This is a genomic window from Thermus kawarayensis JCM 12314 (assembly GCF_055393575.1).
Window position 1 is genome coordinate 1,661,895 of the sequence record NZ_AP043756.1, and the last position, 53,885, is coordinate 1,715,779.

General features: G+C 69.0%; 54 protein-coding genes, 1 tRNA gene, 1 pseudogene and 1 riboswitch (2 of these 57 cut by a window edge). Of the genes and pseudogenes, 17 read left to right on the forward strand and 39 right to left on the reverse strand.

Annotated features, from left to right (window positions below; translation table 11 throughout):
• The 5 genes in view from ACZ5RK_RS09200 to ACZ5RK_RS09220 are tightly spaced (at most 39 nt apart) and all read right to left on the reverse strand, a layout consistent with a single transcriptional unit that may run on beyond the window.
• Positions 1 to 602, reverse strand: partial view of an SDR family oxidoreductase gene (locus ACZ5RK_RS09200; RefSeq protein WP_054647760.1) — the 5' portion only. 136 nt of this gene lie to the left of the window's left edge; the window shows 602 of its 738 coding nt (coding positions 1–602); its start codon is at positions 600 to 602; its stop codon lies beyond the left edge, outside the window.
• Positions 603 to 641: 39 nt separating this feature from the next.
• On the reverse strand, positions 642 to 974 hold the full coding sequence (locus ACZ5RK_RS09205) for a hypothetical protein (protein ID WP_054647759.1): 333 nt from the start codon (positions 972 to 974) through the stop codon (positions 642 to 644).
• Positions 955 to 1,707, reverse strand: coding sequence for an ABC transporter ATP-binding protein (locus tag ACZ5RK_RS09210; protein ID WP_464908923.1), 753 nt, complete (start codon positions 1,705 to 1,707; stop codon positions 955 to 957). Before ACZ5RK_RS09210 ends, ACZ5RK_RS09205 begins: the two co-directional genes overlap by 20 nt.
• Positions 1,694 to 2,722 (reverse strand): FecCD family ABC transporter permease, encoded by a 1,029-nt coding sequence (locus tag ACZ5RK_RS09215; protein WP_464908924.1) that lies wholly within the window; start codon positions 2,720 to 2,722, stop codon positions 1,694 to 1,696. The genes ACZ5RK_RS09210 and ACZ5RK_RS09215 overlap by 14 nt, the downstream gene beginning before the upstream one ends.
• Positions 2,719 to 3,576, reverse strand: a complete 858-nt coding sequence (locus ACZ5RK_RS09220) for an ABC transporter substrate-binding protein (RefSeq protein ID WP_464908925.1) — start codon at positions 3,574 to 3,576, stop codon at positions 2,719 to 2,721. The genes ACZ5RK_RS09215 and ACZ5RK_RS09220 overlap by 4 nt, the downstream gene beginning before the upstream one ends.
• Before the next feature lie 131 nt (positions 3,577 to 3,707).
• A riboswitch (cobalamin riboswitch) is annotated at positions 3,708 to 3,866 on the reverse strand.
• Between the two features lie 124 nt (positions 3,867 to 3,990).
• Here ACZ5RK_RS09220 and ACZ5RK_RS09225 point away from each other — a divergent pair.
• The 5 genes from ACZ5RK_RS09225 to ACZ5RK_RS09245 are packed head-to-tail and all read left to right on the forward strand — an operon-like array spanning position 3,991 to position 9,263.
• Positions 3,991 to 5,178 carry an ROK family transcriptional regulator gene (locus ACZ5RK_RS09225; RefSeq protein ID WP_464908926.1) on the forward strand — a complete coding sequence of 396 codons (1,188 nt, stop codon included), beginning with the start codon at positions 3,991 to 3,993 and terminating at the stop codon, positions 5,176 to 5,178.
• On the forward strand, positions 5,135 to 6,370 hold the full coding sequence (locus tag ACZ5RK_RS09230; RefSeq protein WP_464908927.1) for an ABC transporter substrate-binding protein: 1,236 nt from the start codon (positions 5,135 to 5,137) through the stop codon (positions 6,368 to 6,370). The genes ACZ5RK_RS09225 and ACZ5RK_RS09230 overlap by 44 nt, the downstream gene beginning before the upstream one ends.
• Positions 6,371 to 6,424: 54 nt before the next feature.
• Positions 6,425 to 7,534, forward strand: a complete 1,110-nt coding sequence (locus tag ACZ5RK_RS09235; RefSeq protein ID WP_464908928.1) for a carbohydrate ABC transporter permease — start codon at positions 6,425 to 6,427, stop codon at positions 7,532 to 7,534.
• A complete protein-coding gene (locus ACZ5RK_RS09240) occupies positions 7,534 to 8,340 on the forward strand; it encodes a carbohydrate ABC transporter permease (protein WP_054647549.1) in 807 nt (268 codons plus the stop codon). Before ACZ5RK_RS09235 ends, ACZ5RK_RS09240 begins: the two co-directional genes overlap by 1 nt.
• 14 nt (positions 8,341 to 8,354) lie before the next feature.
• Entirely contained in the window at positions 8,355 to 9,263 is a 909-nt protein-coding gene (locus tag ACZ5RK_RS09245; protein ID WP_464908929.1) for a zinc-binding dehydrogenase, read from the forward strand.
• Here ACZ5RK_RS09245 and ACZ5RK_RS09250 read toward each other — a convergent pair.
• Entirely contained in the window at positions 9,258 to 10,079 is an 822-nt protein-coding gene (locus ACZ5RK_RS09250; protein ID WP_464908930.1) for a Rossmann-fold NAD(P)-binding domain-containing protein, read from the reverse strand. The two genes, ACZ5RK_RS09245 and ACZ5RK_RS09250, sit on opposite strands and share 6 nt — an antisense overlap.
• A gap of 9 nt (positions 10,080 to 10,088) precedes the next feature.
• Here ACZ5RK_RS09250 and ACZ5RK_RS09255 point away from each other — a divergent pair, with 9 nt between their 5' ends.
• Entirely contained in the window at positions 10,089 to 10,997 is a 909-nt protein-coding gene (locus tag ACZ5RK_RS09255; RefSeq protein ID WP_464908931.1) for an AEC family transporter, read from the forward strand.
• Here the strand turns inward: ACZ5RK_RS09255 and ACZ5RK_RS09260 are convergent.
• From ACZ5RK_RS09260 to ACZ5RK_RS09285, 6 genes are all read right to left on the reverse strand, one after another.
• On the reverse strand, positions 10,978 to 12,555 hold the full coding sequence (locus ACZ5RK_RS09260; RefSeq protein ID WP_464908932.1) for an IS200/IS605 family accessory protein TnpB-related protein: 1,578 nt from the start codon (positions 12,553 to 12,555) through the stop codon (positions 10,978 to 10,980). The genes ACZ5RK_RS09255 and ACZ5RK_RS09260 overlap by 20 nt on opposite strands.
• A 76-nt stretch (positions 12,556 to 12,631) precedes the next feature.
• Entirely contained in the window at positions 12,632 to 13,015 is a 384-nt protein-coding gene (locus tag ACZ5RK_RS09265; RefSeq protein ID WP_054647616.1) for a hypothetical protein, read from the reverse strand.
• A complete protein-coding gene (locus ACZ5RK_RS09270) occupies positions 13,012 to 13,698 on the reverse strand; it encodes a 16S rRNA (uracil(1498)-N(3))-methyltransferase (protein WP_464908933.1) in 687 nt (228 codons plus the stop codon). Before ACZ5RK_RS09270 ends, ACZ5RK_RS09265 begins: the two co-directional genes overlap by 4 nt.
• A gap of 1 nt (position 13,699) precedes the next feature.
• Positions 13,700 to 14,464, reverse strand: a complete 765-nt coding sequence (locus tag ACZ5RK_RS09275) for a 50S ribosomal protein L11 methyltransferase (RefSeq protein WP_464908934.1) — start codon at positions 14,462 to 14,464, stop codon at positions 13,700 to 13,702.
• A gap of 4 nt (positions 14,465 to 14,468) precedes the next feature.
• A complete protein-coding gene (locus tag ACZ5RK_RS09280; protein ID WP_054647709.1) occupies positions 14,469 to 15,065 on the reverse strand; it encodes a helix-turn-helix transcriptional regulator in 597 nt (198 codons plus the stop codon).
• A 2-nt stretch (positions 15,066 to 15,067) separates the two neighbouring features.
• A complete protein-coding gene (locus tag ACZ5RK_RS09285; RefSeq protein ID WP_464908935.1) occupies positions 15,068 to 16,120 on the reverse strand; it encodes an Mrp/NBP35 family ATP-binding protein in 1,053 nt (350 codons plus the stop codon).
• A 64-nt stretch (positions 16,121 to 16,184) separates the two neighbouring features.
• Between ACZ5RK_RS09285 and ACZ5RK_RS09290 the strand changes: the two genes are divergently transcribed.
• Positions 16,185 to 16,787 carry a hypothetical protein gene (locus ACZ5RK_RS09290; protein ID WP_054647495.1) on the forward strand — a complete coding sequence of 201 codons (603 nt, stop codon included), beginning with the start codon at positions 16,185 to 16,187 and terminating at the stop codon, positions 16,785 to 16,787.
• On the opposite strand, the gene ACZ5RK_RS09295 is transcribed toward ACZ5RK_RS09290, so the two are convergent.
• On the reverse strand, positions 16,757 to 17,317 hold the full coding sequence (locus ACZ5RK_RS09295) for a Uma2 family endonuclease (protein ID WP_054647494.1): 561 nt from the start codon (positions 17,315 to 17,317) through the stop codon (positions 16,757 to 16,759). The two genes, ACZ5RK_RS09290 and ACZ5RK_RS09295, sit on opposite strands and share 31 nt — an antisense overlap.
• A gap of 39 nt (positions 17,318 to 17,356) precedes the next feature.
• Between ACZ5RK_RS09295 and ACZ5RK_RS09300 the strand changes: the two genes are divergently transcribed.
• On the forward strand, positions 17,357 to 19,945 hold the full coding sequence (locus tag ACZ5RK_RS09300) for a valine--tRNA ligase (RefSeq protein WP_464908936.1): 2,589 nt from the start codon (positions 17,357 to 17,359) through the stop codon (positions 19,943 to 19,945).
• Here ACZ5RK_RS09300 and ACZ5RK_RS09305 read toward each other — a convergent pair.
• The 5 genes and pseudogenes from ACZ5RK_RS09305 to trpC all read right to left on the reverse strand — a co-directional run bounded on the left by ACZ5RK_RS09305 (position 19,929) and on the right by trpC (position 24,244).
• Positions 19,929 to 20,491 (reverse strand): annotated as a pseudogene (locus ACZ5RK_RS09305) (DUF6812 domain-containing protein). The gene ACZ5RK_RS09300 and the pseudogene ACZ5RK_RS09305 overlap by 17 nt on opposite strands.
• Positions 20,463 to 22,460 carry a single-stranded-DNA-specific exonuclease RecJ gene (recJ, locus tag ACZ5RK_RS09310; protein WP_464908937.1) on the reverse strand — a complete coding sequence of 666 codons (1,998 nt, stop codon included), beginning with the start codon at positions 22,458 to 22,460 and terminating at the stop codon, positions 20,463 to 20,465. The pseudogene ACZ5RK_RS09305 and the gene recJ overlap by 29 nt, the downstream one beginning before the upstream one ends.
• Entirely contained in the window at positions 22,457 to 22,771 is a 315-nt protein-coding gene (locus ACZ5RK_RS09315; protein WP_054647740.1) for a hypothetical protein, read from the reverse strand. Before ACZ5RK_RS09315 ends, recJ begins: the two co-directional genes overlap by 4 nt.
• A complete protein-coding gene (locus ACZ5RK_RS09320) occupies positions 22,768 to 23,475 on the reverse strand; it encodes a 1-(5-phosphoribosyl)-5-[(5-phosphoribosylamino)methylideneamino]imidazole-4-carboxamide isomerase (protein ID WP_464908938.1) in 708 nt (235 codons plus the stop codon). The genes ACZ5RK_RS09315 and ACZ5RK_RS09320 overlap by 4 nt, the downstream gene beginning before the upstream one ends.
• Before the next feature lie 4 nt (positions 23,476 to 23,479).
• Positions 23,480 to 24,244: an indole-3-glycerol phosphate synthase TrpC gene (trpC, locus tag ACZ5RK_RS09325; protein WP_464908939.1), complete on the reverse strand. Its 765-nt coding sequence runs from the start codon at positions 24,242 to 24,244 to the stop codon at positions 23,480 to 23,482.
• A 207-nt stretch (positions 24,245 to 24,451) separates the two neighbouring features.
• On the opposite strand from trpC, the gene ACZ5RK_RS09330 reads away from it, so the two are divergent.
• Entirely contained in the window at positions 24,452 to 24,865 is a 414-nt protein-coding gene (locus tag ACZ5RK_RS09330) for a helix-turn-helix domain-containing protein (protein WP_464908940.1), read from the forward strand.
• Positions 24,866 to 24,868: 3 nt separating this feature from the next.
• Positions 24,869 to 25,699: a patatin-like phospholipase family protein gene (locus tag ACZ5RK_RS09335; protein WP_054647015.1), complete on the forward strand. Its 831-nt coding sequence runs from the start codon at positions 24,869 to 24,871 to the stop codon at positions 25,697 to 25,699.
• Here ACZ5RK_RS09335 and ACZ5RK_RS09340 read toward each other — a convergent pair.
• The 21 genes from ACZ5RK_RS09340 to ychF form a co-directional block, all read right to left on the reverse strand.
• Entirely contained in the window at positions 25,671 to 26,069 is a 399-nt protein-coding gene (locus ACZ5RK_RS09340; RefSeq protein WP_054647016.1) for a hypothetical protein, read from the reverse strand. The two genes, ACZ5RK_RS09335 and ACZ5RK_RS09340, sit on opposite strands and share 29 nt — an antisense overlap.
• A gap of 8 nt (positions 26,070 to 26,077) precedes the next feature.
• Positions 26,078 to 26,821 carry an ATP-binding cassette domain-containing protein gene (locus ACZ5RK_RS09345; RefSeq protein ID WP_054647017.1) on the reverse strand — a complete coding sequence of 248 codons (744 nt, stop codon included), beginning with the start codon at positions 26,819 to 26,821 and terminating at the stop codon, positions 26,078 to 26,080.
• Positions 26,818 to 28,791: a TRAP transporter permease gene (locus ACZ5RK_RS09350; RefSeq protein WP_464908941.1), complete on the reverse strand. Its 1,974-nt coding sequence runs from the start codon at positions 28,789 to 28,791 to the stop codon at positions 26,818 to 26,820. Before ACZ5RK_RS09350 ends, ACZ5RK_RS09345 begins: the two co-directional genes overlap by 4 nt.
• Positions 28,792 to 28,851: 60 nt before the next feature.
• Entirely contained in the window at positions 28,852 to 29,802 is a 951-nt protein-coding gene (locus tag ACZ5RK_RS09355) for a TAXI family TRAP transporter solute-binding subunit (protein ID WP_464908942.1), read from the reverse strand.
• 60 nt (positions 29,803 to 29,862) lie between these two features.
• Positions 29,863 to 30,651 carry an amino acid ABC transporter permease gene (locus tag ACZ5RK_RS09360; RefSeq protein WP_464908943.1) on the reverse strand — a complete coding sequence of 263 codons (789 nt, stop codon included), beginning with the start codon at positions 30,649 to 30,651 and terminating at the stop codon, positions 29,863 to 29,865.
• A 53-nt stretch (positions 30,652 to 30,704) separates the two neighbouring features.
• Entirely contained in the window at positions 30,705 to 31,469 is a 765-nt protein-coding gene (locus ACZ5RK_RS09365) for an ABC transporter substrate-binding protein (protein ID WP_054647018.1), read from the reverse strand.
• Positions 31,470 to 31,501: 32 nt separating this feature from the next.
• A complete protein-coding gene (glgP, locus tag ACZ5RK_RS09370) occupies positions 31,502 to 33,958 on the reverse strand; it encodes an alpha-glucan family phosphorylase (protein ID WP_464908944.1) in 2,457 nt (818 codons plus the stop codon).
• A gap of 44 nt (positions 33,959 to 34,002) precedes the next feature.
• Entirely contained in the window at positions 34,003 to 35,475 is a 1,473-nt protein-coding gene (locus tag ACZ5RK_RS09375; protein WP_464908945.1) for a TrkH family potassium uptake protein, read from the reverse strand.
• The gene (gene trkA / locus ACZ5RK_RS09380) at positions 35,447 to 36,784 is read right to left on the reverse strand and encodes a Trk system potassium transporter TrkA (protein ID WP_464908946.1); all 1,338 of its coding nucleotides are present in this window, start codon (positions 36,782 to 36,784) and stop codon (positions 35,447 to 35,449) included. The genes ACZ5RK_RS09375 and trkA overlap by 29 nt, the downstream gene beginning before the upstream one ends.
• A 12-nt stretch (positions 36,785 to 36,796) precedes the next feature.
• Positions 36,797 to 38,101, reverse strand: a complete 1,305-nt coding sequence (gene rimO / locus ACZ5RK_RS09385) for a 30S ribosomal protein S12 methylthiotransferase RimO (protein WP_464908947.1) — start codon at positions 38,099 to 38,101, stop codon at positions 36,797 to 36,799.
• A gap of 53 nt (positions 38,102 to 38,154) precedes the next feature.
• Complete coding sequence (locus ACZ5RK_RS09390) at positions 38,155 to 39,021, reverse strand: RodZ domain-containing protein (protein WP_464908948.1); 867 nt, start codon at positions 39,019 to 39,021, stop codon at positions 38,155 to 38,157.
• Between the two features lie 4 nt (positions 39,022 to 39,025).
• Positions 39,026 to 39,871 (reverse strand): pseudouridine-5'-phosphate glycosidase, encoded by an 846-nt coding sequence (locus ACZ5RK_RS09395; protein ID WP_464908949.1) that lies wholly within the window; start codon positions 39,869 to 39,871, stop codon positions 39,026 to 39,028.
• A 16-nt stretch (positions 39,872 to 39,887) separates the two neighbouring features.
• Positions 39,888 to 40,637 (reverse strand): DUF4388 domain-containing protein, encoded by a 750-nt coding sequence (locus tag ACZ5RK_RS09400; protein WP_464908950.1) that lies wholly within the window; start codon positions 40,635 to 40,637, stop codon positions 39,888 to 39,890.
• Complete coding sequence (locus ACZ5RK_RS09405; protein ID WP_054647883.1) at positions 40,613 to 41,401, reverse strand: fructosamine kinase family protein; 789 nt, start codon at positions 41,399 to 41,401, stop codon at positions 40,613 to 40,615. The genes ACZ5RK_RS09400 and ACZ5RK_RS09405 overlap by 25 nt, the downstream gene beginning before the upstream one ends.
• The gene (locus ACZ5RK_RS09410; RefSeq protein WP_464910079.1) at positions 41,364 to 41,858 is read right to left on the reverse strand and encodes a low molecular weight protein-tyrosine-phosphatase; all 495 of its coding nucleotides are present in this window, start codon (positions 41,856 to 41,858) and stop codon (positions 41,364 to 41,366) included. The genes ACZ5RK_RS09405 and ACZ5RK_RS09410 overlap by 38 nt, the downstream gene beginning before the upstream one ends.
• A 102-nt stretch (positions 41,859 to 41,960) precedes the next feature.
• Complete coding sequence (locus ACZ5RK_RS09415) at positions 41,961 to 43,508, reverse strand: sensor histidine kinase (protein WP_464908951.1); 1,548 nt, start codon at positions 43,506 to 43,508, stop codon at positions 41,961 to 41,963.
• On the reverse strand, positions 43,501 to 44,235 hold the full coding sequence (locus ACZ5RK_RS09420; protein ID WP_464908952.1) for an RNA methyltransferase: 735 nt from the start codon (positions 44,233 to 44,235) through the stop codon (positions 43,501 to 43,503). Before ACZ5RK_RS09420 ends, ACZ5RK_RS09415 begins: the two co-directional genes overlap by 8 nt.
• A complete protein-coding gene (locus ACZ5RK_RS09425) occupies positions 44,232 to 46,337 on the reverse strand; it encodes a transglycosylase domain-containing protein (RefSeq protein WP_464908953.1) in 2,106 nt (701 codons plus the stop codon). Before ACZ5RK_RS09425 ends, ACZ5RK_RS09420 begins: the two co-directional genes overlap by 4 nt.
• Before the next feature lie 27 nt (positions 46,338 to 46,364).
• Positions 46,365 to 46,727 (reverse strand): response regulator, encoded by a 363-nt coding sequence (locus ACZ5RK_RS09430; protein WP_464908954.1) that lies wholly within the window; start codon positions 46,725 to 46,727, stop codon positions 46,365 to 46,367.
• Between the two features lie 43 nt (positions 46,728 to 46,770).
• Positions 46,771 to 46,844: transfer RNA gene (locus ACZ5RK_RS09435), tRNA-Gln, on the reverse strand.
• A 38-nt stretch (positions 46,845 to 46,882) separates the two neighbouring features.
• A complete protein-coding gene (gene ychF, locus ACZ5RK_RS09440; RefSeq protein ID WP_464908955.1) occupies positions 46,883 to 47,989 on the reverse strand; it encodes a redox-regulated ATPase YchF in 1,107 nt (368 codons plus the stop codon).
• 72 nt (positions 47,990 to 48,061) lie between these two features.
• Between ychF and deoC the strand changes: the two genes are divergently transcribed.
• The 7 genes in view from deoC to ACZ5RK_RS09475 are tightly spaced (at most 9 nt apart) and all read left to right on the forward strand, a layout consistent with a single transcriptional unit that may run on beyond the window.
• Complete coding sequence (deoC, locus tag ACZ5RK_RS09445; RefSeq protein ID WP_464908956.1) at positions 48,062 to 48,724, forward strand: deoxyribose-phosphate aldolase; 663 nt, start codon at positions 48,062 to 48,064, stop codon at positions 48,722 to 48,724.
• Positions 48,714 to 49,871 carry a phospholipase D-like domain-containing protein gene (locus ACZ5RK_RS09450; RefSeq protein WP_464908957.1) on the forward strand — a complete coding sequence of 386 codons (1,158 nt, stop codon included), beginning with the start codon at positions 48,714 to 48,716 and terminating at the stop codon, positions 49,869 to 49,871. The genes deoC and ACZ5RK_RS09450 overlap by 11 nt, the downstream gene beginning before the upstream one ends.
• Positions 49,847 to 50,449 (forward strand): Maf family protein, encoded by a 603-nt coding sequence (locus tag ACZ5RK_RS09455; protein WP_464908958.1) that lies wholly within the window; start codon positions 49,847 to 49,849, stop codon positions 50,447 to 50,449. The genes ACZ5RK_RS09450 and ACZ5RK_RS09455 overlap by 25 nt, the downstream gene beginning before the upstream one ends.
• Positions 50,446 to 51,234 (forward strand): rod shape-determining protein MreC, encoded by a 789-nt coding sequence (gene mreC / locus ACZ5RK_RS09460; RefSeq protein WP_464908959.1) that lies wholly within the window; start codon positions 50,446 to 50,448, stop codon positions 51,232 to 51,234. The genes ACZ5RK_RS09455 and mreC overlap by 4 nt, the downstream gene beginning before the upstream one ends.
• Positions 51,231 to 51,680 (forward strand): rod shape-determining protein MreD, encoded by a 450-nt coding sequence (gene mreD / locus ACZ5RK_RS09465; RefSeq protein ID WP_464908960.1) that lies wholly within the window; start codon positions 51,231 to 51,233, stop codon positions 51,678 to 51,680. Before mreC ends, mreD begins: the two co-directional genes overlap by 4 nt.
• On the forward strand, positions 51,677 to 53,410 hold the full coding sequence (locus ACZ5RK_RS09470) for a penicillin-binding transpeptidase domain-containing protein (RefSeq protein WP_464908961.1): 1,734 nt from the start codon (positions 51,677 to 51,679) through the stop codon (positions 53,408 to 53,410). The genes mreD and ACZ5RK_RS09470 overlap by 4 nt, the downstream gene beginning before the upstream one ends.
• 9 nt (positions 53,411 to 53,419) lie before the next feature.
• Positions 53,420 to 53,885, forward strand: partial view of a septum site-determining protein MinC gene (locus ACZ5RK_RS09475; RefSeq protein WP_464908962.1) — the 5' portion only. It continues 62 nt past the right edge of the window; only the first 466 of its 528 coding nucleotides appear in the window; it begins with the start codon at positions 53,420 to 53,422; its stop codon lies beyond the right edge, outside the window.

Genomic DNA, 53,885 nt, shown 5'->3' on the forward strand with positions numbered 1-53,885 from the left:
GTGGCGGCGATGGCCTTCTCCCGCACCTTCTCCGGCACCTTGGCCGTCATCCGCGTCTCAATGAACCCCGGGGCCAGGGCGTTCACCCGGATCCCCCACCGCCCAAGCTCCAAGGCCAAGGTCCGGGTAAGCCCCACCACCCCCGCCTTGGAAGCGGCGTAGTTCGCCTGCCCCAGGTTCCCCAGGTACACCCGGCTCGCCGTGAGGACGATGCTCCCCGGGTTCCTCTCCCGCATGGCCTCGGAGGCCGCCTTGGCCACCAGGAAGCTCCCCGTGAGGTTCACCCGGAGGACGAGCTCCCAGTCCTCCAGGGGCATCTTCCAGTGGAAGTTGTCCCGGGTGATCCCCGCGTAGTGCACCACCCCGTCCAGGCGCCCCAGGTGGGCCAGGGCCTCGGCAAAGCCCCGCTCCACGGAAGCGGGGTCCGCCACGTCCATGACCACCGGCAGGGCCCCCACGGCCTCCGCCGCCTCCTTCAAGGGGCCCTCCTCCAGGTCGCAGGCCACGAGCCTCGCCCCCTCCCTGGCGAAGAGCTCCAGGGTGGCCCGGCCGATGCCGTGGGCCGCCCCGGTGATGAGCACCGCCTTGTCCTTGAGCCGCATCCCTCACCTCCCCACGACCAACCGGTCGGTAGGTCCACCCTACCCCGGCCCCGGCCCTGGCGTCAAGGGCCAGGCGTAGTAGGGGGTCTCCACGAACTCGGGAGGCCCGCCGAGGTAGACCCGGAGGCCGGGAAGGACCAGGGTGCTCCCTTCCCACTCAAAGGCCAAGGGGTCCACCTCCAAGGGGTAATGGAGAACGCCCTGCCGGGGCAGGCCCAGGCGGAGCCACTCGGGAGGGGAAAGCCGCCCCACCAGGAGGTAGCGGGCCCTCCTGGGCCCCCTTTCCGTGTACAGGACCACCTCCTCTCCCAGGTCCAGGAGAAAGGCCCGCCGCCTCACGTAGAGCCTGGCCCTATCCGTCCAGGTAGACATGGGGCCTGCCCTCGAGGAAGGCCACCCGCACCCCGGGGCCGTAGAGGGCGGCGAGGAGCCCCTCCCGCAGCACCTCTTCGGGCCTCCCCTGGGCCACGAGCCTGCCCCCCTTAAGGACCGCCACCCGGTGGGCGAGGGCCGCCTGGTTGGGGTCGTGGAGGACGGAGAGCACCCCCACCCCCATCCCCGCCAGGCGCCTGAGGAGGGCCACCACCCCCCCCTGGTGTTCCAGGTCCAAAAAGGTGGTGGGCTCGTCCAGGAGGAGGTACCTGGGCCTCGCCGCCAGGGCCCGGGCCAGGAGGACCCGCTGCCTCTCCCCCCCGGAGAGGGTGGAAAGGAGCCTGCCCCGGAAAGCGGAAGCCCCCGTGACCTCCAGGGCCCACGCCACCGCCTCCCGGTCCTCCCGCCCCTCCCGTCCCCAGAGCCCGAGGTGGGGAAGCCTCCCCAGGCGCACCACCTCCTCCACCAGAAGCCCCTCGGGGTAGGGGCCGTTTTGGGGCAGGTAGGCGAGGAGGCGCCCCCTGGCGTAGCTGCCGTAGGCGGCGAGGGACCTGCCCTCGAGGCGCACCTCCCCCCTTCGGGGCCGAAGAAGCCCCGCCATCACCCGGAGGAGGGTGGTCTTCCCCGAGCCGTTGGGCCCGAGGAGGGCGAGCCACTCCCCTGGGGAGAGGAGGAGGTCCACACCCTCCAGGGCAAAGGGGCCGTGTAGGCCCCGGGCCTCAAGCCCGCCCACGGCGCCTCCACATGAGGTACAGGAAGAAGGGCCCCCCCAGGAGGGTGGTCACCACCCCCACGGGAAGCTCCGCCGGGCGGGCCAGGGTGCGGGCGAGGAGGTCCGCCAGGGCGAGAAGGGCCCCGCCCCCTAGGGCGCTTGCGGGAAGGAGCAGGCGGTAGTCCTCCCCCAAAAGCCGCCTCAGGACGTGGGGCGCCACCAGGCCCACGAAGCCGATGATCCCCGCCTGGGCCACGGCTCCCGCGGTAAGGAGGCTTGCCGCCCCCAAAAGGAGGAGCTTGAGGCCCTCCAGGGGAAGCCCGAGGCTTCTGGCCGTCTCCTCCCCGAGCCCTAGGGCGTTGAGCACCCTTCCCAGGAGGAAGAGGGGAGGCAGGGCGAGGAGCAGGAAGAGGGCCAGGGCCCTCACCCCAGGCCAGCCCATAAAGGCCAGGTTCCCCAGGGTGTAGGCGAAGACCGCCCGCACCCGGTCGGCGTCCTGGAGCATGAGGTAGGTGGTGGCCCCCGTGAGGACGCTTCCCACCACCACCCCGGCCAGGACCAGTTCCCCCGTGCGGGCCACCCCCCCCGCCAGGACCAGGGTGAGGAGGGTGGCGGAAAGGGCCCCCAAAAAACCGAAGAGGGTGGCGGAAAGGGGCAGGTGCTGGAAGACGGCGTGCTGGGCAAAGGCCGGGGAAAGCCCCCCTAAAAGGCTCGCGAAGAGGGTCACGGCCAAGGCCGCCCCCGAGGCCGACCCCATGAGGTAAGGGTCGGCCAAGGGGTTGCGGAAAAGCCCCTGAAAGGCCGCCCCGGCCACCCCCAGGGCCGCCCCCACCAGGACTCCCCCCAGGACCCGGGGCAGGCGGAGCTCGGTAACGATGGGGTTTTCCACCTGCCCCAGGAGGGCCCGGACCACCTCCCCCGGCGGGACGGCCACCGCCCCGAAGGCGAGGCCCAGGACCAGGGCCAGGAGGAGGAGGGCGAAGAGCCAGGCGAAGACCAGGCTACGCCTTAAGGCCAGGGGAAGGCTTAGGGTCATGGCCTGCCGTGGAAGCAGTCCACCAGGAGGCGAAGGCCCAGGGCCACCCGGGGGCCGGGGCGGGAAAGGAGGCTGTCCTCCCCCCCGGTGTAGACGCAGATCCGGCCGGTTTGCACGGCCCTAACCCGGTCCCACCCCGGCCGCTTGCGGATGACCTCCAAAGCGCCCGGGTAGGTGGCCACGATGACCTCGGGGTTTTTCTCCACCACGAACTCCGGGGAGATCTTGGGGAAAAGGCCGAGCTCCTTGGGCACGATGTTCACCCCCCGGGCCTTTTGGATGAGAACGCCGATGAAGCTCTCGGGGCCCACGGTGTAAGGGGTGGGGTCAATCTCGTAGTAAACCCGGGGGCGGGCCTTGGCCTTGGCCGCCCGGGCCTCCTCCTGGTAGACCTCCTTCTGGATCTGGGCCACCAGGCGCTCCGCCTCCGCGGGAAGGCCCAAGAGCCTCCCCAGGGTGCGCACCGTCTTGAAGATGTCCTCGTAGGTCTCGGTGCGAACGGCGTACACCGTAAGCCCGGCCCGCTCCAGGGTCTCGTAGAGCCTCCCGTACTTGGACACCAGCACCAGGTCGGGCTTCAAGGAAGCGATGAGCTCGGGGTTGGGGTTGTAAAGCCCCCCCGCCTTGGGAAGCCTCTTCACGCTTTCCGGCCAGTCGGAGTAGTCGTCGGTGGCCACGATGCGGTCGCAGGCCCCCAGGGCGCAGACCGTCTCCGTCACCGAGGGGAGCATGGTGACGATGCGCTTGGGCGGGGCCTTAACCGTGACCGTGCGCCCCAGGTCATCGGTGACGGTGAGGGGGAAAGCCAAGGCCAGGGCCAGAAGGACCGAGAGCACCGCAAAGAGTCTTTTCATGCCTACCTCCCTAAGGCCGCTAGGGCCAGGCCCGGGGGAGGTAGGGAAAACCCCTGCCGGGAGGCAGGGGCCAAAGGCCAAAAGGCGTTTGTCCCCCACTTCCCCCATCCGCGTGAGGTGCCCGTCCAGGGGAGGAGCGGGCGGCCCTGGCAGGCATTCGGGCTTCCGGCCTGCGAAGAAAGGCCTGATGCGTGGCCGGTTACCGTTGCGGGACAGCGCCGGACTTGCACCGGACTTCCCCACTTTAAGCCTGGACTACGCGTCCAGGCACCAGGGCAACGGGACCTGGCTTTTGGGCCCTAGCGGGCCTTGGCCTTAAGGCTAAGCCTCGAGGAGGGATCTGACAAGGGGGCTTGACAAGGAAGGGCCGGGGTGGTTTGCTTAGTGCTGAGAACGAACTAAAGGGGGGTGGGGGTGCGCAAGGGAGACACGCAGGAAATCCGCAGGCTAAACCGCCGGGCCATCCTGGGGCATCTGCGGAAGGGGCCCCTGACCCGTGCGGAGTTATCCCGGCGCACCGGCCTGGCCAAAAGCGCCATAAGCCGCCTGGTGGAGGAGCTCCTGCAGGAAGGCCTCCTGGAGGAAGGGGCCTTCACTTCTCCCCCCTTGGGGCGTCCCGGCACCCTTCTGCACCTCCGCCCCGGGGCACGCTTCGCCCTTGGGGCCGAGCTTGGCGTGGAGGGCACGGTGCTTGTGGCCCTGGACTGGCGGGGGGAGGTGCTCTGGGCCAAGGAGTGGGCGCATCCCCGGGAAACCGGCCTCGAGGCCCGGCTCCACCGCCTCTTGGAAGAAGCCCTTCCCCGGTCGCAAGGGGCCCTGGGGCTGGGCTTTACCCTGCCCGGGGTGGTGGTCTCGGGCCGCCTGCTCCTGGCCCCCAACCTGGGCTGGAAGGACCTGGACCTCGGCCTCCTTCGGGCGCCCCTCCCCCTCTGGCCGGAAAACGACGTCAAGGCCTCGGCCCTCTCCGAGGTCTTCCTCCACGGGGAAACCCACCTGGCCTACCTGATCCTCAGCACCGGCCTGGGGGTGGGGGTGGTGGCGGAGGGGCGGCTCTTAAGGGGGGTCAACGGGGCCTTAGGGGAGCTTGGCCACTGGCTGGGGAGCGGGGGCAAGCCCTGCGCCTGTGGCCGGCGGGGGTGCCTGGAAACCGAGCTGGGCCTGGACAGCCTCCTGGCCCACCACCGGGCCCTGGGAGGAAAGGCGGAGGACTTGGGGGCCCTCCTCCACCTGGCCCGAGGAGGGGATTCCCTCGTCCTGCAGGCCCTCGCCCACCTGGGGGAAGCCCTGGGCCGCTTCCTGGCCAACCTGGCCGTGGCCTACGATCCCGCGCGGGTGGTGGTGGGGGGCAAGGTGGCGGAGTTCTTCCCTTTTCTGGAGGATTCCCTGCGGCGGGCCCTAGAGGCCCACGCCTTCTTGGAAGCCCATCGGTCCCTTCCCGTGCAACCCTCGGTCTACGGGCATCTGGCCCCGGCGGTGGGCGGCGCCAGCCTTTTTCTGGCGCGGTTTTTTGAGCTGGGCGGCCTGTGGGCAGAAAGCCCACGTCGCAATGGAGGTAGGTATGAGGAAGTGGCTTTTGGCGATCGGCGTGGCCCTGGGGCTTAGCGCCCTGGCCCAGACGGGCAAGCTGGAGATCTTCTCCTGGTGGGCGGGAGACGAAGGCCCCGCCCTGGAGGCCCTCATCCGGCTCTACAAGCAGAAGTACCCGGGCGTGGAGGTCATCAACGCCACCGTGACCGGCGGGGCCGGAGTCAACGCCAAGGCGGTGCTCAAGACCCGCATGCTGGGGGGCGATCCCCCGGACACCTTCCAAGTGCACGCCGGGATGGAGCTCATCGGCACCTGGGTGGTGGCCGACCGCATGGAGGACCTGACCTCCCTCTTCCGCCAGGAAGGCTGGCTCCAGGCCTTCCCCAAAGGGCTCATTGACCTGATCTCCTACAAGGGAGGCATCTGGAGCGTCCCCGTCAACATCCACCGCTCCAACGTCATGTGGTACATCCCCGCCAACCTGCAGCGGTGGGGGGTGACCCCGCCCAAGACCTGGGCGGAGTTCCTGGCCACCTGCCAGACCCTGAAGCAGAAGGGCCTCCAGGCTCCCCTGGCCCTGGGGGAGAACTGGACCCAGCAGCACCTCTGGGAGAGCGTGGCCCTGGCCACTTTGGGGGCGGAAGGCTGGAACAACCTCTGGAGCGGGAAGCTGAAGTTCACCGACCCCAAGGCGGTGGCGGTCTGGGAAACCTTCGGGAAGGTCCTGGACTGCGCCAATAAGGACGCCGCCGGCCTTTCCTGGCAGCAGGCCGTGGACCGGGTGGTCCAAGGGCAGGCGGCCTTCAACATCATGGGCGACTGGGCCGCCGGATACATGGCCACCACCTTGAAGCTTCGCCCAGGCACCGACTTCGCCTGGGCGCCTTCCCCCGGAACCTCCGGAATCTTCATGATGCTCTCCGACTCCTTCGGCCTGCCCAAGGGGGCGAAGAACCGCCAGAACGCCCTCAACTGGCTTAAGCTCGTGGGCTCCAAGGAGGGGCAGGACACCTTCAACCCCCTCAAAGGCTCCATCGCCGCCCGGCTGGACTCTGACCCCGCCAAGTACAACGCCTACGGCCAGTCCGCCATGAAGGACTGGAAGTCCAACCGCATCGTGGGTTCCCTGGTCCACGGGGCCGTGGCGCCCGAGAGCTTCATGAGCCAGTTCGGCACCGTAATGGAGATCTTCCTGCAGAACAAGAACGCCCAAGCGGCGGCCAACGCCGCCCAGGCCATCGCCAGCCAGGTGGGCTTGGGCCGCTAAGGGCTTGGAACCCGCAGGGGCAAATGCCCCTGCGGGTTTTCCCCCGGAGGCAACGTGCGCGACCGGATCACGGCCTTTCTGGTCCTCCTCCCCTCCTTGGTGGCGGTGGGCATCTTCGTCTACGGCTTCATCGGGCAAAACCTTTGGGCCTCTCTCACCGACTGGGGGCGAAACCCCGCCCAGGCCCTGGCCTTGCGGCCCGAACTCCACTTCGTGGGCCTGGAAAACTACCGCGAGCTCTTCACCGGTTTTGTGGACGCGCGCTTCCGCCAGAGCGTGGTGAACCTTATCTTCTTTACCCTCTTCTTCATGGCGGGAAGCCTAGGGCTTGGGCTCCTTTTGGCCCTGGCCCTGGACCGGAGCCCCAAAGGGGAGGGGTTTTTCCGCACCGTCTTCCTCTTCCCCATGGCCCTCTCCTTCGTGGTCACGGGGACCATCTGGCGCTGGCTTTTGCAACCCCAAGGGGGGGTGAACGTTCTCCCTACCCTGTTGGGCCTGCCGCCCCTCTCCCTCCCCTGGCTCACCACCCGGGCGCAGACCCTGGTGTTTGACTGGAACCAGCTCCCCTTCTACACGGCCCTCGTGGTGGGGCTTGTCTTTCTCTACGTGGCCTGGGGCGCCCGCCGGGAGGGGGAAAGGAAGCGGTTTTACTGGAGCCTGTCCTCCGGAGGCCTCCTTCTCCTCTTTGCCCTCACCTGGGGAAGAGGGGTGCACCTGCTTCCCTACCCCGAACCTCATGGCTTCAGCCTGGCCCTGGTGGGGGTCATCCTGGCGGCGGTCTGGCAGATGTCGGGGTACACCATGGCCCTCTACCTGGCGGGCCTCCGGGGGATTCCCGTGGAGGTCCTCGAGGCCGCCCGGGTGGACGGGGCCAGCGAGTGGCAGCTTTTCCGGCGGGTCATCTTCCCCATGCTCGCCCCCATCACCCTTTCGGCCATGATCGTCCTGGGGCACATCGCCCTCAAGATCTTTGACCTCATCTTCGCCATGGCCGGCCTGGACTACGCCCCCACCGACGTGCCCGCCATCTACATGTACCTCCTCGCCTTCCGGGGCAACCAGTTCGCCAAGGGGGCGGCCATCGGCATCCTTCTCCTCCTCCTGGTGGCGGTGGTGGTCATCCCCTATCTCGCCAGCCAGCTCAGGAAGGAGGTGCGGCGGTGATGGGCCGGACGCTCTTATACGCCTTCCTTCTCCTGGCCACCGCCTTCTTCCTCCTCCCCGTGTACCTGGTGGTCCTCACCGCCCTCAAGGAGCCCGCCAAGATCACCCTGGACACGGTCTGGCGCTGGCCCGACCCCGTGTACTGGGAGAGCTTTCGCATCGCCTGGGAGGCCTTCCGTCCCAAGTTTCAAAACAGCCTGGTCCTAGCCCTTTCCGCCACCCTCCTCTCCGCCGCGGTAGGGGCCCTCAACGGGTACGTGTTGGCCAAGTGGCCCTTCAGGGGGTCGGGCCTCCTCTTCGCCCTGATGCTCTTCGGGATGTTCATCCCCTACCAGAGCATCCTCATCCCCCTCTTCCAGTTTGTGAAGGCCATCGGGCTTTATGGAACCCTCCTTGGCCTCATCCTGGTACACGTGGTCTACGGCATCCCCATCGTCACCCTTATTTTCAAGAACTATTACAGTGAGATCCCCGATGAGCTGGTGGAGGCGGCCCGCATAGACGGCGCCGGTTTCTTCGGGGTGTTCCGCCACGTGATCCTGCCCCTTTCCGCCCCGGCCTTCGTGGTGGTGGCCATCTGGCAGTTCACCCAGATCTGGAACGAGTTCCTTTTCGCCGTGACCCTTACCCGGCCCGAAAGCCAGCCCATCACCGTGGCCTTGGCCCAACTCGCCGGAGGGGAGGCGGTGAAGTGGAACCTGCCCATGGCAGGAGCCATCCTGGCGGCCCTGCCCACCCTCCTCGTCTACATCTTTCTAGGTCGCTACTTCCTCCGGGGGCTTCTGGCGGGCTCGGTGAAGGGGTAGCGTAGACTGAACCCATGCGCGTCTGGATCCAAGAACGCCTGGGAGGCCCCTTGGCCCTGAGGGAGGTCCCCGAACCCACCCCAGGCCCCGGGGAGGTCTTGGTGCAGGTGGAGGCGGTGGGCCTCAACTTCGCCGACCACCTGATGCGCCTGGGAGGGTATCTGACCCGGGTGCACCCGCCCTTCACCCCGGGGATGGAGCTGGTGGGCCAGGTGGCGGGGAAGCGGTACGCCGCCCTCCTTTCCCACGGGGCCCTGGCGGAGAAGGTGGCCGTGCCCCCGGAGCACCTCCTGCCCGTGCCGGAGGGCCTAAGCCCCGAGGAGGCGGCCGCATACCCTGTCTCCTTCCTCACCGCCTACCTGGCCCTCCGGCAAGCCCAGGCCAGGCCGGGGGAGTGGGTTTTGGTGCAGGCGGCGGCCGGGGCCTTGGGCACGGCGGCGGTGCAGGTGGCCAAGGCCCTCTCCCTGCGGGTGGTGGCGGCGGCCTCCTCGGCCTCTAAGCTTGCCCTTCCCCAGGCCTTGGGGGCGGAGGAGGTGGCCCCTTACGAGACCCTGCCCGAGAAGGTGCGCGCCTTGGGTGGGGTGGACATCGTCCTGGAAGTCCGGGGCAAGGCCGTGGAGGAAAGCCTGGGCTTCCTCAGGCCCAAGGGGCGCCTGGTCTACATCGGGGCCGCCGAGGGGGAGGCGGCCCCCATCCCTCCCCTGAGGCTCATGCGGAAAAACCTCGCCGTGCTGGGCTTCTGGCTCGCCCCCCTGCTCCGGGAGAAGGCGCTTGTGGAAGAGGCCCTGGCCTTTCTCCTGCCGCGGCTGGGCCGGGGGCTCAAGCCGGTGGTGGGGAAGGTCTTTCCCTTCCTCGAGGCCGAGGCCGCCTTCCGGACCCTCGTGGACCGGGGGCACGCGGGCAAGGTGGTGGTGCGCCTATAGCCCCAGGTAGGCCCGGGCCGCCGCCAGGTCAAAGAGGGCGTGGCCCACGCTCTTGAAGAGGACGAACCGCCCCTCGCTCCTTCGGCCCAAGAGGGCCTCCCGCAGGGTCACCACGGGCTTTTCCACCCCCTGAAGCTCGCCCGCCTCCGAAAGGGCGTCCTCGGTATCGCAGTAGAGGGCGGCCTCCCGCACCAAGGCCTCGGGGACCTCCCGCATCTCCGGGCGGAAGGACCCCACCGCCGCCAGGAACACCCCCTCGGGCACCCTTTCGGGGAGGACGGGGGTGGGGCTTGGGGTGGCGGTGACCAGGAAGGCCACGTCCTCGGGAATCCCCTCCCCCCTCCACTCCTCGGCGGGAAGCCCCAGGAGTTGCGCCTTCTCCAGAAAGGCCCGAAGCCGCTCCCGGCCCCTGCCCCGCGCCAGGACCCGGGTCAGGGGAAAGCCCTCGTGGAAGGCCTCGAGGTGGGCCTCCCCCACCGCCCCGGGCCCCACCACCAGCAAAGCCCCCTCCCGCCTCGAGGCCAGGGTTTCCGCCGCCAGGAGGGAAAGGGCGGCGGTGCGCCTCCTCGTGAGCTCCTCCCCGGGGAGGTGGAAGACCTTGCCGTCCGCAAGCCGCTTCACCCAGACCTCGGCCTGCACCGCGGGGCTTTTTTCGGGCTCCACCGTCACCAGCTTGCACAGGGCCACCTCCCGGTCGGCGGCGGGCATGGCCAGGAAGCTCCCCCCGGGGATGGGGAGGACCTGCCGCCTGGGAGCCACCGCCCCTTGGAGAAGGACCTTCCGGATGGTCTCGGCCAGTTCCCGATACGTGGGCATACCCCTAGAATGCCCCACATGGAGGCCCTCCTCAACACCGTGGTCCCCGTGGCCCTGGTGGTGGTTTCCGGCTATCTCCTGGGAAAGCGCCTGGAGATGGACCTCACCACCCTAAGCCGCCTCACCCTCTACCTCCTGGTGCCCGCCCTCATCCTGGACAGCATGTACCGGGCGGAGTACTCCCGGGAGGGGCTTCTGGGGCTCACCCTGGGCTTCGCCCTCACCTACGGGGCCCTCTACCTGGCCATCCAGGCCACCGCCAGGCTTCTCGGCCTTTCCCGGGAAGCCGCCAAGGGGCTTCTCGTCTGCAGCCTCTTCCCCAACTCCGGGAACATGGGCCTCTCCCTCACCTTCTTCGCCCTGGGGGAGGAGGGCCTGAGGCGGGCCGTGGTCTACTTCGTCCTCTCCAGCGTGGTGATGTTCGGGCTGGGGCCGGCCTTCATCCGGGGGGGAGGCCTGAAGGAGGGCCTCCTCTTCACCCTCCGCCTCCCCCTCTTCTACGCCCTTTTCCTGGGCCTCCTCCTAAGGGGCCTGGGGGCCACCCTCCCCTTCCGCCTGGACGAGGGGATTAGGCTCATGGGCCAGGCGGCCATCCCCGTCCTTCTCCTCACCCTGGGGATGCAGATGGCCAGGACCCCTTTCCGGATCGGCGCCTTTGAGGGCACGGCCAGCGCCCTAAGGCTCCTCCTCGCCCCCCTCGTGGCCTACGGGGTAGGGCTTTTCTTGGGGCTTCCCCGCCTGGAGCACCAGGTACTGGTCCTGCAGTCCGCCACCCCCGTGGCGGTGAACGCCTTCCTCCTCACCAAGGAGTTCGGTGGGGACGCCTCGATGGTGGCCCGGAGCGTGGTGGTCTCCACCTTCCTGGCCTTTCTAACGGTTCCCCTGGTCCTTTACCTGGTCAAACAGAGCACACATTAGCGCACTCCGGCCCCCCACCAGGATGAGGACCTTGGCCAACCTTCCACCCCTCCCACGATCCCCCGAAGCCGCTTTCCCGTCTGGGAAACGCCTTGAGGATGGGCTTGAGGGGAGAGAGGTCCCTCGGCACCTCGCGCCCGAGAAGGGGAAGGAAAGTGCCTGCCCTCAGGACCCTCCAAGGATTAGCGCCAGAGGAGTTCCTTCCCTCGGTTGATCCCTCTTGGCTCCCCGGTGAGCCCTGAAGGCTTGAAAGCAGGGACAGGGAATGGTGGACCTTCCTCAGCTCACGTACAAGCCTCCTCTTGAGGTAAGGGTTGCGTTCAGCCCTGTGCCTGGCCTCGAGTTCCCGGACCCTGGAGGCGTAGAAGTCCTGAACGTGAGCCCGAAAGGTCCCGTCTTGGATAAGGGCTTGGTAGCCCTTGGGCAACTTCTCCTGAAATCCCAAGGCACGCCTACCGATCACGTAGGCGGCGGCCACGTCCTTGGAGAGGGAGAGCTGTGGAGCGTACTTGAGCATCCCTATCGTGGAGGTGTCCTGGGGGTTCACCTCCACCACCTCCACGCCCCTCCTCTTCGCGAGGGCGTGGACCTTCCTGAGGAGGGAGGCGTAGGCGAAGCGGTGCTGCTTCCCGCGGAAGGCCCTGCCGGAGCCATCGCCCCTCATCGTCTTGCGGAGGTATTTGAGGCGTTCCGTGGCGATGGCCACCCCGTGCTCCTCGGCCAGGGAGACCACCTGGTGGGCTACCTTCCAGAGGAGAAGTTCCTTCGCCCCCCTGTTCGGAGCGCGGTCCACCTCCTCCAGGGAGAGGGCGAGATGGCGCTTCAGGTTGCCATCGGGAGTCACCACCGCCAGGGCCAGGTGGTAGGGGTCGGAGTTCACGTCCAGGCCCAGGACCCCGTTGGTCCTGGTGTGCATAGGGGCGGGAGCTTCCTCGGTCCAGGTGACGTGGGCGTAGACCTCCCCTTCGTGGAGCCTCAGTCCCACGTTGTAGGACTGGCGGGAGAGAACCCGTTCCACGAGCTTTCCCAGGTTGGGGTGGGAGGTCTTGAGGATGCTCCAGGCGTAGGTCCCGTCCCCGAGGTTTATCCGGAGCCAGAGGGCGCCGTCTTTGGGGACGAGGCGGAGGTTCTTGTTCCCCCCAGGTTCACCCCGGGAGTAGAGGTGGCCCTGGCGGCTCTCGCGCCATTTCTGTTTGAGCCGCTTTCTGCGCTTGCCAGAGACGTGCCCCTTGCTGAGCTGGGTGAAGAGCTTCCTCCCGCCAAAGACCACTTTGCGGGAATCTTCACCTCGTTCCCTGGCCGAGGCGATGGCCGCTTCCGCCAACATGAGGGCATCCCCGGCGTACCGGGTGTTCAGGCGGAACCTGGTGCAGAGGGGGCCGTTCTGGCTCTTGAGGAAGTCCACGGGTTCTCCCCGCAGGAGAGCCCTGTAACCGCCACGTTTGGCCGCCGAGAACCTCCGCATCACGTCCAGGGTGTCCCGTCTGTCTCCTTCCGTGGGGAAGACGAGCCTGGCGTGGACTCCCTGGAAGAGATTAGAAGCTCTTTGCCTGGGCATCACTACATTCCCTGTCTGTCTGGTGTATCCTGGAGAGAAACGGGTCCATCTGGGAGTTAGTGTAAGCTAAGGGTGGCTATTTTTCAACTTTTGGTTCCTCCTCGGGGTCGGGTAACCGGGGGGTGCCCCAGTCCACCTGGAAGAGGGGCTGCCCCTCCCAAAGCCCCACCAGGCGGTGGTACCCCTCCCCCAAGGGGAAACGGGCCTCGTAGGTCCCCAAAGACTCCAGGAAGAGGGCCTTTTCCTGCAGGAGGGTCTCCTCCCGGAACCACCGGAGGTGGAGGTAGCCTGCCCGGGGAAGCCTTTCCACCCAGAGAAGGAGCCTGGCCTCCCGCCCTTCCGGAAGAAGGCGGGCCACCACGAAGGGCCTTTCCGGAGGGGGAGGCCTCCCCGGGTCCAGGGGCAGGAAGGTGTACCGGCAGGCGGCGAGGAGGGGGAGGAGGAGCAAAAGAAGCCTCACCTTCCCTCCCCGGCGGTGCAGAGGGCGAGGAGGGCGAGGGCTGCGGTCTCCGCCCGGAGGATGCGCCTTCCCAAGGTCACCGGGGTGAAGCCCCGCTCCCGGAGAAGGGCCACCTCCTCCTCGGCGAACCCCCCCTCGGGCCCCACGGCCAGGGCCAGGGGCTTCTCCGGGTCCAGGACCTCCCGCACCCGGGCCCTCGCCCCCACGTGGGCCACCAGGCCCTGGGCCACCCGGGGAACCTCCCCCAGGGGGATGGGAGGAAGGACCTCGGGGATCCGCACCCTTCCCGACTGCTTGGCGGCCTCGAGGGCGATGGCCCTGAGGCGCCCGAGCTTCCCCTCCCCCATCTCCTTGGGGACGGAGTGCCGGGTGGTGAGGGGCTGGATCCGGGTGGCCCCGAGCTCCGTGGCGGCGCGCACCACCTCGGCGAGCTTATCCCCCTTGAGGAGGGCCATGTAGAGGACCACCTCCACCCCCACCTCCCTCTCGGGCCTCCGCTCCTCCAGGAGACGGTAACGCAGGGGAGGACCCAGGTCCACCACCTCGGCCAGGGCCTCCCTCTCCCCGTCAAAGACGGTGAACCGGTCCCCCACCCGGGCCCTTAGGACCTCCACCAGGTGGCGGCTCTCCTCCAGGGAAAGGACCCCGGTAAGCCCTGGGCTATAGGCGCGGTGGGGGCGCACGCTACCTCCGATAGACCAAAAGGGCCCACTCCCCCTCCCCCTCCTCCTCCAGGGGGCCAAAGCCCGCCCCGGCCATGGCCTCCCGGACCAGGGGGGCCTTCTCCCACAGAACCCCGGTGAGGAGGAGCCGCCCCCCCGGGGCCAGGGCCTCGGCGTAGCGGGGGGCGAACTCCGCGTGGAGCTCGGCGAAGAGGTTGGCCACCACCAGGGAAAAGGGCCCGTGGGGAAGGGCCTCTTCCAGGCTCCCCAGGAGGAAGCGGGGAAAGACCCCGTTGGCCCGGGCGTTGGCCTCCGCCTGGGGGAGCACGGCGGGGTCAACGTCCACCCCCAGGGCTTCTCCCCCCAGCTTGGAGGCGGCGATGGCCAGGATCCCGCTCCCCGTGCCCAGGTCCAGAACCCTTTCCCCGGGGCGGAGATGGCGGGCGAGGGCCCTGAGGGCCAGGCGGGTGGTCTCGTGGTGCCCGGTGCCGAAGGCCATCCCGGGCTCAATGACCAGGGGGATTTCCGGCCCTTCCCAGGCGTGCCAGGGGGCGAGGACCACGAAGGGCGGGGCCAGGGCGGGCTTCAAGTCCCGCCGCCATGCCTCCAGCCAGTCCTCTTCGGAAAGCTCCTCCCAGACCCCCCCGTAGGGGAGGTCCAGGGGGGCGGGGAAGTAGGCCCAGACCTCCCCTTCCCGCTCCCAAAGCCCCCGCGCCCCCTGGGCGAAAAGCTCGGGCACCAGGGGGTCCAGCTCCCAAGGGGTACCCTTCAGACGGTAAACCCACACCCCGTCATTCTACCCGGTACCGGCAGCAGCTTCCCCCGCTGGCGATGCGCTCCTCCCGCACCAGAGGCAGGCCTAAAAGCTCCTGGTAAGCCAAAAGCTCGCTCTCGCAAAGGACCTCGTGGTCCCGGGAGAGGGCGAGTTTGGGGCAACGCCTCTGGCAGAGATAAAGGTGCCCCCCCTCCTCCACCACCTCCGCCTCGTAGCCCTGCTCCCTGAGAAAGGCCGCCAGGCGCAAGAGGCGTTCCCGCAAGGGAAGGTCCTCCCGGGCCAGGGGGGCGAGGAGGGCCCGGTGCCTCTCCAGAAGGAGCCCCATCACCCCTTCCCGCCCCAGGGCCTTCTCCAGGCCCTGGAGCACGTCCCCGCACAAAGTGGCGTAAGGGCTTTCCTCATCCCGGGCCCGGTAAAGCCGGTAGGGACGGCCCCGCCCCGGGCACTTCTTCACCTCCGAGCGCACCAGGCCCCGGGCCTCCAGGTCCTGCAGGTGCTTGAGGGCCGCAGCCCGGCTCACCCCCAAGGCCGAAGCCACCTCCTTGGTGGTGAGGGGCTTGGCCCGGAGGAGGTCCAGAACCTTTTCCTTGGTGCCTTCCAGAAGAAGGGCCATGCCTAGGCCATGGGCAAGGGCAGGAAGGTCTGCACGCTCAAGGCCGCCGCCAGCTCCCGGGCCGCCCTCAGGAAGGCCTGGGCCTCCGTCCCCTCCGGGTCGGCCACCAGGATGGGCACGCCCCGGTCGCCGCTTTCCCTAAGGGGAAGGGTCAGGGGGATCTCCCCGAGGAAGCGGGTCTTGAGCTTTTCCGCAAGCCTCCTCCCGCCCCCTTCCCCGAAGATGGGGGTGGGCTTGCCGCAGTGGGGGCAGAGGAAGGCGCTCATGTTCTCCAGAACGCCCAGGAGGGGCACCTGGACCTTCTTGAACATGTCCGCCGCCCGCTCGGCGTCAATGAGGGCCACCTCCTGGGGGGTGGTGACGATGACCCCGCCCGAGACCCGGGTGAGCTGGGTGAGGGAGAGCTGCACGTCCCCGGTCCCCGGGGGAAGGTCCACCACCAGGTAGTCCAGCTCCCCCCAGGCCACCTCCTCCAGGAACTGGCGGATGGTGCCGTGGAGGATGGGCCCCCGCCAGATCATGGCCTGCCCCGGGGGCACGATGTTGGCCAAGGAGAGCACCCGGATCCCGTGGCGCTCCAGGGGAAGGATCCTGCGGCTCTGGTCCACCTTGAGCCGTTCCCCCTCGAGGCCAAACATCTTCGCCTGGCTGGGCCCGTAAAGGTCGGCGTCCAGAAGCCCCACCCGGGCCCCTTCCCGGCTTAGGGCCAGGGCCAGGTTAGCGGCCACGGTGCTCTTCCCCACCCCGCCCTTGCCCGAGCCCACCGCCACCACGTGCTTGACCCCGGGGATGGGGTACTGCTCGGGGGGCCTCACGCCTCCCCCGAAGCGCACCCGCACCTCCTCCGCCCCGAGGGGCAGGAGGGCCTTCCGGATGTCCGCCTCTATCTGGCCCTTCAAGGGGCAGGCCGGGGTGGTGAGCTGGACGAGGAGGTCCACCCTCCTCCCCTCCACCCGCACCTCCCCCACCATCCCCAGGGAGACCAGATCCTTGCCCAGCTCGGGGTCCATCACCGTGCGCAGGGCCTCGAGGACCCGCTCTTCGGATAGCGCCATACCGGGGCTAGAGTATACCCGAGGATAGTTTTGGGCAAGGGGAGAAGGCACAGTATACTCGCCCGTGTACCCCGAGTGGCAGAAGAAGCGCTTTTGGGAGCTCCACCTGGCCTGGCTGGTGCAGGGCCCCGGGGGCCACGAGCTCCTCTTCAAGGTAAACCCCTACAGCCTCTACGCCACCCGGGAGGAGGCCCTGGAGGCCGCCAAGGCCCTCCTCCGGGGGAGACTGGACCAGGACCCCAGGGTGGGCCGCCACAAGGCCCCCGTGCGCCTAAGCGAGGAGGACAGGACCCGCTTCCTGGTCCTCCTGGAAGGGGGCAGGGCCCTCCTCCCCCTGGACCGCTACGCCCTTCTGGGGGAGGTGGTGGAGGTGGAGGAGCGCCTCCTCCACCGGGCGCCCTTCGGCGACCCCAGGAACGTCCTCCACAGCCTCCAAGGCCTCCCGGTGCGCCTCCTCCACACCCCCTTGAATGACCCCGAGGCGGAGAGCCAGGAGGTGGCCCAAGGCCCCCTGGAGGTTCTGCCCGAGGGGGTCCGGGTGGGCGGGGTTTTCCTCAGAATCCCCCTAGGGACCCCCGTAGAAGGCCTGGCCTACGAGGAGGCCTTCTTCCACCTGGGGGAAGGGCGGTACTACCTCTACGCCCTCTCCAGCTCCACCCCCTCGTAAAGGGAGGCCAGGTCCAAAGGGAGGTCCACGCAAGGCAAGAGGGGCTGGCCCTCGGTGTAGACCTCGTGGACCACTCCCTCCTCCCCCTTGCGGTACACCTCCACCCGGGGCTCGGCCGCACCCACCAGGAGGTAGACCTCGAGGGAAGGCAGGGAGAGGTAGTTCCAGCGCTTCTCTCCCCGGTCCAGGCGCTCCGTGGAGGGGGAAACCACCTCCGCCACCAGACAGGGGGCCTCCTCGTAAAGGGGATGGGGCGAGGGGCTCCCGCAGACCACCATGAGGTCCGGGTAATAGACGGTGCGGTCTGAAATCTTTAGCTTCACGGTCTCCGTGTAGAGGCGGCACCCCTTCCTGCGGACCGCCTCCCTGAGGAGGAAAGCCAGGTTCTGCACGAGGAGGTTGTGGGCCTTGCTGGCCCCGGCCATGGCGTAGGGAACCCCCTCCACGAGCTCATGGCGCAGGGGACTCTGGGCCTCCATCTCCAGGTAGGCCCCAAGGCTCAAGGGCAACGCCCGGGCCGCCTCGCCCATGGCTCCATACTAGCCCCTACCGGTAAAGTAAAGGGTAGCATGGACCTACCCAAGGCCTACGATCCCAAGTCCGTGGAGCCCAAGTGGGCGGAGAAGTGGGCGAAGAACCCCTTCGTGGCGGACCCCAAAAGCGGCAAGCCCCCCTTCGTCATCTTCATGCCGCCCCCCAACGTCACCGGCTCCCTCCACATGGGCCACGCCCTGGACAACAGCCTCCAGGACGCCCTCATCCGCTACAAGCGCATGCGGGGGTTTGAGGCGGTCTGGCTTCCCGGCACCGACCACGCCGGCATCGCCACCCAGGTGGTGGTGGAGCGCCTCCTCCTGAAGGAGGGAAAGACCCGGCACCACCTGGGGCGGGAAAAGTTTCTGGAAAGGGTCTGGCAGTGGAGGGAGGAGTCCGGGGGGACGATCCTGAAGCAACTGAAGCGCCTGGGGGCCAGCGCCGACTGGAGCCGGGAGGCCTTCACCATGGACGAGAAGCGCTCCCGGGCCGTGCGCTACGCCTTTTGCCGCTACTACCACGAGGGCCTGGCCTACCGGGCCCCCCGCCTGGTCAACTGGTGCCCCCGGTGCGAAACCACCCTCTCGGACCTCGAGGTGGAGACCGAGCCCACCCCGGGCAAGCTCTACACCCTGCGCTACGAGGTGGAAGGGGGAGGGCACATAGAGATCGCCACGGTCCGCCCGGAGACCGTCTTCGCCGACCAAGCCATCGCCGTCCACCCCGAGGACGAGCGCTACCGGGACCTCATGGGCAAAAGGGCCCGCATCCCCCTCACGGAGGTTTGGATCCCCATCCTCCCCGACCCCGCCGTGGAGAGGGACTTCGGCACCGGGGCGCTGAAGGTCACCCCGGCCCACGACCCCCTGGACTACGAGATCGGGGAGCGCCACGGCCTAAAGCCCGTTTCCGTCATCAACCTGGAAGGGAAGATGGAAGGGGAGAGGGTCCCCGAGGCCCTAAGGGGCCTGGACCGCTTTGCGGCCCGGAAGAAGGCGGTGGAGCTCTTCCGGGAGGCAGGCCACCTGGTGAAGGAGGAGGACTACACCATCGCCCTCGCCACCTGCTCCCGGTGCGGCACCCCCATTGAGTACGCCCAGTTCCCCCAGTGGTGGCTTAGGATGCGGCCTTTGGCCGAGGAGGTCCTGGAGGGCCTAAGGCGGGGGGAGATCGCCTTCGTCCCCGAGCGCTGGAAAAAGGTCAACATAGAGTGGCTGGAGAACGTCCGGGACTGGAACATCTCCCGGCAGCTCTGGTGGGGGCACCAGATCCCCGCCTGGTACTGCGAGGACTGCGGGGCGGTGAACGTGCCGCACCCTGAGGGCTACCTGGAAGACCCCGGCTCCTGCGAGGCCTGCGGGAGCCCACGCCTCAAGCGGGACGAGGACGTCTTTGACACCTGGTTCTCCTCGGCCCTCTGGCCCCTTTCCACCCTAGGCTGGCCCGAGGAGACGGAAGACCTCAAGGCCTTCTACCCGGGGGACGTCCTGGTCACGGGGTACGACATCCTCTTCCTCTGGGTCTCCCGCATGGAGGTCTCGGGCTACCACTTCATGGGGGAGAGGCCCTTCAAGACCGTCCTCCTCCACGGGCTCGTGCTGGACGAGAAGGGCCAGAAGATGTCCAAGTCCAAGGGGAACGTGATAGACCCCCTGGAGATGGTGGAGCGCTACGGGGCCGATGCCCTGCGCTTCGCCCTCACCTACCTAGCCACGGGGGGGCAGGACATAAGGCTTGACCTCCGCTGGCTGGAGATGGCCCGAAACTTCGCCAACAAGCTCTACAACGCCGCCCGCTTCGTCCTTCTCGCCCGGAAGGAGTTCAGCCCCCAAAGGGACGAGCCTACCCTGGCGGACCGCTTCATGCGAAGCCGCTTAAGCCGGGGCGTGGAGGAGATCACCGCCCTCTACGAAGCCCTGGACCTGGCCCAGGCCGCCCGGGAGGTGTACGAGCTCGTCTGGAGCGAGTTCTGCGACTGGTACCTGGAGGCCGCTAAGCCCGCCCTCAGGGCGGGGAACGCCCACACCCTGAGGACCCTGGAAGGGACCCTCGCCGCCCTCCTCAAGCTCCTCCACCCCGTGATGCCCTTCCTCACCAGCGAGCTCTACCAGGCCCTCACCGGGGTGGAGGAGCTCGCCCGGGAGCCCTGGCCCGAGCCCGGGGAGCGGGACCTCGAGGCCGAGGCCCGGTTTGAAGCCCTCAAGCAGGCGGTGGCGGCGGTGCGGGCCCTAAGGGCCGAGGCGGGGCTTCCCCCGGCCCAGGAGGTGCGGGTGTACCTCGAGGGGGAGGTGGCCCCCGTGCGGGAGAACTTGGAGGCCTTCCGCTTCCTGAGCCGGGCCGAGCTCCTTTCCGCAAGGCCGGAAAAGGCCCTGGTGAAGGCCATGCCCAAGGTGACGGTGCGGATGCCCTTGGAGGGCCTTCTGGACCTGGAGGAGTGGAAGCGCCGCCAGGAGAAGCGGCTCAAGGAGCTCCTGAGCCTGGCGGAGAAGAGCGAGCGGAAGCTTTCCGCCCCAGGGTTCAGAGAAAAGGCCCCAAAGGAGGTGGTGGAGGCGGAGGAGGCGAGGCTAAGGGAGAACCTGGACCAGATCGCCCGCCTCCGGGAGGCCCTCAGCCAAATAGGGTGAGCCTGGGGTCCCGGGCCTCCCCCGGGGCCTCCACCACCCCCTCGGCCAGGCGCAGGTTGAGGGTGACGAAAGGAAAGCTCTCCAGAGGCTCCAGGTCCACCATGGGCTTGTCGGGGGCGAGGAGGTAAAGGCTGGCCTCCCAGAGGGTCTGGAAGGGCTTGGCCTGGGAAAGGAAGTCGGAAAGCCTCACTCCCCGCGGCAGAAGAAGCTCCCCGGCCAGGAGGTAGTCCCCGAAGAGAAAGGCCAGGCGCCGCCTTTCCAAAAGGCCGGGGCTTGTGCGGGGCTCCGAGGCCTTTCCCCCCACCACCCACTGGATGCGCTCCTTGCGGAGGGCCAAAAAGCCGGTGCTGGCCTTGAGGTCCTGGGCCTCGGGGGGTGGCGAAAGCCGGGGCTATAGACCAAAGCCCCGGTCACCGGCAGGTAGACCCGCTCCTGGTTGAGAAGATCGGCGGTGCCGGACCCCGGCACCAGGTAGATGGTCCCGTAGACCCGGTAGGCCACGGTGTAGATCCGGGCCTCATGGGCTTCCCGCGGACTCCTGTACACGGATGACCTCCCAGTAGGCGAGGAGGGCCTCGCTGAAAAGCCCCGGGTGGCGGCGCTCGTAGGCGAAAAGGAGGCGGCGGGAGATGGCCAGGCGAAGCCGCTCCTCGGGGGTGAAGAGGGCCGGGGGAGAGCCCAGGCGGGCGCGACCCTCCGGGCCCAGGGCCACATCCACCCGGGCCGCCCTCACCGGGCGCGGGGGCAGGCCCAGCCAAAGGGGGGCCTCCTCGGGAGGCATGAGGCGGAAGCCCGCCTTCCTGGCGTACTCCAGGCCTTCCGGGTTGTCCTCGGGGACGTAGACCCCTTCCCCCAGGCGGGCCCGGGCCAGGGCCTCGGCCAGGGGCACGGGAAAGGCGAAGGGCTCCACCCCGCCCAAAAGCTCCTGGGGCTCCCGGAGGTCCACGGCCTGGACCTCGTAGCTCAGGCTCCCGTTCCAGGCGTTCTCGGTGAGGAGGCCCGCCACCTCCACCTCCTGGGGTAAGGCCGCCTGGCCCATGCGCCAGGCCACCACCCGCACCCCCCCCAGGCGGAAGGCCAGGTGCCGCCCCTCCCCCAGGAGGCGAACGTCCTCGGGAAGGCCCGCGAGGAGGAAAAGGGGCTCAGGGTTCCCGGCCCCGTGGGGCTCCAGCGGCTGAAGCTCGCGAAAGACCTGGGGCAGGAGGGAAGGGGGTGGAAGGGGCGAGACGAGCTCCACCTCCTTCACGGGGTCGGGAAAGCTTTGGGCGTAGACCAAAAGGCGCCTCTTAAGCTCGGGGAAGCGTTCCTCCTCCAGGGCGAAGCCCGCCGCCTCCCGGTGCCCGCCGTAGCGGAGGAGAAGGTCTTCCGCGCTCCTCAGGGCCTCCACGGCGCTGATGGGGGGAAGGCTCCGCACCGTCCCCTTCCCCTGGGCCACCAGGAAGACGGGCCTGAGGGTGGCCTCCAGGATACGGCTCGCCACGATCCCCATCACCCCCGGGTGGCCCTCCGGGTCCAGGAGGACGATGGCCTTCTCCTCCGGGTCCGCCTGGGGCAGGAGGCGGCGGAGCATCTCCTCCTCTATGGCCTGGCGGCGGGCGTTCAGGCGGGAAAGCTCCTGCACCAGGGCCTCGGCCTCGGCCTCGTCGTCGGTGAGGAGAAGCCTCAGGGCCTTCTCCGCCTCCCCCAGGCGGCTTGCCGCGTTGAGGCGGGGAGCGATGCGGAAGGCCACCTCCACCGCCTTCCCCGTGTAGCCCACCGCTTGGGCCAGACGCCTCAGGCCCACCCAGGGGGAGTCCCGAAGGCGGGAAAGGCCCTCCCGCACCAGGGCCCGGTTCCAGCCCCAGAGGGGGGCCACGTCGGCGATGGTGCCCACCGCGGCGAGGTCGGCGTACTCCAAGGGCAGGGGCAGGCCCAGGCGTCGGTAGAGGGCCAGGAGGAGCAAAAAGGCCACCCCGGCCCCCGTGGGCTTCTCCCCCAGGCCTGGGGTGTAGGCGGGGTGGAGGACGAGCCCGGGCGGCGGGGTCTTTCCTGGGGTGTGGTGGTCGGTGACCAAAACCTCCACCCCGTTTTCCCAAAGCTCCCTAAGCTCGGCGTGGTTGGTGATGCCGCAGTCCACGGTGAGGAAGACCTCGGCCGCATCCAGGTGCTCGGGAACCCGGTCCATGAGGACGCCGTAGCCCTCCTCGAGGCGGTGGGGGATGAAGGGGTGGACCCTGGCCCCCAAAGCGGAAAGCCCCCGGACCAGGATGGCCGTGCCCGTGAGCCCGTCGGCGTCGTAGTCCCCGTGGACGCGGATGCGCTTGCCCTCCCGTAAAGCGGCCTGGAGAAGGTCCACCGCCTCCTCCAGGCCCCTCAGGGGAAGGGGGGCCAGGGGTGGGTCCAGGTCCTCCGGCCGCTCAACCCCCCGGTGCCAGAGGGCCAAAGCCGCCTCCGGACCCACCCCAAAGAGGGCCATCACCTCCCGCCACCTGGCCACAGGCGGCAGGGGGAGAAGCCGCCAGCGGACCCGGCTCATGGTTCTTCCCGGTCGGGAATGCGGGGGATCTCCTCGAGGCGCTCCCGCTTGAGGGCCTCCACCTCCCCTTGGAGCCGCCGCACCTCCCTGAGAAGCCCCCGCCTCTCCCCAAGCCCCCTAAGCCAAAGGGCCAGGGCGAAAAGCCCCCCCACCAGGAGGCCCAAAAGGTAGGCCCCGGGAAGCAGGTAGTAAAGGGGAAGGAGGCCCCAGGGAGAGGGGAGGGCCAAGAAGGGGTAGGCGTAGTACAGGTAAACCCCCACCGCCCCCGCTCCCAGGCTCACCAGAAGGAAGATCCACTGAAGGAGTTTCATACCGCCTCCAAAATCTCCGGAAGCCTGATCCGCCCCTCGTAAAGGGCCTTGCCCAAAAGGGCCCCCTCCACCCCAAGGCGCTTCAAGGCCAGGACGTCCTCCACCGAGGCGATGCCTCCCCCGGCGATGAGTTCGTGGGGCCAAGCTTCCCGCACCCGGGCCACCGCCTCCAGGTCCAGGCCCAAGAGGGTCCCGTCCCGGCGCACGTCCGTGTAGATCACGGTGCGCACCCCCAGACCCGCCCAGGTGCGGAGGAGGTCCAGGGCGAAAAGGGAGGTCCTCTCCTGCCAGCCCGAGACCACCACCTCCAGGCCCCGGGCGTCCAGGGCCAGGGCCAGGCGCCCGGGGCCCGCCTCCTGCAGCATCCTTTCCAAAAGCCCCGGGTCCTTCACCGCCGCCGTGCCCACCACCGCCCGGCCCGCCCCCAGGGAAAGGGCCTCCCTTAGGGCCTCGAGGGTGCGGATGCCCCCGGCCAGCTGGAAGGGGATGGCCAGGGCGCCGGCGATCCTTCGGATGGCCTCCCGGTTGTCCCCCGTGCCCAGGGCCCGGTCCAGGTCCACCAGGTGGAGAAGCCGAGCCCCTTCCTTCTGCCAGCGCAAGGCGGCCTCCAGAGGGTCCCCGTAAAGGGTCTTTCGCGAGGGATCCCCCTCGTAGAGGCGCACCGCCTGGCCTCCCTTAAGGTCCACCGCGGGGATGAGCCACATGGCCCTATCCTACAAGCTCCCGCAAAGCGCCCTCCAGGTCGGGGCTTCGCATGAGGCTCGTGCCGATGAGGACGGCGTCAAAAAGCCCCTCCAAGGCCCTTAGCTCCTCCTTGCGGGAATACCCGGACTCCGCCACCAAAACCCCGGCGAAGCCCCGCTTCCGGGCCAGGCGGCCAAGGCGGGGGGCGGTGGCGAGGTCTATCCGCAAGGTGGCCAGGTCCCGGTTGTTGACGCCGAGGACCTCGGCCCCCGCCTCCAGGGCAAGCTCCAGCTCCCTCTCGGTGTGCACCTCCACCAGGGCGTCCAGGCCCAAGGCCCGGGCCCTTTCCAGGTAAGCCCCGGTGAACTCCCCGAGGAGGGCCACGATGAGAAGGGCGGCGCTTGCCCCGAAGGCCCGGGCCTCCTCCAGCATGAAGGGGTCCACCACGAAGTCCTTGCGCAGGAGGGGAAGGGCCACCCTCTCCCCCACCCGCTTGAGGTCTAAGAGGCTTCCCCCGAAATGGTGAGGCTCGGTGAGGACGCTCACTGCCCTCGCCCCGCCCCGGGCGTAGGCCAGGGCGGCCTCCACCGGGTCCACCTCCCGTATGGCCCCCTCGGAAGGGCTTTGCTTCTTCACCTCGGCGATTAGGGAAAGCCCCGGGAGGAGGAGGGCTTCCTTGAAGGAGGGCACGGGGGGAGGCTCGGGAAGGGGGTAGGGGGCCACCTCCAAAGCCCGCCTCCGGGCGATCTCTCCTAGGACCCCAGGGATGCGGGAAAGGTCCGGCCGCATGGGGCCATTCTACCTAGAATGGGGTCATGCCCCACCCTCTTCCCCGGACCCTCTTCCCTTGGGGTGGAGGCTTTCCTGGAAAGCCTGCGACGGGCGGGGTTAACCACCTTCACCGAAATGCTCGGAGCCTACAAGGGTCACCTCTAGCCCGACCGGGCTATTGCGTTTATTTCGTTTGCCCGGTAGACTGGGGCCTGGAGGTTGGGTATGGGCGGTCTCCTCTTCACCCCTAGGCTCCCGGCAGAAGCGGTCAAGGCCTTCCGGGAAAAGCTCACCCCCGGCAAGGTCTTGCGCCTCGAGGAAGCCTCCTTGACCCTCACCCCCGAGCTGGCCCAGCTCCTCCAGGAACTCCTGGAGGCGCTTTTACGGGGCGAGGCGGTGCGCATCGTCCCCCTGGAAGCAGAACTCACCACGGGCCAGGCGGCGGAGCTCCTCGGGGTCTCCCGGCCTTACCTGGTCCGGCTTCTGGAGGAGGGCAAGATTCCCCACCACAAGGTGGGCACCCACCGCCGGGTACGGGCCAGGGACCTCCTGGCCTACCTGGAGGCTTCCCGGAAGCGGGGAAGGGAACTTTTGGACCAGCTCATCGGCGAAGCCCAGGAGCTCGGCCTCGGGTATTAGACCGTGCGCGGCGTGGCCTTGGCCTTAGGCGGGGGCGGAGTACGAGGATACGCCCACCTGGGGGTGCTTGCGGTCTTGAAGGAGGCGGGGATTCCCCTCCGGGGGCTTGCGGGAAGCTCCGCCGGGGCCCTGGCGGCGGCCGCCTGGGCCTTCGGCCACCGGAATCCCTGGAAGGTACACGAGGCCATCTTTGACCGGGAGGTGGCCCAGCTTTCCCAGGGGGGTAGCCTCCGGGCCCTGGCCCGCCTCTTCACCGCCCTCCGCCGCCCCCACCTGGCCGAGGCCGAAAGGATGGCCCACGGGCTAAGGCGCCTCTTCGGCGAGGCCCGCCTGGAGGAAAGCCCCCTTCCCCTGGCCATCCAGGCCGCCGACCTCCTCACCGGGGAAAGGGTGGTGCTCCGGGAAGGCCCGGTGTGGCGGGCGGTTCTGGCCAGCATGTCCATCCCCGGCCTCTTCCCTCCCGTCTCCTGGGAAGGTCGGCTTCTGGTGGACGGGGACGTGGCGGAGAAGGTACCGGTCCGGGCGGCCAAGGCCCTCTTCCCCAAGGTGGTGGCCGTGGACGTCTCCAACCCCCCGCCCAAGGAACCGCCCAAGACCGCCCTCGAGGCCGCCCTCCTGGCGGGGGAGGCGAGCCGCAGGCGGCTGAAGGAGCTCGCCCTCCGGGAGGCCGACCTGGTCCTCTCCCTGGACCCCCCCTTCCCCATAGACACCTTTGACCACGAAAAACTCCCCCTGGTCTACGAGCTCGGCCAGAAGCGGGCCTGGGAGAAGCTTAAAGAGGTCCAGGCCCTGGCCCGGGTGCGCCTTAAAGACGTGTTCCTTTTCCGCCCATAGCCCTTTCCGCCCGGCGCCCCAGGGCCAAGCCCAAAGCCAGGCCCAGGGGGAGGAGGAAAAGCCCCTGGGGCCTCAGGAGGAGGCCCATCACCCCCAGGAAGAAGAAGAGGGCCGCCCCCAGCCCCACGGCCACCAAGGGAGCCAGGGGGCCCTCCTCCTTCAGGGCATCCTCGCCCTGGCGGTAGAGCCAAAGCCCCCCCAGGAAGGCCAGGAGGTAGAGGGCGGGATGGAAGGCCTGGGGCAGGAGGAAGGAGAGGAGAAGGAGGACCCCTCCCTGCCCGAGGAAGAGGGCGAGCCCGTAAAGCCGTAGCCCCCGGCGCCTTAGGGCCGGGTCCGCCCCGGGGTCCAGAAGGGCCTGCAAAGGCTCCAAGGGGCGCTTTAGTGGTGGAGGACCCGCTCCAGGAAGGCCCGGGTCCTCTCCTCCCTAGGCCGGGTGAAGATCTCCTCCGGCCTCCCCTCCTCCACAATCTGCCCCATGTCCATAAACACCACCCGGTCCGCCACCTCCCGCGCAAAACCCATCTCGTGCGTCACCACCAGCATGGTCATCCCACCCCGGGCCAAACCCCGCATCACGTCCAAAACCTCCCCCACCATCTCCGGGTCCAAAGCACTCGTGGGCTCGTCAAACAACATCACCTTCGGCTCCATGGCCAGCGCCCGGGCAATGGCCACCCGCTGCTGCTGGCCCCCAGAAAGCTGCCCCGGGTACTTCCCCGCCTGGTCCAAAATCCCCACCCGCTCCAAAAGCTCCAAAGCCTTCCCCTCCGCCCTCTCCCGGGACCAGCCCCGCACCCTCATGGGCGCCAAGGTCACGTTCTCCAGCACCGTCATGTGGGGAAAGAGGTTGAACTGCTGGAAGACCATCCCCACCTCCCGCCTGACCTCCCGTAAGGCCCGGTCCTCCTTCACGTTCCTCCCGTCCACCCACACCTCCCCCTCCTGGAAGTCCTCCAGCCGGTTGACCGTGCGGATGAGGGTGCTCTTCCCAGAACCCGAAGGGCCGATGATGACCAGCTTCTCCCCAGGGGCCACCTCCAGGTGTATCCCCTTAAGGACGTGCAAAGGACCAAACCACTTGTGCAGGTTGTGGATCTTGATGATGGGCTCCACCGCCCTCATTTTCGCACCCGCTGGAGGAGGTAGACCAGGAGGAAGAGGCCGAGGCCGATGGCGTCCGTGAGAAGCCCGGGGACCACCAGGGTCAGGGCCGCCCCCAAAAGAAGGGCCCTTTCCAGGAGGTTCGTGGGCCTGTGGAGGAAGCCCACGAGGGCGGCGCTGAAGGCCGCCATACCCAAAAGGGCGGTGAGGAAGACCCAAAGCCCCTCGCCCCAGGAGGCCACCCCCAGGAGGAGGAGCTTGGGGTTGAAGAAGAACATGTAGGCGAGAAGGGCGGTCCTGAGCTCGTAGACGAAGCCCTGGACCGCCGTCTTCCAAAAGTCGGAGCGGGCGATGGCGCTGGCGGCGTAGGCGGCCAGGGCCACGGGGGGCGTGGAGTCGGCCATGATGCCGAAGTAGAAGACGAACATGTGGGCGGCCACGGGGGGCACGGCGTACCCCGCCTTCTCGGAAAGCCCGAGGACCACCGGCACCACCAGGGAGGCCATGACGATGTAGTTGGCGGTGGTGGGAAGGCCCATGCCGAGGAGGAGGCTCGTGAGCTGGGCGAGGAGGAGGACGAGGATCAGGTTCCCGCCGGAAAGCCTCTCCACGATGTCCGTGAGGCCGAAGCCGATGCCCGTCATGGTGACGATGCCCACGATGACCCCGGCCGAGGCCGTGGCCAGGGCGATGCCCACCATGCCCCGGGCCCCGGCCTCGAGGCCCTCTAAGAGGAGCCTGAAGCCCCGAAGGAGCCCGAACCCCACCCCCGCCCCGCCCCGCCAGGCCCTCCAGGCCTCCTGGAGGAGGATGAGAAGGGCCATGAGGAAGAGGGTGTTCAAGGCGGCCCTTTCCGGGGTGAGCCTAAGGACCACCAGGGCGTAGATGAGGTAGGCGAGGGGCAGGAGGTAGTGGGCCCCCGAGCGGAGGACGGGGGTAAGGGGTGGAAGCTCGGAGCGGGGCACGCCCTTGAGGCCCAGGCGCAGGGCCTCGAGGTGGACGGCGATGAACAGGGTGGCGTAGGCGAGGAGGGCGGGGAGGAGGGCGATGAGGATGAGCTGGCTGTAGGGGATGCCCAAGAACTCCGCCATGATGAAGGCCGCCGCCCCCATCACCGGGGGCATGAGCTGGCCGTTGGAGGAGCTGGCCACCTCCACCGCCCCCGCCTTCTCCGGGGGGTAGCCCACGCGCTTCATCAGGGGGATGGTGAAGGTGCCGGTGGTGACCACGTTGGACACGGAACTCCCCGAGACCACTCCCGTGAGGGCGCTGGCCACCACCGCCGCCTTGGCGGGCCCCCCGCGGAAATGGCCGAGGAGGGCGTAGGCCACCTGGATGAAGAAGTGGCCCGCCCCCGCCTTCTCCAAAAGAGCCCCAAAGAGGACGAAGAGGAAGACGAAGGTGGCGGAGACCCCCAAGGGCACGCCCCAGATTCCCTCGGCGGTGGTGTAGAGCTGGCCCATGAGCTGGCTCCACTGGCTGCCGGCGTGGAGCTGAAGCCAAGGGGGGAGGGTGAGGGGAAGGAGCCCCTTGGGCCCCGTGAGGGCGTAGAGGACGAAGACCGAGGCGATGAGGGGCAGCGCCGGCCCCACCACCCGCCAGCTCGCCACCAAGAGGACAAGGAGGGTGAGGGTCCCCAGGACCACGTCCCTCTCGCTGGGGATGCCGCCCCGGAGCTGGGTGATGCCGTAGTAGTCCCACACCACATACAAGGCCCCCGCCGCCCCCAGGAAGGCCAAAAGCCAGTCCAGAAGGGGGATGCGCTCCCTCGGCCCCCGCCTACCCGGGTAGGCCAGGAAGGCCAGGGCCAGGGCGAAGGCCAGGTGGACGGCCCTTAAACGCAAGGGGTCCAGGGTGCCGAGCTCCGTGGCCCAGAGTTGGAAGAGGCTCCAGGCCACTCCCAGGCCGAAGAGGAGGAAGCGGGCCCACCCCTTAGGACGCCTTCCCCCGAGCTCCGATTCCTCCACGAGAAGCGCCGCGTCCTTGTCCATGCCTTCCCCTTACCGGACGAGGGGCCCCCGCCAGGGGGCCCCCTTTTTGGGGCTTTAGGGCTACTTCAGGACCCCGGCCTCCTTGTAGAAGCGCGCCGCCCCGGGGTGGAGGGGAATGGGCAGGCCCTTCACCGCCTTCTGTAGGCTAAAGAAGCGCTCCAGGTTGGGGTGGATCTTCTTGAAGGCCTCCTGGTTGCCGAAGACCGCCTTCATGAACTTGTAAACCGTCTCCTCGGAAAGCTTCTCCGAGGCGATGAGCATGGCCTGGACCGCCACCGTGGGGGTGGTGACGTCCACGCCCTTGTAGGTGCCCCCTGGGATGTTAAAGCCCACGTAGAAGGGGTACTTCTTGGCGATGGCCTGGACCCGGCTCAGATCCACGGCCACCAGGGCGATGGGGGTGGTGAGGGCCAGCTGCTGGATGGCGCTCGCCCCCAGGCCCACGGTGTAGAAGAGGGCGTCCGCCCGCTTGTCCTGCACGAGCTGGATGCCCTGGTTGGCGCTCACCCGGATGGCCTGGCCCAGGTCCTCAAAGCGGAGGCCGTAGGCCTCGAGGATCTGCCGGGCGTTCTGCTCCGTGCCGGAGCCCACGTCCCCCACCACCACCCGCTTGCCCTTGAGGTCGGCCACGGTGCGGATGCCGGCGTCGGCCCGGGCCACGATGTGGACCACCTCGGGGTAGAGGGCGGCCAGGGCGCGGATCCCCTTCACCGGCTTGCCGTCAAAGGCGGCGATGCAGCAGCCCTGGTAGGCGTAGTAGGCGATGTCGTTCTGGGCCAAGGCCATCTCAAACTCCCCGGCGGCGATGGCGTTGATGTTGGCCACGCTTCCCCCGGTGGAGCGGGCGTTGGCCCGGAGGCCCACGCCCGCGTCGTTCACCAGCTTGGCCATGCCCGTGGCCACGGGGAAGTAGACCCCGGTGGTGGAACCGGAGCCGATGGTGAGGAACTCCTGGGCCATCCCCAGGCCGAGGAGGGCTAGAGCCGCCAAAAACACCTTCTTCGTCTGCATCACACCACCTCCTTTAGGCCGGGGTCAGTATACCCCGGGGGGCCACCCCCCGCAAGCCTCCTAGCGGCCCGCCACCCTGAGGCGGGCCTCGAGGCGGTTGGTGAAGAGGGTGAGCACCGTGGTGAGGAGAAGGTAGATGGCGGCCACCGCCAGGTATACCTCCACGGGCCGGAAGGTGGCGGAGATGATGCGCTGGCCCGAAAGGGCGAGCTCCGTGAGGGTGATGACGCTGGCCAAGGAGGAGTCCTTGAGGAGGGCCACCACGTTGTTGACCAGAGGGGGCACCACGATCCTCAGGGCCTGGGGCAGGATCACGAAGCGCATGGTGTCCACCGGGGAAAGCCCCAGGGACCAGGCCGCCTCCCACTGCCCCTTGGGGATGGCCTGGATCCCGGCCCGCACCACCTCGGCGTTGTAGGCCCCCACGTTGAAGGAGAGGGCGAGGAAGGCCGCCCAGTAGGGGGTAAGGGCCTGCTGGGCGCTAGGCCAGAGGGGCTGGAGGAGAAGGGGAAGGGCGGTATAGGCGAAGAGGATCTGGACAAGCAGGGGGGTTCCCCGGGTCACCCAGATGTAAAAGGCGGCGGGAAGCCGCACCCAGGGCCGGGCCGAGAGGCGGAACATCCCCGCCAGAACGCCGATGACGAGCCCCGCCCCCCCAGAGATCAGGGTGAGCTTGAGGGTGATCTCTGCCCCCTGGGCCATGGCCTGCCCCGCCGAGGCCGCCCGCTCGGGGCCAAAGCCCGCCAGGAGGAAGTACCGCTCCAAGGCCAGGCCCAAGAGGGCGAAGAAGGCCACGTACCCCAGGGCGAGAAGGGTCAGGAAAAGAAGGGCGCGGGAAAAGAAGCGCATCTTGCTTCAAGGATAGGCCCTGGGGCCCTCCCGCCCCAGGGCCTAGGTGAAGGCTAACGGCAGCGCACGTCCTCGCCGAACCACTTCTTGGAGATCTGGGCGTAGGTGCCGTCCTTCATGAGGTCGGCCAGGGCCTGGTTGAGGGCGTCCAGCACCCCCTTATTCCCCTTGGCCACCGCCATGGCCACCCTTTCCTGGAAGAGGAGCTCCCCGAGCTGGAGGGTGTTTTCCAGCTTCCTCTCCTTGATGGCCTCCTTGGCCACGAAGCGGTCGGTGATCCAAGCGTCCAGACGGCCCGAGAGAAGGTCCTGGAGGGCGTCGGGGTCCTTCTGGTAGGTGCGCACCTGCTTGACCCCAGGGATCTTCTGGGCCGCCTCCATGTAGGTGGTGCCGATCTGCACCCCCACCACCTTGCCCTGGAGGTCTTTGGCGGTCCTGGGCCCTCCCTTCTTGCTCACGATCAACCCGCCCGTGCAGTAGTGGGGGTTGGTGAAGTCCACCGCCTTGGCCCGCTCCTCGGTGATGCCGTGGGAAGCGATGACGAAGTCAAAGCGCCCCTGGTTGAGCTGGATGAGGAGGCTGTCAAAGGACTGGGCGATCCAGACGGGCTTCAGCCCCAGCTTTTTGGCGATGGCGTTGCCCAGGTCCACCTCAAAGCCGGTAAGCTGGTTCTTCTCGTCAAAGTAGTTGAAGGGGGGGAAGGCCCCTTCCGTGCCGATGCGGATCTCCCCGGAGCGCCGGATGGCGTCAAAGCTCCGCACCTGGGCCAAGGCCAAGCCCAGCGCCAACACTCCCAGCCAAAGCGCAAGCTTCTTCATGCCCACCTCCTAACGGGGGTGATTATACACGCCTAGGCCCAGCGCACCCAGGCCACCCGCCCCGTGACCGGGTGCCTCAGGGCCAGGCGCACCCCGTAGGCGTAGCTTCCCGGGCGGGGAGGGCGGAAGCCCCCCTCGTACCCCCCCGGGGAAGGGACCAGGGAGACCACCTCCAGCTCCCCCGTGCTCCGCCTGACCACCAGCTGGACCTCCAGGAAGGGCTTTAGGGCCACAGGCACCTCCCCTTCCACCCAGGCCCGCACCCGGAGAGGCTCCCCGTTGAGGGTGAGATGGCCCGGAGCCTCTACCCGAAGGCCCAGGGCGAAGAAGGCGGGCAGAGCTTTTTGGAGGGCCTCCAGGGCCTTGGCCCCCTCCCGGGCCCGCCCCGCCATCTCCGCCCCCTTTTGGTAAAGGGCCAGGTACTCCCTCACCATGCGGGCAGCGCTGAAGTAGGGCCCCACGGTGCGCAGGCTCTCGTGGATCATGGCCAGCCAGCTTGCGGAGTAGCCCTCGGGCCCCTTGGCGTAGAAGAGGGGGAGGACCTCGGACTCCAGGGCATCGTAGAGGGCCTGGGCGTCGGCCATGTCCTGGGCCTCCTCGCTCTCGTAGACCCTCTCGTCCCCGATGGCGAAGCCGTTTTTGCCGTTAAAGGCCTCGGCCCACCAGCCGTCCAGGACGCTCAGGTTTAAAGCGCCATTCAGGGCCGCCTTCATACCGCTGGTGCCGCTGGCCTCCATGGGGCGGCGGGGGGTGTTGAGCCAGACGTTGGAGCCGTGGACCAGAAGGCGGGCCAGGTACATGTCGTAGTCCTCCACCACCACCATGCGGTCCTCGAGGCCCAACTCCCGGATCTTGGCCATGAGCTCCTGCAGGTAGGCCTTGCCGGGCTCGTCCTTGGGGTGGGCCTTCCCGGCGAAGACGAACTGCACGGGGTAAGGCCCCCGGAGGATCTTGACCAGGCGCTCCGGGTCCTTGAAGAGGAGGACAGCCCGCTTGTAGGTGGCGAAGCGCCGGGCGAAGCCGATGGTGAGGGCCTCCGGGTCCAAAAGGCGCTCGGCCTCCCGCAGGCGGCCGGGGCTTTCCCCGTTGCGGCGGCGCTGCTCGTAAACCCGCTGCCGCACCTCGCGGATGAGCTCGGCGCGAAGCTCCTTGTGGATGCGCCAGAACTCCTCCCCCAGGCCCTCCACCCTCCAGGTGGTGGGGTCCTCGGGGCGCTTCTGCCACTCGGGGCCGAAGACCTCGGCGTAGTGGCGGCGAAGCCTCGGGTGGAGGAAGGTCCAGGTGTGGACCCCGTTGGTGACGTGCCCGATGGGCACCTCTTCCACCAGGAGGTCCGGCCAGAGGTGGTGGAACATCCGGCGGGAGACCTCCCCGTGGAGGCGGCTCACCCCCCCTGCCTGGGCGCTGGTCTTAAGGGCCAGGTTGGACATGGAGAAGACCCTGCCCCAGGGCTTCTCCTCCAGGCCCAAGGCCAGAACCTCCTCCCGGCCCGCCCCCAGCTTCTCCCAGAAGTGGCCCAGGTACTGGTCCATGAGCTCCAGGGGGAAGGCGTCGTGCCCGGCGGGCACCGGGGTGTGGGTGGTGAAGAGGGCCCCCGCCCTGGCCAGCTCCAGGGCCAGGGGGAAGGGGTGGCCCTCCCCCACCAGCTCCCTCAGCCTTTCCAAACCCAAAAAGGCCGAGTGCCCCTCGTTCATGTGGAAGACCTCGGGGGAAAGGCCCAGGGCCCTGAGAAGCCGCATCCCCCCGATGCCCAAGACCATCTCCTGCTTCAAGCGCATCTCCAGCCCCGGGGCGTAGAGCCTGGCGGTGATGGCCCGGTCCTCAGGGGCGTTCTCCGGAAGGTCGGCGGTGAGGAGGTAGACCGGCACCGCCCCCACCTGCACCCGGTAGGCCCCAAGCCACACCGTGCGCCCGGGAAACTCCACCCCCACCCTGAGGGGCCTCCCTTCCCAGTCCCGCACCGAAAGCAGGGGGAGCTCCTCGGGATGGAGAGGCTCGTAGACCTCCACCTGGACGCCCTCCTTGGAGAGCCGCTGGTGGAAGTAGCCCTCGTGGTAAAAGATCCCCACCCCCACCAGGTTCAGGCCCAGGTCGCTGGCCGCCTTCACGTGGTCTCCGGCCAGCACCCCAAGCCCCCCGGCGTAGATGGGCAGGGAGCTGTGAAAGCCGTACTCGGCGGAAAAGTAGGCGGTAAGGGGGCCTTTTTTCCGCTGGCGCTCCTCCAGGTAGGCCCTCAGGGCCTGCAACACCCCCTGGACCCGGGCCGGGTAGCCGGTGCCGAGGAGCCCTTCCAGACGCGCGGGGTCCACCTCCAGGAGGAGCTTCACGGGGTTGCCGCGGAAGCGTTTCCAAAGCGAAGGGTCCACCTCCTGGAAAAGCTCCGCCGCCTCCGGGTTCCAGCTCCACCAGAGGTTGTAGGCCAGCTCCCTTAGGCCCCTCAGGGGCTCGGGGAGCTCGGGCATGGCGGTGATCTGCCCTAGGGTCCTCACGGGGAAGGATTATACCGGCTCGGGGGGGCCGAGGACCCCTTTTCTCACCTAAGGCGCCGCCAAAGCTCGGGGCTCAAGAGGAGGGCCACGGGCAGGATCTCTATCCGCCCCGCCCACATCAGGAAGATGAGGACCCCCTTGGAGAAGGGATGGAGGCCGGCGTAAGAGCCCATGGGCCCCACGGGGCCGAGGCCCGGGCCGATGTTGCCGATGGCCTGGGCGCTGGCGGTGAAGGCCACCACGAAGTCCTTCTCCAGGAGGGCCAGGGCCAGGGTCCCGGCCCCGAAAAGGAGGGTGTAAAGGAAAACGAAGACGGAAACCTGGCGCAGGGCCTCCTCGGAAACCACCCTCTGCCCCAGGCGCAGGGGAAGCACCGCCTGGGGGTGAAGGGTGCGGGTGATCTCCCGCCTGAGGAAGCCGAAGAGCAAGAGCCAGCGCACCACCTTGATCCCGCCCGCCCCTGAGCCCGCGCTCCCCCCCACGAACATGAGGAGGACCAAAACCGCCTGGGCCGGGACCACCCAACCCGCGAAGTCCACGCTGGCGAAGCCCGTGGTGGTGAGGATGGAGACCACCTGGAAGAAGGCGTGGCGGAGGCTGGCCTCGAGGCCGTAGAGGTGGTGGGTGTAGAAGTAGAAGGCGAGAAGAAAACCCGCCAGGAGCGCCAAGACCGCATAGGCCCGGAACTCGGCGTCCCGCAGAAGGGGCCTCACCTCCCGGCCGAAGAGGAGGCGGTACTGCAGGAGGAAGTTCACCCCCGCCAAAAACATGAAGAGGACCCCCGCCCACTGGGCCAAGGGAGAATAGGCGGCGAAGCTTTGCGGATTGGGGCTAAACCCCCCGGCCGGGATGGTGGCCAAGGCGTTGGCCAGGGCCTCAAAGGCGGGAACCCCCGCCCCAAAGTAGGCCAGAAAGGCCAAGGCGGTGAGGAGGAGATAGACCCGGAGCACCGCCTGGGCGGTGTGGCGAAGCCTGGGGGTGAGCCTCTCCTTCTCCACCCCGGTGGCCTCGGCGAAGAAGGCCTGGCGGCCCGCCACCTGGAGCTGGGGGAAGACCACCAGGAAGAGGAGGACGATGCCCATGCCCCCCATCCACTGGGTGAAGCTCCGCCAGAGGAAGAGGCTTTGGCCGAAGCGGCCGAAATCGCTGAGCACCGTGGCCCCGGTGGTGGTGAACCCGGAGACCGCCTCAAAGAGGGCGTCCAGGTAGCCAAGCCCCCCGGAGACCCAGTAGGGCACCGCCCCCAAAAGGGGCACCGCCAGCCACAGGAGGGCCACGCTGGCGAAGACCTCGGCCCGCCTGGGCTGGACCTCCGGCCGGCCCAGGGCCTGGAGGAGGCGCCCAAGCCCAAGCCCCAGAAGGGCCGAGAGGGCGAAGCCCCGGGCGTCCTCCCCCCAGAGGAAGGCCAGAAGGGCGAAGGCCAGAAAAACCCCCCCGAAGCCCTGGTAGGTGAGGCCCAGGAGGTAGAGGCTGGAGCGCACCCCTCCCCTAGCCGAGGATCCGGGCCACGACCGCATCCGCCACCTCCCGGGCCACCACCAGGAAGAGCCGGTCCCCGGGGAGGGCCTCGAGGCCCCCCCGGTAGAGCATCACCCGGTGGTCCCGCTCCAGGGCGATGGGGGCCACCTGGGGCCCCGCAAGCCTCTCCAAGGGCCTAGGGGCGAAGCTTTCGGGAAGCTCCACCTCCAGAAGCTCTATGTTCTCGTCCATGGTGGAGACGTGCTCCACGTTCTCGGGACCCAGGAAGTCCAGCACCGCCCGCACCGCCGCCTGGCGGGGGGTGAGGGGCAGGTCAATCCCCACCTCCTCAAAGAGCCTGCGGGTCTCGGAACGGGAAACCCGGGTGATGACCTTGCCCACCCCGAGCTGCTTGGCCAGGAGGGAGGCCAGGAGGTTCTTCTCGTCGTTGTCGGTGACGGCCACCACGGCGTCGGCCTCCGCCATCCCCTCGGCCTGCAGGAGCTCCAGGTCGGTGCCGTCCCCCTGGATGATGAGGGCTCCCGGCAGCTCCTGGGCCAGCCACTGGCACCGCTCCCCGCTGGGCTCAATGACCACCACCTCTATCCGCCGCCGCGAAAGCTCCTGGGCCACCATGAAGCCCACGTTGCCCCCCCCCAGGACCATCACCCGGCGCACCCCCCGGCCCGAGGCGAAGCAGGCCTCCAGCTCGGGGAAGGCCCTCAAGGTGGTGACGAAGAGGAGCTTGTCCCCGGGCTCCAGCACCAGCTCGGGAAACTCAGGGTGGGCGAAGCCCAAAAACTCCCCGCGGCGCACCACCCCCACCACCAAGACCCCCTCCGGCCAGGAAAGCTCGGCGAGAAGGCGGTGGGCGTAGGCCCCCCCCTCCTTGACCCGGTACTCCACGAAGCGGAGCCGCCCCTCCGCCAGGAACTCCGTGTCCACCGCCCCGGGGACCAGGATGACCTCCACGATCTCCCGGGCCATGGCCCGCTGGGGCCAGAGGACCTTGTCTATGCGGGTGCCGAGGATCTCGGCGGTGCGGGGGTCGGTGAGCACCTCCACGTACCCCCCCTTGCCCACGAAGCAGAGGGTCTCCTTGGCCCCAAGCCCCTTGGCCAGGAGGGAGGCCAGGAGGTTGATCTCGTCGGAGTCGGTGCTGGCGATGAAGAGGTCCGCCCGGTCCACCCCGGCCTCCCTTAAGGTGTCGGGGTCCGTGGCCCCTCCCACCACCACCTTGACGTCCAGCGGGGCAAAGCGCTCCTTGGCCTGGGGGTTGCGGTCGATGACCACCACCTCGTGGGCCTTCTCCAAGGTGCGGGCCAGCTCCCCGCCCACCTCCCCGCCCCCGGCGATGACGATGTACATACCGCCCCTATCCTACGCCTGGACCCCGAAGAGGTCGTAGGTCTCCGCCCGGGTGATGCGCACGGGGATCCGGTCCCCCACCCGCACGGTGCCGTCGGTCTCCACGTAGACCACGCCGTCAATCCCCGGGGAGTCGCGGTAGGTGCGGCCCACGGCGAGGCCGGGCTCGGGAAGCTCGTCCACCAGGACCTCGAGGGTCTTCCCCACGAAGCGCCGGTTCTTGCGCAGGCTCACCCGGGCCTGGAGCTCCAGAAGCCTCGCCCTGCGCTCCTCCTTGACCTCCTCGGGCACGGGGTCCGGGAGGAGGTTGGCCTCCGCCCCCTCCACCGGGGAGTAGGCGAAGACCCCCACCCGGTCCAGCTCCGCCTCCTCCAGGAAGTCCAGGAGGATCTGGAAGTCCTCCTCCGTCTCCCCGGGGAAGCCCACGATGAAGGTGGAGCGGAGGGCGAGCTCCGGCACCGCCTCCCGCCAGGCTTTGATGGTCCGAAGGTGGCTTTGGTACCCCCCGGGGCGGCGCATGAGGCGGAGGATCCGGGGCGAGGCGTGCTGGAGGGGGACGTCCAGGTAGGGCAGCACCTTCCCCTCGGCCATGAGGGGGAGGAGGTCCTTCACGTGGGGGTAGGGGTAGACGTAGTGGAGCCTTATCCAGGCCCCAAGCCCCGCCATGTGGGCGAGGAGGTCCTTAAGCTCCGCCCGGACCCGCTGGTCTCCAAAGAAGCTCTCCCGGTGCTTTAGGTCCACCCCGTAGGCGGAAAGGTCCTGGGCAATGAGGAGGAGCTCCTTGGTGCCCGTGGCCACGAGCCGCGCCGCCTCGGCGAGCACGTGGGCGGCGTCCCGGGAGCGGAGCCTCCCCCGGAGCTTGGGAATGATGCAGAAGCTGCAGCGGTGGTCGCACCCCTCGGAGAGCTTCAGGTAGGCGTAGTGGCGGGGGGTGAGCTTCACCTGGGGGGGGACGAGGTCCAAGAAGGGGTCCCGGGGCGCGGGGAGCACCTCCTGCACCGCTTCCAGAACCCTTTCCACCTCCCCCGGGCCCGTGACGGCGAGCACCTGGGGGTGGCGCTCCCGGATCTTCTCGGGCCTGGCCCCCAGGCACCCCGTGACCACCACCTTGCCGTTTTCCCGGAGGGCCTCCCCGATGGCCTCGAGGCTCTCCTCCACCGCAGGGGTGATGAAGCCGCAGGTGTTCACGATGACGAGCTCCGCCTCCCCGTAGGTGGGGCTCGTCTCGTAGCCCAAGGCCCTGAGCCGGGAAAGGATCTGCTCGGAGTCCACCAAGGCCTTGGGGCACCCCAGGCTCACAAAGCCGATCTTCGCCATACGCCTCCCGGGGCCCACGGGCCCCAACAGAAGAAGAGTATAAAGGTGCCGGATCAGGGGAAGCGCCGGGTGAGGGGCTTGCCGGGCTCCCCCAGGGGCCCCAGGTCCTTCCCCTCCAGGATGACCCGCACCGCCCCCGGGTTGCCCGAGCGCACCTCCACGGGCAGGTCAAAGGAAAGCTCCGCCCCCACCTCGGGGATGCCCTCGTAAAGGCGCTTTTCCCCCTGGGTCACCCGGAGCCAGCTCCGGCCCTCCACCTTGAGGACGAGCTTCCTCAAAGGGGCGGGGGCCTCCCCGGGGGGCGGCGAAGGGGTCTGGGGCAGGGCCTCGAGGCGGTAGCGGAGGGCGAGAGGCCTGTCCAGGGAGATCTCCTCCTCGAGGGGCCGGTACCCGGGAAGCTCCAGGCGGAGGACCCGCCTTCCCCCCTCCAGGGGCGGGGCCTCCAGGGGGGTCTGGCCCAGATAAAAGCCGTCCAGGTAGACCCGGGCCCCGGGGGGCTCGGAGGCCACCCGGAGGGGGTAGCGCTCCGGCGCCTTTGGGGCAGGCCCGGGAGGAAGCTCCACCACCCGGGTGGGGCTTGGCCGAAGGAGGAGGTAGGCCCCGTAACCCAGGCCCAAGAGGAGGAAGAGGGCCAGGAAAAGGGCCCAGGGAAGGCGCCGCCCTCTGGGCCGGGGAGGAGGGGCGGGGGAGGGCGGGAGGGCGGGGTACAGGGCCAAAAGGGGCTCGGGGTCCAGGCCCAGGAGGAGGGCGTAACGCCGGAGGTACCCCCGGGCCAAGGGGGGCTCGGGAAGGGCCTCAAAGCGGCAGGCCTCCAGGGCTTCCAGGACGGCCGCCTTCAAGGCCAGGCGGGAGGCCGCCTCCTTCAGGGTCAGGCCCCGCTCCTCCCGCGCCCGTCTGAGCCTCTCCCCCAGCTCGCACACAAGGCTATTCTAGCCCCGCCAGGGCCAGGGCAACGCGGGCCGCCAGGCGGGCGTTTTCCAGGAGGAGCCTCCGGTTTACCCGGTCGGTCTCCCCCTGGGAGAGCTCGCTAAGGCGGCGGAGGAGGTAGGGGGTGAGGGCCTTGCCGGAGATGCCCTCGCGGGCGGCCTGGCGGCCCGCCTCCGCCACCATCCTCGCCACCTCCTCGTAGGGGAGGCCCTGGGAAACCGGGTTCACCAGGAGCACGCCCCCGAGGCCCAGGGCCTTGGCTTTGCGGAAGAGGAGGGCGGCCTCCAGGGGCGTTTCCACCCGGGCGGGGAGGGGATAGGGGGAGGAGGGGGCGTAGAAGGCGGGAAGGCGGTCGGTGCGGTAACCCACCACGCTCACCCCCAGGGTCTCCAGCCGCTCCAAGGTGGCCCCCAGGTCCAGAATGGCCTTGGGCCCCGCCGAGACCACCAGGATGGGGGTGCGGGAGAGGGCCACGAGGTCGGCGCTTTCGTCGTAAGGCTCGGGGTGCACCCCGCCGATGCCCCCGGTGGCGAAGACCTGGAGGCCGTACCGGTGGGCCAGGTGCGCCGTGGCGGCCACGGTGGTGCCGGCGCTCTTTCCTTGGGCGAGGAGGGCGGCCAGGTTCCAGAGGCTGGCCTTGTCGGCCCCTCCTTGGGCCAGGTGGGCCTTTTCCTCCGGGGTGAGGCCCAGGCGCACCTCCCCCCGCACCAGGGCGATGGTCTTGGGAACTGCCCCCTCCTCCCGCACCGCCTCCTCCAGGGCCTCGAGGGTCTCCAGGTTGAAGGGGTAGGGCAGGCCGTGGGTGAGGACCGCGGATTCCAGGGCCACCTGGGCTTCGGGCATGGCTCCCAGTATAGGCCTAGACCTCGGGCCAGACCAAAACCTCCTCCCCCACCTTGAAGCCGTGAAAAAGGAGGAGCTCGGGGGCGAGGCGAAGCTCCACCCCCAGCCCCTCCGCCCCCTCCACGGCCAAGGAGGCCTCCTTGGTCCCCCGCACCCGCACCCGGGCAAACCCCCCGTACTGGGCCCGCCAGGCGGCGAGGAGAAGCCCGTCCACCTGGGCCCCCCGCCTCCCCAGGGCCACCCGGAGCCTGGCGGTATGGGGCACCCTGGGGACCACCTCCACCAGGCGGAGCCTCGCCAGCTGCCCCAGGCGCTTGAGCACCTCCCCCAGGGGAAGGCCGGTGGCGGGAAGGAGGTCCAGGGGGCTTTTCCCCCCCTCCAGGGCCAGGAGGAGGGCGAGCTCCATGGGCTCCAGGGTGGCCTGGGCGCCCCTGGCCTTCGGGGTGGGCCGCACCAGGTCAAAGGGGCCCACCTCCACCCCCTCGTCCAGGAGGCGGAGGGCCTCCAGGAGGTACCCCTCCAAAGGCCCGCCCAGGGAGGTGCGGGGGGCCCGCTCCCCGGGAAGGAAGCGGAAACCCCCTTCCCTCAGGGTCAAAAGGGCCAGAAGGGCCTCCTTCCCCTCCTTTTCCCGGTAGGCGGCGTGCACGGGCCGGCCGGCCTCCAGGTAGACCTCCCCCCCCTCCACCCGGAAGACCCCGGTCCTCCCCCCCTGGGCCAGAAGCTGTAGGAGGTCAATGGGCCCTAAGAGGCGGAAATCGCCCTCCATAAAGCCCCCAGATAGCCCTCCCCGAAGAAGTGCACGTGGGCCAACAGGTAGCAGACCTGGTAGCGGGGAAGGGCCCTTTCCACCTCTTCGGGAATGGGGTAGGCCTCCCGGTAGGCCCGCCAGAAGGCCTCGGGAAACCCGCCGAAAAGCCGCATCATGGCCAGGTCCACCCCCCGCTCCCCCACGAAGAAGGAGGGGTCCAGAAGGGCCGGCCCCCTTTGGGAGAAGTGCACGTTCCCGCGCCAGAGGTCCCCGTGCAGGGGGGCAGGCCCCTCCGTGGGCAAAGGCCTTTGGAAAAGGGCCTCTACCTTAGAGCCCGCCTCCCCCAGGCGCCCCCAGGTGGCCTGTAGGAAGGGCTCCACACACCGCAGGAAGAAGAACTCCGTCCACTCCCCCCCTCGCCTCCCGGGGAGGGGAAAGGTGCCCAGGAAACCGGGCTCCGCCCGGTAGGCCTCTTCCCGCCTCCGGTGGAGCCGGGCGAGCATCCCGGCGAGCCCCTCCCAGTCTTGGGGGCCAGGGGGCAGGTACTCCAGCACCAGGCCCCCTTCCGCCCAGGCGTAGACCCGGGGCACCCGCACGCCCCGTTCCCGCAAGGCCAGAAGCCCCTCGGCCTCGGCCCGGAAAAGGCCCTCGGGAGGGTTTTCCGCCAGCTTCACCACGTAGGCTCCCACCCGGTAGACCCGGGCCATGTCCCCCCCGTGGAGGGGGACGGGGGGGCCCTCGGCCTCAAGCCCCGCCTTCCTCAACAGGGACAGGGGGTCCATGCCGTTCCAGAAAGGCCCTGACCGCGGCCTCCACCGTCCAGTACACCTCCCGGCAGTCTTGGAGGTCCCCGTAATAGGGGTCCGGCACCTCCCCCCCGCCCAGGTAGTCCAGGAGGAGGCGGGCCTTGCCCCTGGCCTCGGGGAAGCGCCTTTCCACCTCCTTTAGGTTCTCCCGGTCCATGACCAGGATGTGGTGGTAGTGGCGGGCGTCCTCCGCGGTCATGGCCCGGGCCACGTGGGGGAAGTAGGCCCCCTCCTCCTCCAACACCCGCCGGGCCCGGGGGTCCATGGGCTCCCCGGCGTGCCAGGCCCCGGTGCCCGCCGAGTCCACCTCAAAGCGGGCCTCGAGGCCCCGCTCCTTAAGAAGCTTGCGGAAGGCCCCCTCGGCCAGGGGGCTGCGGCAGATGTTCCCCAGGCACACGAAGAGAACGCGCACCGGGCGGTCCATGCCCCCCATCATACCCTTGGTTCCGGTTTCCTTCGCCCTGCCGGCCCGGGGAAGCCCCCCATGCTGGCTTGGGCCAGCAGGGGGTGCCCCGCTCCCCAAAGGTGCGGGCCCTCAGTAGGGCACCTCCGCCACCACCTCCGTGCCCCTCCCGGGCTCGGAGCGCACCCGGAAACGCCCCCCCCTGGCCTCCACCCTCTCCCGCATCTGGGTGAGGCCAAACCCCCCCAGGCCCACTGCCTCAGGGTTCCGGAAGCCCTTGCCGTTATCCCTCACGGTAAGCCTCGCCCCCCGCTCCCCCAAGGGCTCCAAGGCCACCTCCACCCGGGAGGGCTTGCCGTGTTTGGCGGCGTTGGTCAGGGCTTCCTGCAACACCCGGAAGAGGACCAGCTCGCTGGCCTGGGAAAGCCCCACCCGCTCGGGCAAGGAGAGGAGCACCCGGAAGCCCGCCTGCTCGGCGAAGGCCTGGGCGTAGCGCCGGACGGAATCCAAAAAGCCGTAACGCTCCAGGTCAATGGGCCGGAGGGCGAAGATGCTCCGCCGGACCTCGCGGATCTGGGCCCTCAGGGTGTCCTTGACCTCCTGGAGGGCCTTTAGGGCCGCCTCCTGGTCCTTGGCCAGCAACCTTTCCGCCAGGTCCAGCTTCAAGGCCATAAAGGCCAGGCTCTGGGCCAGCCCGTCGTGGATCTCCCGGGCGATGCGGGTCCTCTCCTCGTTGATGGCAAGCTCCTCCGCCCGCAAATAGGCCTGGGCGTTCCGCACCGCCAGGGCCACCTGGGAGGCCAAGAAGGAGAGGAAGGGGATGCGCCGGGAAAGCCCCAGGCCCTTAAGCGCCAGCACCCCCACGGTCTCCCGGGCCCTGAGGGGCAGGGCCAAGGTGTCCTGGCCCACAAAAACGGGGCCTTCCAAGGCCCCCCGCCAGGGGCCCTCCGGGAGAAAGGGATGGCCCGGGAGGTCCAGGTCCCGCACCACCCGGGGCACCAGAAAGCCCTCCTCGTCCAAAAGGAGCACCCCTCCCCCCTGGGCCTCGGCCCAGACCCGGATGCGCTCCAGCAGGCCTTCCAAAAGCCGGTCCAGGTTAGCCTCGGCCTTCAGGGCCTGGTCCACCTCGTAGAGGGTGAGGAGGTCCCGGCTCCGGGCCACCACGGACTGCAAGGCCCCCGCCACCTCGTGGGCCAGCACCTCCAAAAAGGCCCGCTCGGGGGCCTCGGAGCAGGCTTCCAGATAGCCCCTTAGCCCCGGAAGCTCCACCCTAAGCCCTCCGCACTCCTCCCCCTCCCGCACCCCCTCCACCTCCAGGACCACCTCGTAGCCCAGGGTCTCCCTGAGGGCCCGGGCCAGGCGGCTTGTGGCCTCCTCCAGGTTCTGGCTTTCCAGGGCCTCCCGGAAAATCCTCCCCGCCGCCTGTAGACGGCGGTTGGCCTCCTCCAGGGCCCGCTCGGCCCGGACCTTCTCCAAGACCTCCTGGGCGATCCACTCCAAAACGGCGTAGGTCACCAAAGGCCCCACCAGGCCGTAAAAGCCCAGGCGGAGCCAGAGGGTCATGTCCTGGTGCCGATAGGGCAGGAGGGCGAGCTCAAAGGCCACCACCACGGCGGCGATCAAGGGCGGCAGAAGCCTTTGGGCCAGGCGTACCAGGCGCAGGAGGTTCTCGCTAGCCATGGCGGTCCCTCATCCGGTGGCGGCTTTGGTGGAGAAGCCCCCTCAGGAGCTGGACCTCCCCCGGGGAAAGCCTCGCCTTGTGGAGGATGCGCCTCAGGCGGCGCATGGCATAGGGGAAGCGGTGTGCGTCGGTGAAGCCGATCTCCAAAATGTAGCGCCCCAGGTCTTGGAAGAGGGCCTCGAGGGCCGAGACCTCCGCCAGCTCCTCCTTGGGCTCCTCCTCCCCCCGGGAAGCCGCCTTGAACAGCTCGTAGGCGAAGACCACCACCGCCTGGGCCAGGTTCAGGGAGGGTTGCTCGGGTGCGGTGGGGATGGTGCCGATAAGGTGGGCCAGATCCAGCTCCTCGTTGGTCAGGCCAAAGGTCTCCCGGCCGAAGACCAAGGCCACCTCCCCCCCCACGGAAAGAACGTGCCGGGGCACCTCCCAGGCGGGCACCACGGGAGCGGGGTAGAGCTCCCTCGGCCTCCCCGTGGTGGCCACCACCAGCCGCGCTCCCCGAAGGGCCTCAAGAAGCCCCCGGGCCACCACCGCCTGCTCCAGGATCTCCCCCGCATGCACCGCCAGCCAGTAGGCCTCCTGCGCCCAGGGAGGGCCCACCCTGGGCCCGGGGTTCACCACGTAGAGCCGGGAAAGGCCGAAGTTGCGCATGGCCCGGGCCACCGCCCCCACGTTCATGGGCTCCTGGGGCTCCACCAGGACCACGCGGACATGGGCCAGGGGGCTCATGGGGCTCCCTCCGGGGGGGAGGCCGGGGTGTCCTGGGGGGGTGAGGGCGGGGCCTCGAGGGCGGGCGGAAGGGCCTCCGGCGGGGGAGGGGGTGGCAAAGGTTCCCTGCCCTGGGGAAAGACCATCTCCACCCCGCTGGGGGAGGCGTACCCCGAAAGGAGGTCCACCCGCGCCCGCACCAGGCCCGAAGGCATGGGGAAGTCCCCGCCCGGGCGGCCCCTTAGCGCCTCGGCCACGAAGTCCCGGAAGATGGGGGGGTTCACCACCGAGCTGGAGGGCTCCCGCCCGCCCATGCGCAAGGGCTGGTTGTCGTCCCGCCCCACCCAGACCACCACGGAAAGCCCCTGGGTGAGGCCGGCGAACCAGAGGTCCCGGGCCTCGTTGGTGGTCCCGGTCTTCCCCCCCACCACCCGCCCCGGGACCCGCGCCCCCTTGGCCAGGCCCTTTTCCCCCAGGTCGTACACGTACCCCTTTAGGAGGTCCCAGCCCTGGTAGGCCACCAGGGGGTCAAAGAGCCGGCGCCTTTCGGGGGTGGCCTGGTAGAGCACCCTTCCCCCGCTGTCCTCCACCCTTTGCACGTAGAGGGGGGCCACCCGGTAACCCCCGTTGACGAAGGCGGCGTAGGCGGCGGCCAGGTCCACCGGGGTGATGGAGGCCCCCCCGATGGCGATGGCCAAGGTGGGGTACCTCACGGCGAACCCGGCCTGGGAAAGCTTCTCCGCCACCCGCTCCACGCCGATGGCCTGGGCGGTGTAGATGGCGGGCAGGTTCAAGGAGAGGTCCAGGGCGTAGCGCACGGTGACCTCCCGGTTGAGAAAGGTACCGGAAAAGTTCTTGGGCCGCCAGAGCCCCCCGGGCTGGCTGGGGTCGGGGAACTCCAGGGGCTGGTCCGGCACCAGGGTGGCCTGGGTCCAGCCCGCTTCAAAGGCGGTGGCGTAGACAAAGGGCTTGACCGCGCTCCCCGGGTTCCTTAGGGCCCGGGTGGCCCGGTTGTACTCGTCCCCTTCCCGCCGCACCCCCCCCACCAGGGCCAGGACCTCCCCCGTCGTGGGGTCCAAGGCCACCAGGGCGAGCTCCGCCCCTTGCGGGAGGCGGGCCCTGTAAGCCACCCTCTCCGCCGCCCGCTGCATGGCAGGGTCCAAGGTGGTGTAGACCTTAAGCCCCCCTTCCCCGTAGACCTTCTCCTTGCCGAAGCGGGCCTCCAGGAAGCGCCGCACCTCCAGGACGAAGTGGGGGGCCATGCGGTAGTCCAGCTGCCTCAGAAGGCGGGCCTCGGGGTCCACCAGGCGGGCCTCCAGGAGGTTGCCCTCGGCATCGTAGCGCGCCTCCCATCCCCTCGGGGTGAGGGGCTCCTTCCAGGCGGCCTCCGCCAGCTCCCGGCTCACCCAGCCCTCCTCCACCATCTGGCGGAGGAGGAGGCGCATCCTGTCCCGCACCCCCTTTAGGTCCTGGTAGCGGGCGTTGGGCGCGGGGATGAGGGAGGCCAGGTAAAGCCCCTCGGCGAGGGTAAGGGCCGCGGGGTCCTTGCCGAAATAGGCCTCCGCCGCCCCCTTGATGCCCACGGCGTTCCCCCCCCAGGGGACCACGTTGAGGTACATCTCCAGGATCTCCTCCTTGGTGTACCGCCTTTCCAGCTCCAGGGCCAAGGCCCACTCCTTGAACTTCCGCTCCAGGGAGCGGGCCTGGGCCAGCTCCTTAAGGAGGGTGTTCTTGATGACCTGGGTGGTGATGGTGCTTCCCCCCTGCAGGTCCCCCCGGGCGATGGCGTAGAGAGCCCCCAGGATCCGGAAAAAATCCACCCCATAGTGCTGGAAGAAGCGGCGGTCCTCGGAAAACACGATGGCGGCCACCGCCGCCGGGGAGACCTCCGGAAGGCGGACCAGGCTCCGGTGAATGGCCCTCCCCTCCTCCACGCTGGCGATCTGGGCCAGGGGGGTCCCGTCCCGGGCGTAGAGGGTGGAGGTGGCCGTGAGGCGGAGGCGCTCAAACTGGGAGAGGTCCGGGAGGCCCCGGGTGTAGGCGTAGGCCAGATAGCCCAGGGCCAGAAGGACCCCGAAGAGAAGCCCCACCAGGGCGAGGAAGAGAAGGCGCAACGCCCGCACGCTCCTAAGTTTACCCAAGGCTTCCCTTTAGGCCGAAAGGCCCATAAACCGGAAGAGCTTCTCCCGGGTCAGGGGCTTTTCTATGGGAGTCGCCCGCACCACCTCGGCGGTGGTGCGGAGCTTCTCCTGAGGGGAGATGAGGACGGCCAGGGGAACCTCCTTGAGCCGCCGCACGTGGCGGATGCGGGTGGCCACGGCGAAGGCGTCCACATCCAGATCCTGGTCCACGAGGATGTAACGGGGGGTGTTTTCCGAAAGCCAAAAAAGGCCTTCCCGGGCCAGGTCAAAGGGGCGAAGGGGAATACCCCTTTCGGAAAGGAGGAGCTCCACATAGGCCCTAAGGGCCTGGTTGCGGCTTAATAGGAGCAGGCCCGGATAGTCCGCCGCCACAGCGGCAGTCTACCCGGGCCATGCGAAAGGCGTGTGAAAAAACTGGCTGGGGCGCGTGGACTCGAACCACGACCGGCGGATCCAAAGTCCGCTGTCCTGCCGTTAGACGACGCCCCAGCGGCCAAGCCCGATTGTAGAGCAAAAGGGGAGAGGCGTCAAACGTGGAAGAGGATGTAGAGGACATCCCCGTCCTGCACCTCGTAGTCCTTGCCCTCGAGGCGCACCCATCCCCTCTCCTTGGCCCTCGCCCACCCCCCGGCCTCCACCAGGCGGTCCCAGGGGAGGACCTCGGCCCGGATGAAGCCCCGCTCCATGTCGGAGTGGATCTCCCCGGCGGCCTGGGGGGCCTTGGTGCCCCGCCGCACGGTCCAGGCCCGCACCTCCTTCTCCCCAGCGGTGAAGAAGGCGATGAGGTCCAAGGCCCGGTAGCCCGCCCGGGCGAGGCGCTTTAGGCCGCTTTCCTTAAGCCCATAGGCGGAAAGGAGCTCCCTCGCCTCCTCCTCGGGAAGCTCGGCGAGCTCCGCCTCCAGCCTGGCCGAGACCACCACCACCTGGGCCCCCTCCTCGGCCGCCTTCCGCCGCAACGCCGCCACGTGGGGATTCCCCTTCCCCTCGGGCAGGTCCTCCTCGGCCACGTTGGCCACGTAGATCACCGGCTTGGCGGTGAGAAGGGGGGTCTCCTTGAGAAAGCGGCGCAGCTCCTCGGAAGGGGGGAAGGTGCGGGCGGGCCTACCCCCTTGGAGGTGGGCCTGGAGGGCCTCCGCCACCTGCAGGAGGGGAAGCTTCTCCCGGTCGGCCTTGGCCTCTTTCCGGAGGCGCTCAAGCCGCCTCTCCAAGGTGGCGAGGTCGGCAAGGAGGAGCTCCGTTTCCACCACCTCGGCGTCCTCCAGGGGGTCCACCCGCCCCATGACGTGGACCACATCGGGGTCGGGGAAGCACCGGAGGACGTGGGCGATGGCCGCCACCTCGCGGATGTGGGCCAAAAACTGGTTGCCAAGCCCTTCCCCCTTGTGGGCCCCTTTAACGAGCCCGGCGATATCCACGAACTCCACGTGGGTGGGCACCACCGGGGGCACCCTATCCCCCTTGGCGAAGGTCCTCTGCAGGGCATAGAGCCTCTCGTCCTCCAGGGGCACCACCCCCACGTTCTTGTCAATGGTGGCGAAGGGGTAGTTGGCGGCGAGGGCCCCCGCCCGGGTAAGGGCGTTGAACAGGGTGGACTTGCCCACGTTAGGTAGGCCGACGATTCCCACAGCCAGCATCTTGACCTCAAAAAAAGCCCCAGATGGGGGCCTCTACCCATCCTATCATGTCCCCTGCGTATGATGGCGGGGATGGATCTCGCTGCCCACATAGACCATACCCTCCTGAAGCCCACCGCCACCCCGGAAGAGGTGCTCAAGGCGGCGGAGGAGGCCTTGGAGTACGGCTTCTATGGCCTTTGCATCCCCCCTTCCTTCGTGGCCCTGGTGCGCCGGGCCTTTCCCCATGCGCCCTTCCGCCTGGTGACGGTGGTGGGGTTCCCCTTGGGGTACGGGGAGAAGGAGGTGAAGGCCCTCGAGGCCGCCTGGGCCCACGCCCAGGGGGCGGACGAGGTGGACATGGTGGTCCACCTGGGCCAGGCCAAGGCGGGGAACCTGGCCTATCTGGAAGAAGAGGTTCGGGCCGTGCGCAAGGCCATCCCCAAGGCGGTCCTCAAGGTGATCCTGGAAACGGGTTACTTCTCCCCGGAAGAGCTTGCCCCCTTGGCGGAGGCGGCCATACGGGGAGGGGCGGACTTCCTCAAGACCTCCACGGGCTTCGGGCCCAGGGGGGCGAGCCTCGAGGACGTGGCCCTCCTCGTCCAGGTGGCCCGGGGCAGGGCCCGGGTCAAGGCGGCGGGGGGCATCCGGGACCGGGAAACCGCCCTCAGGATGCTGGAGGCCGGGGCAGAGAGGCTTGGCACCTCTAGCGGGGTGGCCCTGGTAAGGGGCAGGGAGGGCTCCCTTGGGTACTAAAAGGCCCCGCCCTCGGGCGAAGGCCAGGAAGGAGATCGCCGGGCTTCCCGGCTACCTCCTCCTCCTGGTCCTCCTTCTCCTTTGGCTCTTCCAAGAGCTTCGCCCGGGCCCAAGCCCGCAAAAAGCCCCTCTGGAAACGGGCGGGGCCGGGGTCTACTTCATGCCGGAGGACGGGGAAAGGGCCAAGGCCCGCCTCCTAGCCCTCATGGACGGGGCCCAGGAAAGCCTGGAGGGGGCCTTCTACGAGTTCCGCGACCTAGGGATCGCCCAGGGCCTCCTCCGGGCAAAGGGACGGGGGGTGAAGGTGAGGCTCTACGGGGAAAGCGACCACCGCCAGGACTTCCGCCGCTACCTGGTGGCGGCCCGCCTGGGCCAGACCCAAGAACCTCCCCGGGTGCCCCAGGCGGCCCTCAGGGAAGGGGTACGCCCCCTCTCCCTAGACTGCGAGGAGATCGCGGGCATTCCCGTCTGCTACGACGAGCGGGAAGGCTTCATGCACCACAAGTTCCTGGTGGCGGACGGGAAGTTCCTGTGGACGGGAAGCACCAACATGACCTGGAACGCCTTCGCCCGCAACAACGAAAACAGCCTCCTCCTCCCCTCCCCCACCCTGGCCCAGGGCTACGCCCGGGAGTTCCAGGCCCTCTTCGGGGGGAAGAAGGAAGGCCTAGGCCTTCCCGTGGCCTTCCGCCTGGAGGACCCCCCCCTCTCGGGGGTGGCCTACTTCAGCCCCAAGGGAGGGGAAAGGGCGCGGGAAGCCCTCCTAGAGGCCTTGGCCCGGGCCGAGAAGGAGGTCCTGGTGGCCGCCTTCGTCCTCACCGACCGGGAACTGGTGGAGGCCCTGAAGAAGGCCCACCGCCGGGGCCTCTCCGTGCGGGTCCTTCTGGAAGGCCGCAACCTGGGGGACAGCCGGGAGGAAGACCTCCTTCGGGCGGGCATTCCGGTGCGCCAGGACGCCAACCCCTACAGCATGCACCACAAAGTCATGGTTCTGGACGGGACCAGGGTGGTCACGGGAAGCTACAACTTCACCCAGCGGGCCTGGCAGGTCAACAACGAAAACCTCCTCGTCCTGGAAAGCCCCCCCTTGGCGGAGCGGTACCGCCAGGAGGTGTTGCGGTTATGGGAGGAAGGAAAGCCCCTCTGACACCGTCTCGGGCGGCCAAGGAGGAGGCCCCCGTCCTGGTCCTGGCCTCGGGTAGCCCCCGGCGGAAGGCCCTGCTGGAGGCCCTGGGCTACCGGGTGCGGGTGGTGGTGCCGGGGGTGGAGGAGGAAGACCTCTTCCTCCCCCCCATGGCCCTGGCCCAGGCCCTGGCCCGGAGGAAGGGGGAAGGGGTGGCGGGAACCTGGGTCCTGGCCGCCGACACGGTGGTGGACCTGGAGGAAAAGCCCCTGGGCAAGCCCAAGGACGCCGAGGAAAACCGGGAGTTCCTGAGACGGCTTTCCGGTAGGGAGCACCGGGTCCACACCGCCATCTACCTGCGCACCCCCAAGGACGTGGTGGAGGAGGTGCACACCACCCGGGTGCGCTTCCGGCCCCTTTCGGAAGAGGAGATCGCCTGGTACGTGCGAAGCGGGGAAGGCCTAGACAAGGCCGGGGGGTACGGGGCCCAAGGGCTGGGCATGGCCCTTCTGGAGCGGGTGGAGGGGGACTTTTACACGGTGGTGGGCCTCCCCGTGGCCCGCGTCTTCGCCCTCCTTTGGGAACGGGGGTTCCGGCCATGAGGGAGACCGCCCTCCGCCGTGGCCTCTTCCTCCTTCTCCTCCTCCTGGGCCTCGCCCTGGCCGCCCTCACCCGGCCCCTGGCCCCCCGGCTCACCCTCGCCCTCTCTCCCCTCACCGCCCCCCTGCCCGCCTGGGGCCACCGTCTGGGGCAGAACCTGAGGGCCGCCTGGAGCGCCCTGGCCAACCGCCAGGACCTCTACGGGGAAAACCGGGCCTTAAGGGCCAGGGTGGCCCTCCTGGAGGCGGAGAACAAGCGCCTCGCCCTCAAGGTGGCCCAGCTGGAGCGGGCCCTCCAGGTCCGTCAAAGCCAGGCCCCCGGGCTTTGGGCCGTGGCCCCCGTGGTGGGGGAGGACCTTTCGGGCCTCTACCGCCGCCTGGTCCTGGGCCTGGGGGAACGGGATGGCCTCCGGGTGGGCATGCCCGTCACCGCCCCCGAAGGGCTGGTGGGCCTGGTGGTGGAGGTGGAGGAGCGCCGGGCCTTGGTGCGCACCCTCTTGGACCCGGAAAGCCAGGTGGGGGTGCGCCCCGAGAAGACCCCGGGGAGGGGCATCGCCCGGGGAGCCCCTCCCGGCCACCTCCTGGCCGAGTTCCCCCCAAGCGTAAAGCTGGCCCCGGGGGACCTCCTCCTCACCGGGGCCCCTCTGGGGCTTTTCCCCGACGGCATCCCCGTGGGCAGGGTGGAGCGGGTGGAACGGGCCTCGGGGGGGCTCAAGCTTCGGGCCTGGGTCCGCCCCCTGGTGGACCTTTCCCTTCTTGAGGAAGTCATGGTCCTGAGGCCCCTATGATCCCCCTCCTGGCCCTCCTCATCCTCTTCCTCTCGGGGCTTCTCTCCGCCCTCTGGCCCCAAGGGGCCATGGCCCCCGACCTCTTCCTGGTGCTCGCCCTGGGGTACGCCGCCCGAAGGCCTTTCTATCTGGGCCTGCCCGGGGCCTTCGCCCTGGGCCTTTTCCAAGACCTTCTGGGCTACGGGCTTCTAGGGCTTCACGCGGTGGGCCTGGTGGTGGCCACCTATGCCTTTTACGCCGCAGGCCGCCGCCTGGCCCTGGAAGGCTACCTCCCCCTCCTCTTCGCCTTCCTCTGGGCCTTTCTGGCCAAGTGGCTCGGCTACTTTCTGGTGGCCTACTGGCTCCGCCTGGACCTGCCGCCCCTCGTCCTGGGGGACCTGCTTTTGGAAGGGCTCTTCACCCTCCCCTTTTACCTCCTCGCCCTGCGCCTGGGTAAATCCCCATGACCGGCCGCCTTTACGCCCTCATGGTGTTCTTCCTCGTGGCCTTCGGCCTGCTTGGCCTGCGGGCTTGGCAGCTCCAGGTCCTGGAGCACGAGAAGTACGCCCTGAGGAGCCGGGGCAACTACCTGAAGACCGAGGGCCTTCCCGCTCCCAGGGGGCGGATCCTGGACCGCAAGGGCCGGGTCATCGCCCAGGACCGCCTGGTGGTGGACCTGGTCTACGAGGGAGGAGAGGTCCTCTTTAAGGAGAGGCTTCTGCCCCTCCTCGGCCTGAAGGAACTCCCCAAGGCCCAAGGCCCCGTGGTGCTGAAGGCGGGGGTCCCGGAGCACCTCCTCCCCACCCTGGCCGAGCTCACCGCCGGCCAAAAAAACCTGAAGTTGGTGGAGCGGGTGGAGCGCTACTACCCCAACCCCATCTCCGGACCGGTTCTGGGCTACGTCCTCCTGGCCAACGCGGAGCAGGTGAAACAGGGCTACAGCCCCGACGAACAAGTGGGCCAGGCAGGCCTCGAGGCCGCCCTGGAACCCTACCTGAGGGGGAAACGGGGCGTGAAGGCCGTGGAGGTGAACGTCAAAGGGGAGCGCCTGCGGGAAACCGTGCTGGAGGAACCGGTGCCCGGCCAGGACGTGATCCTCACCCTGGACCTGGACCTGCAACGGGTAGCGGAACGGGCCCTAGAGGAAGCCCTGGCCGACATCAACGCCGGGAGGCGCCTCCAAGGGCTTCCCCCGGCCCGAAGGGTCAAGGGGGCCATCGTGGCCCTGGACCCGAGGACCGGGGAGGTGCTGGCCATGGCCTCCTCCCCCTCCTTTGACCCGAACCTCTTCGCCAGGCGCCCGGTGCCCAAGGAAGCGGGGGCCCTTCTCCAAGACCCCGACCTTCCCCTCCTCAACCGGGCGGTCCAGCCCTACACCCCCGGCTCCACCTTCAAGCTGGCCACCAGCTACGCCCTCCTGGAGGAGGGCTACGTGACCCCCAACACCACCTTCCGCTGCACCCCCTACATCGTCTTCGGCGGCCAGGTGCGGCGCAACTGGGCCGGCCGGGACATGGGCCCCATGACCGTCAAGGAGGCCATCGCCTGGAGCTGCAACACCTGGTACTACCAGGCGGTGGCCCAGGACCCCCTGGGCCTGGTGGACCGGCTGGCGCAGAGGGCGCGCCTCCTGGGTCTGGGCGAGGCCACGGGCCTGGAGGTGGCCGAGAAGACCGGCCTCCTCCCCACCCGCGCCTGGAAGCGAGAGGCCTACGGGGAGCCCTGGTATCCCGGGGAGACCCTCTCCGTGGCCATCGGGCAAGGTCCCGTCCTGGCCAGCCCCGCCCAGATCGCCCGGATGCTCGCCACCCTGGCCAACGGCGGGTTCAGGCCCCGGCTCCACCTGGTGAAGCGCCTGGGCAAGGCCGAGGTGCGCCCGGAAGGGCAGAGGGTACCCGGGCGCTACTGGCAGGTCCTGCAAGAAGGCCTGCGCAAAACCGTGGCCGAGGGCACGGCCCGGCACGTCCTGGGGAGCTTTCCCGTACCCACCGGGGGAAAGACCGGCACCGCCGAAACCCCGGGCAAACGGGTGGGGCTGGAGCACGCCTGGTACATGGGCTACGGCCCCACCGATCCCAAGGCCCCCTATCCGCCCCTGGTGGTGGTGGCCTTCTTTGAAAACGGCGGGGAGGGAAGCCGGGTGGCCCTTCCCGCGGTGAAGAAGGTCATGGCCGCCTACTGGGGGGTGGGCCGGTAGAATAGCCCCATGCGGCTCCGCGCCACCCCCAAGGCCTTGGCCCTCCGCCTGGACGGCGGCGAGACCCCCGAGGCCATCCGGTCCTTGGACCTGCCCGCGGGGCTGCCCCTGGAGGTGGAGGTGGCGGGCCCCGTGGGCCAGGAGGTCCTGGAGGCCCTCCTGGCCCTGGGGCGGCCCCTCACCCTGTCCCCCCCTCGAGGGCGCCTCCCCGTGGGCACCCTGGTGGTGGCCAAGACCTTGCGCTCCGGGGAGCGGGTAGAGCACCCGGGCACCGTGGTGGTCCTGGGGGACGTGAACCCGGGAGCGGAGGTAGTGGCGGGGGGGGACGTGATCGTGGTGGGGAAGCTAAGGGGCCTGGCCCACGCCGGGGCCTTGGGGGACGAGGGGCGCTTTATCTTCGCCCTGGAGCTTGCGGCCAAACAGGTGCGCATCGGCCCCCACCTGGCCCAGGCCCCGGAAGGGGAAAAGGCCAGGG

Coding starts and splice junctions, on each gene's coding strand:
- ACZ5RK_RS09205 (WP_054647759.1), bottom strand. CDS start 974: ATGTCTACCTGGACGGATAGGGCCAGGCTCTACGTGAGGCGGCGGGCC.
- ACZ5RK_RS09215 (WP_464908924.1), bottom strand. CDS start 2,722: ATGACCCTAAGCCTTCCCCTGGCCTTAAGGCGTAGCCTGGTCTTCGCC.
- ACZ5RK_RS09220 (WP_464908925.1), bottom strand. CDS start 3,576: ATGAAAAGACTCTTTGCGGTGCTCTCGGTCCTTCTGGCCCTGGCCTTG.
- ACZ5RK_RS09230 (WP_464908927.1), top strand. CDS start 5,135: ATGAGGAAGTGGCTTTTGGCGATCGGCGTGGCCCTGGGGCTTAGCGCC.
- ACZ5RK_RS09240 (WP_054647549.1), top strand. CDS start 7,534: ATGGGCCGGACGCTCTTATACGCCTTCCTTCTCCTGGCCACCGCCTTC.
- ACZ5RK_RS09245 (WP_464908929.1), top strand. CDS start 8,355: ATGCGCGTCTGGATCCAAGAACGCCTGGGAGGCCCCTTGGCCCTGAGG.
- ACZ5RK_RS09250 (WP_464908930.1), bottom strand. CDS start 10,079: ATGCCCACGTATCGGGAACTGGCCGAGACCATCCGGAAGGTCCTTCTC.
- ACZ5RK_RS09255 (WP_464908931.1), top strand. CDS start 10,089: ATGCCCCACATGGAGGCCCTCCTCAACACCGTGGTCCCCGTGGCCCTG.
- ACZ5RK_RS09260 (WP_464908932.1), bottom strand. CDS start 12,555: ATGCCCAGGCAAAGAGCTTCTAATCTCTTCCAGGGAGTCCACGCCAGG.
- ACZ5RK_RS09280 (WP_054647709.1), bottom strand. CDS start 15,065: ATGGCCCTTCTTCTGGAAGGCACCAAGGAAAAGGTTCTGGACCTCCTC.
- ACZ5RK_RS09285 (WP_464908935.1), bottom strand. CDS start 16,120: ATGGCGCTATCCGAAGAGCGGGTCCTCGAGGCCCTGCGCACGGTGATG.
- ACZ5RK_RS09295 (WP_054647494.1), bottom strand. CDS start 17,317: ATGGGCGAGGCGGCCCGGGCGTTGCCCTTGAGCCTTGGGGCCTACCTG.
- ACZ5RK_RS09300 (WP_464908936.1), top strand. CDS start 17,357: ATGGACCTACCCAAGGCCTACGATCCCAAGTCCGTGGAGCCCAAGTGG.
- recJ (WP_464908937.1), bottom strand. CDS start 22,460: ATGAGCCGGGTCCGCTGGCGGCTTCTCCCCCTGCCGCCTGTGGCCAGG.
- ACZ5RK_RS09315 (WP_054647740.1), bottom strand. CDS start 22,771: ATGAAACTCCTTCAGTGGATCTTCCTTCTGGTGAGCCTGGGAGCGGGG.
- ACZ5RK_RS09320 (WP_464908938.1), bottom strand. CDS start 23,475: ATGTGGCTCATCCCCGCGGTGGACCTTAAGGGAGGCCAGGCGGTGCGC.
- trpC (WP_464908939.1), bottom strand. CDS start 24,244: ATGCGGCCGGACCTTTCCCGCATCCCTGGGGTCCTAGGAGAGATCGCC.
- ACZ5RK_RS09330 (WP_464908940.1), top strand. CDS start 24,452: ATGGGCGGTCTCCTCTTCACCCCTAGGCTCCCGGCAGAAGCGGTCAAG.
- ACZ5RK_RS09345 (WP_054647017.1), bottom strand. CDS start 26,821: ATGAGGGCGGTGGAGCCCATCATCAAGATCCACAACCTGCACAAGTGG.
- ACZ5RK_RS09350 (WP_464908941.1), bottom strand. CDS start 28,791: ATGGACAAGGACGCGGCGCTTCTCGTGGAGGAATCGGAGCTCGGGGGA.
- ACZ5RK_RS09355 (WP_464908942.1), bottom strand. CDS start 29,802: ATGCAGACGAAGAAGGTGTTTTTGGCGGCTCTAGCCCTCCTCGGCCTG.
- ACZ5RK_RS09360 (WP_464908943.1), bottom strand. CDS start 30,651: ATGCGCTTCTTTTCCCGCGCCCTTCTTTTCCTGACCCTTCTCGCCCTG.
- ACZ5RK_RS09365 (WP_054647018.1), bottom strand. CDS start 31,469: ATGAAGAAGCTTGCGCTTTGGCTGGGAGTGTTGGCGCTGGGCTTGGCC.
- ACZ5RK_RS09375 (WP_464908945.1), bottom strand. CDS start 35,475: ATGCGGTCGTGGCCCGGATCCTCGGCTAGGGGAGGGGTGCGCTCCAGC.
- trkA (WP_464908946.1), bottom strand. CDS start 36,784: ATGTACATCGTCATCGCCGGGGGCGGGGAGGTGGGCGGGGAGCTGGCC.
- rimO (WP_464908947.1), bottom strand. CDS start 38,101: ATGGCGAAGATCGGCTTTGTGAGCCTGGGGTGCCCCAAGGCCTTGGTG.
- ACZ5RK_RS09395 (WP_464908949.1), bottom strand. CDS start 39,871: ATGCCCGAAGCCCAGGTGGCCCTGGAATCCGCGGTCCTCACCCACGGC.
- ACZ5RK_RS09400 (WP_464908950.1), bottom strand. CDS start 40,637: ATGGAGGGCGATTTCCGCCTCTTAGGGCCCATTGACCTCCTACAGCTT.
- ACZ5RK_RS09405 (WP_054647883.1), bottom strand. CDS start 41,401: ATGGACCCCCTGTCCCTGTTGAGGAAGGCGGGGCTTGAGGCCGAGGGC.
- ACZ5RK_RS09410 (WP_464910079.1), bottom strand. CDS start 41,858: ATGGGGGGCATGGACCGCCCGGTGCGCGTTCTCTTCGTGTGCCTGGGG.
- ACZ5RK_RS09415 (WP_464908951.1), bottom strand. CDS start 43,508: ATGGCTAGCGAGAACCTCCTGCGCCTGGTACGCCTGGCCCAAAGGCTT.
- ACZ5RK_RS09420 (WP_464908952.1), bottom strand. CDS start 44,235: ATGAGCCCCCTGGCCCATGTCCGCGTGGTCCTGGTGGAGCCCCAGGAG.
- ychF (WP_464908955.1), bottom strand. CDS start 47,989: ATGCTGGCTGTGGGAATCGTCGGCCTACCTAACGTGGGCAAGTCCACC.
- deoC (WP_464908956.1), top strand. CDS start 48,062: ATGGATCTCGCTGCCCACATAGACCATACCCTCCTGAAGCCCACCGCC.
- ACZ5RK_RS09455 (WP_464908958.1), top strand. CDS start 49,847: ATGGGAGGAAGGAAAGCCCCTCTGACACCGTCTCGGGCGGCCAAGGAG.
- mreC (WP_464908959.1), top strand. CDS start 50,446: ATGAGGGAGACCGCCCTCCGCCGTGGCCTCTTCCTCCTTCTCCTCCTC.
- mreD (WP_464908960.1), top strand. CDS start 51,231: ATGATCCCCCTCCTGGCCCTCCTCATCCTCTTCCTCTCGGGGCTTCTC.
- ACZ5RK_RS09470 (WP_464908961.1), top strand. CDS start 51,677: ATGACCGGCCGCCTTTACGCCCTCATGGTGTTCTTCCTCGTGGCCTTC.